Below are 57,671 nucleotides of genomic sequence, written 5' to 3'. Positions count from 1 at the left end.
TCGCCGAGGAACACGTCACCGGCGTCGGCGCGGTCGGCGCCGAAAATCAGGCGCAGCAATTCCGTGCGGCCCGAGCCGATCAAGCCGGCGATGCCGAGGATTTCGCCGGCGCGCAAGTCGAACGAGGTGGGGTTGACCACCTTGCCGCGCGCCAGGCCCCGCACGCGCAGCAGCGGTGCGCCGATGGTTCGCCCGCTCAGGTCGACGGCGTCGTCGGCCGAGCGGCCCACCATCAGGCTGACCAGGTCGGCTGCGGAGTGGCCCGCGATATCGTCGTCGCACACGAGCTGGCCGTCGCGCAGCACAGCGATGCGGTCCGCCACGCGCTTGAGTTCTTCCAGGCGGTGCGAAATATAGATGATGCACACGCCTTCGGCCTTCAGGCGTTCGATTTGCAGGAACAGCAATTCCACTTCGCGGTGCGTCAGCATGGCCGTCGGTTCATCGAGCACCAGCAGGCGGCAGGCGCCAATTAAATTGCGCGCGATCTCGATCATTTGCTGGTGGCCGATGCCCAGCTCGCCGACCAAGGTCCACGGGTCGAGGCCGCCCAATCCCACTTTTTCCATCTGTTCGCGCGCGTCGCGCTCAAGGCGCGTACGGTCGATGAAGCCGAAACGCTGCGGCAAATTCTTCAGGTACAGGTTTTCCGCGATCGACAGGGTGGGAATCAGGTTGAGTTCCTGCATCACCATGCGGATGCCCAGCGCCTCGGCGGCGCCGCGCGAGGCGGGCTGGTAAGGCTTGCCGTCGAGCAGCATCGTGCCCGTGGTGGCTTGCTCCAGGCCGCAGATGATCTTCGACAAGGTGCTCTTGCCTGCGCCGTTCTCGCCCGTCAGCGCCAGCACCTGGCCAGGGGCGAAGCGCAGGCCCACGCCACCGAGGACGGGGCCGACATAGGACTTGCCGATGTTATCGAGCGTTAACAAGGGGATGGCGGCTGGCGCCGGTGGAATGTCGGTGGGCATGATAAAACTCCGCGGTAGTGGCGGCGGGGCCGGCGCCGCCTGCTCGGTGAGCAAGCGGGCGCCGGCCCCGGCGGGATCAAACGATCAGGACTTGGCGCCCTTGGCGACCAGTTCGACCTTGGTTTCGATGACGCCACCAAGCTCGGCCTGTTTCTTCTTCTGCGCCAGGGCTTTCAGCACGGTCTCGATGCCGAACACGGCTTGTTGCGAACCGAACTGGTCGGCGGTAGCCAGCACGCGGCCATCGGCCAGCATCGGCTTGATGGCGTTGATGTTGTCGTAGCCGACGACGAGCACTTTGCCCGTCTTGCCGGCCGCCTTGATGGCGGAAATGGCGCCGATGGCCATGTTGTCGTTACCGCACAGCAAAGCCTTGATATTCGGATTGGCGTTCAGCATGGCGGCCGCCACCGTGTTGGCGGGGGCGATTTCCCACTGGCCCGACTGCACGCTGACGACTTTCGCACCGGCTGCCGTCATGGCGTCCTGGAAACCCAGGGTGCGCTGCTGCGCGTTGTAGGTGGTGGACACGCCTTCGATGATGCCGACGGGGTCGCCCTTCTTGATTTGCTGCGCCAGGTAGTCGCCGACGACCTTGGCGCCCTTGCGGTTGTCCGGGCCGACGAACGGCACGGTGATGCCCTTCTCTTTCAGGGCGCCCGCGTCGAGCTTGTTGTCGATATTGACGACGATGATGCCCGCGTCGATGGCTTTCTTCAGCACTGGCACCAGCGCTTTCGAGTCGGCCGGCGCGATCACCAGCGCGTTGACGCGCGAGACGATCATTTGCTCGACCAGCTTGATCTGACTCGACGTATCCGTTTCATCCTTGATGCCGTTCGACAGCAGGTCGTACTTGGCAGCATTCGCCTTCTGATGCGCCTTGGCGCCATTTTCCATGGTCAGGAAAAATTCATTGGCGAGCGACTTCATCACCAGCGCCACCTTTGGTTTGGCAGGTGTCTGCGCCATCGCCGGCACGGCGGGCAAGGCACACACCAGGACAGCGGCGGCAATCATTTTCAGGCGAATACGGGATGTCATGAGCGTCTCCAGAGTTGTTGGTCAAGCACGTGTACTGCATGCTTTTTAGGAAATTCGTTGCGCGCAAACGTTTGCGCGAAGCGAATAGTGCCTCAATGCCCCATATCAGTGCAAGCAAAACTGTATGTGCGGTGCAGCAAAAAGGGAGCGTTCAGAGGGAAACAGGCAGGCTGATGCCATCAGCCTGCCAGAGGGAAATACGCGGAAGTCAGGACTTTGTTGCGGGACGGGCGCTGGCCCACTGCACGGCCAGCACGCTGGCCAGCACCAGCAGCAAGCCCAGCATCGACCAGCCCGTCATGGCCTGGCCCAGCAAGGCCCAGCCCAGCACGACGGCCATCAGGGGGCTGAGCAAGCCCAGCGAGGACACGGCCACGGGGGACAGGCGGGCGATGCCGCGGAACCACAAGGCATACGCCAGCAGGGCGCCGGCCAGGCACAGGTAGGCGTAGGCCAGCACTTGCTGCCAGGACAGTGCCGGCAAGGGCGCGTCGGCCAGCCAGGCAACGGGCGCCAGCATCAGGCCGCCGAGCAGCAATTGCCAGCCCGTCAGCGCCAGCACGGGCAAGTCCGGCTTCCAGCGCCGCGTCAGGTAAGTGCCGGCCGCCATGCAGGCCGTGCCGCCCAGCGCGGCGGCGATGCCGATGGGCTCCCACACCGTGCGTGGCGACAACAGCAAGACGCCCATGCCGGCCACGCCCAGCACGCTGGCGCCCAGGGCCAGGCGGGCGGGGCGGCGTCCTTCCACGCCCCAGGCGAGACCCATCACCAGCAGCGGCTGGATGGCCCCCACCACGGCCGCCAGGCCGCCCGGCAAGCGGTAGGCGGCCACGAACAGCAGCGCCTGGAACACGCCGATATTCAGCGCGGACAGGATCAGCACGCGGCCCCAGTCGCGCCGTGCGGGCAGGCGCCGCATCAGCAGCAGCAACAGCAGACCGGCCGGCAGCACGCGGATCAGGGCCGCCGTGAAGGGACGGTGCGGCGGCAGCAGTTCGGACGTGACGATATACGTGGAACCCCAGATCAGGGGCGCCAGCGCCGTGAGCAGAATATCGCCCCAGGCGGGACGGGCAAAGGAAGAGGTCATGAAACTATCTCGACATTAAGATAAAAGACCAGTGTGGGCGCGAACTATCTTGATGTCAAGATAAATACCTGCCTCCCCTGCCTGGCCGGCGGCGTAAAAAAACCCGGCATGGCCGGGCTTCTGGAATGCTGCAAGGCGGCAAGCTACGCCGCCGGCTTAGCCTCTTAATCGCGCATGCGGCGCAGCGTCGTCACCCGCATGCCGCCCATGCTGATCTGCGCCGTGCTGCCATCGTCGCTGACGATAATGTCCATGGCCGTTTCGCCCGCGCCTTCCGGTGCGATCGTCACGGTATTGCCGTTGGTGGTGAAGGTGGCCCTGGTCGAGGTCCCGTTATTGATCACGCTGTCGCGTGTAAATTCCAGGACATTGCCCATCGCTGCCTGCCATTTCCCCACGGCCGGGTGGCCGCCAAAGCTGAACACGCCTTTCAGCTTGTCCAGCATGCCCGCGCCCTGCGCCGCCCGCGCTTTGCCCATCACACCGGTCATGGCCGCCTGGCTCATCTGCGCTTGGTCGATGACTTGCCACTGCTTGTCGACCAGCGCCAGCGGCAGCCGCACTTCCAGGTCGCCGTCCGGCAAGCGCTGCAGGATCAATGCGCGGTCCGGCGACTTGGCGAACCACGCCGCCTCATCGGTCAACGCCAGGGTGGCCTTGGCCATCGCCACTTGCTGTTCGCCCAGGTCGCGCACCTGATCGTAGCCGCTGACCTTGGCCACTTTCACGCCCTTGGCCACGCACAGCTTGTCGCCGCGCAAGGCCGCCTTGCCCGGCGCGGCCAGCGCATAGACAAATTGCGATTGCGCAACCCAGCCGCCGCTGCTTTGCTCGACGGGTGCGCTGTACAGCCCGCTACGCACGAGGATATCCAGCCATTGCCGAGTAGAACTGTCGTACGACGCCACGCGGATCTCTTCCTTCTGATACGGCAAGTTGGCAAGGCACAGCAACTTGTCGCGCGCCGCCTCGTCGGCCGCCAGGTGGGCATCGATGGCGCGGCTGAAACTGCTGGACGAGGCTGCCTCTGGCGCCAGCAACCACGCCAGTGCGCCACCGGCCACGACGACCACCGCCAGCACGCCGCCGGCAAGGAGGAGGTGGCGCCGCTGCACACCGGTCGGCTTGACGGGCGCGACGGGCGACGGCGACGGCGCAGGTGCGGGCGACGGCGCGGCGTTCACGGCCTTGCCGCATTCATCGCAAAAACGCGCGCCGGGAACATGGGCGGTGCCGCATTGGGTGCAGAAGTGAGCCATGGCGTGCCTTTACTTGAGTTTATGCGCGCATTCGCCGCAAAACACATCATCGGATGCGACCGGTGCCTTGCAGCTTGGGCACTGCAGGCTGTCAACCGGCGCGGCGGCCGGTGCAGCGGCAGCGGCTGGCGCGGCGGGGGCGCTCGCCTGCTCGGCCAGGGCACGCGCGCGCTCGCGCGCTTCCTCGGCTTTTTTCTTGACCGTGGCCAGGCCGTCGTTCAGGCTCGCTTCCGAGGCGCTGAAGTCGACATTGCGCGTGGCGTCCAGGTAAATGATGCACACGCCCTTGGTAAAGATCAGGCCAGGCACTACGGCCGCGGCCGCCATCAGCAAGCCGCCGCCCAGGCCGGCTGCGACGATGTAGCCGGAACCGGAGCCGCCACGACCCAGGCCCGCAGCCAGCGCATACATATTCATCTCGCCCAGGCTGAGGATGCCAGCCGACATGCCCGTGGTGAGCGACACGCCGGTACCGAGCACGCCAAAGATCAGCAGGGCCACAAACGCGGTGATCAGGAACAGCAGCACTTCCAGCAAGATCACGGACACCAGCTTGGTGCGCACGATCTGGTTCAGGCGGGCAATGATCTGGAACACGCTGGCGCCCGACCAGGCGGCAGGGCCGGCCAGCGGCAGCATCACGTAGAACAGCGCAAACACCAGCACGCCCAGCACGATGGCCGACAGCGGGAAAACGACCGCGTACAGCACGGGGCCGAGCACGGGGATCTTGCAGACGAACAAGATGATGGCGATGGCGATCATGGCCGCCAGCACGATCAGAAATTCAAGGAAGACGACCGCGATCAGGCGGTGGCTCGTGTACAGCGAAACGAGCACGGCATCCACCAGGCTCATGCCCGGCTGGCCTTGCGCATCGCGCATCAGCAGGATGCCCACGGCATTGGAACCGTAGAACATCACGAGGAAGGCCATCAAGGCGCCCAGGAAGGCCAGCAACGCACTGCTCATGCCGCCGGCAAGCATCGTCAGCACGCCACCGACGAGCACGGCACCGATGAAGGTCAGGGCCAGCAAGGCAATCGCGCGGAAGTTCCTGATGGCGTCGGTCGCTTCGATCAGCGAGCCCACGGCGGAAGAAAAGGGAAGAGGTTTAGCTGCTTCTGTGGAAATGGTCATGTCTAGCCTGAAAGGGGGAAATCGGAAGGGGACGGCCTGCCTGGCCGCCCCGTGGTAGCACGGTGTTAGTAGGCCAGCGCCAGTTGCAGCTCGGATGCCGGCGCCTGGCGCTGGACGATCTGCAGCTTGACGTCCTGGCCACCGACGCGCTTGCTATTCAGATACAGGGCCGTGCGCACCGGGTAAATGCCCTGCGGCACGCCTTCCGGCATGGGAATCGAGAAGCCGCCCTTGTAGGCGCCGCTGCCGTTATTGCTGCTGACCACCTTGCGCACGGTTTTGATCAAGTCGCCATTTGGCTTGTACAGGCTCAATTCCTCTTCCACCAGCGGGTTCGGATCGCGCGTGCCGGCCGCCACTTCGATATACGAATTGGTCTGCGCCTTCTGGCCCGGACGCACGGAGGACGGCGTAAAGCCCGTCTCGTATTTCACCAGGGTCGACTGCTCGGGCAGCTTGCCCTTGTTGGCCACCTTGTAGTCGGTCTGCACCTGCTGCGCCGTCTTGACTTGCTGGCTTTGATAATTCAAGGCCACGCAGGCGAGCGCGCCCAGGCTGGCGCCCAGGGCCGCGCCGCGCACGGTGTTGTTGCCGCCGCCCAGCAAGCCGCCCACGACGGCGCCGATGCCGGCCAGCATGGCCGTATTGCATTCGCCGCTGGCCGCGTCCGTGCCGGCGGTAGTGGTATTGCCGGTGGCGCCAGGGCCGCCCGGCGCGGCGCAACCGGCCAGCATCGAGGACACGACCAGCATCGCCACCAGGGGCTTGGCCATTTGTTTCAGGTTTTTCACGTTATTCTCCGGAAAGATCAAAATAGGGGGAAGGCAAGCAGCGCGGCTTACTCGATCTGGATTTGCGACAGCGCCTTGTCCTGCGCTTCTTTCGCCTTGCGCTTGATGTCGAGCGCGTAGCGGTTGCCCGTGTCCATGCGCAACACGGCATTCGCGTTGGCAATGGCACAGTCGTATTTGCGCTGGCTCATGCAGTGGCTCGCTTCCGACAGGCTGTCCGTGATCACGCTTTCGAGACCGGAAGGCTTGCTGACAGGCGCGGCCGGCGGCGTCACCTTGACGGGCTTGGCGGGCTTTTCCGCGACAGGTGCCGGCGCTGGCGCTGGCGCTGGCGCTGGCGCTGGCGCTGGCGCTGGCGCTGGCGCTGGCGCTGGCGCCGGAGCAGGAACTGGAGCGGGGGCTGCCGCTGGCTCAGGCTCAGGCTCGGCTGCAGGTGTCGCGGCATGGTCTGCCGTTGCGGCGCCATCGAACGCTGGGTCGCTGATGGCCAGCGGCTGCTCGGCGGCAGCCGTCGTTTCTTCGGCGGGAAGCGTCGGCGTGGGGATTGGCGCGGGTTCGGCAGGCTTGGCTGACAGGTAATAGTATCCGCCTGCCGCACCCACTACCACCACCGCCGCGACGGCTGCGACGATCAGCTTGATGCGGCTGCCACCGGCCGGGCTGCTGTCGGATGCCGCTGCGGGCACGCTGGCGGGTGCGGGAGCAGGTTCCGCTGCGGGGCCAGGATCGGCACGGCGCTTTTCCAGCACTGGCGCTGGCGGCGCGACAGGCTCTGGCACGGGTGCCGGGGAAGGCTCAGGTTCTGGCACGGGTATGGATGCAATGACGGGCTCAGTGACGGGCTCGACAAGCGGCTCGATCACGGGGGCGATCGCAGCCTCGATGACTGGCTCGATGACCTCTTCTGGCAGCGGCGGCGGCTCCGCTGCGGCAACGGGCGCCACGGCAAAGCTGAATGCGCACTTGGGGCAGAACTTGGCATCCGGCTTGCAATCATGGCCGCACTGGCCGCAGGATTTGCCCGGCGCGGGGGCGGCAGGAGCAACGGCAAACGTCGTGCCGCAGGAAGAGCAGAATTTTGCGCCTGGCTTATTCTCGGCCTGGCAGGAAAGGCATTTCAATTGGCATCTCTTTTCATCTAAACGCTGGAAGGCGCGTACGCTGGCGCTTGCCAGAATGGCAGCATTGTTGCCGTACGGCTAAATATTCAACGAGTATATTTTCAAACACCAAGTTGCCACAAGGGAAAATTGCCTTTTGCTCTATTCATTTTTTAAATATTGGTAAAAATTCTGCTGCCCCCACATTTTTGCGCCCCATCCTGGTGCGCAGATAACAAAAAACCCGGCAACGCTGTCTGCGTTGCCGGGTTTTCAGGCGATGCCCGGGGTGCCGAGGACGGCTTACTTGCGTCCGCCCCGTGCCGGCGCGGCATGGCCGCCCTTGGCTGGCGGCTTGCTGCCACGGCCCATCGGCACGGCGGCCGGCTTGGCCTTCGTCTTGATGGTCGACAAGATCGATGGACGCACCTTCGACTCGACGGCGGTCGCCTTCGGCGCCGCGGCCGTACCGCCCAGGGCGATACGGTTCTTGCCCGGCGTGACCTTGAACTTGTCCGGCGTGCCGGCGCCATGCGTCTGGCGGCTGCGTTCGCCGGCGGCCAGGCCGCCCGACTCGGACGAGGTCCAGGCAGGAATCAAATGCTTGTCGCCATTGCCGATCAAGTCGCCACGGCCCATGTTGACCAGCGCTTCGCGCAGGATCGGCCAGTTGGCCGGGTCCTGGTAACGCAGGAACGCTTTATGGGTGCGGCGGATCTTGCCGCTGCGCGCCGTTTCCACCACTTCCGAGTCTGCCGTCACCTTGCGCAAAGGATTCTTGCGCGTGTGATACATGGTCGTCGCCATGGCCATCGGCGTGGGCATGAAGGTTTGCACCTGGTCCAGCTTGAAATTGTTTTTCTTCAGCCACAGGGCCAGGTTCAGCATGTCCACGTCCGTCGTGCCCGGATGGGCGGCGATGAAGTAGGGAATCAAATACTGCTTCTTGCCTGCTTCCAAAGAGAAACGGTCGAACATTTCCTTGAACTCGTCATACGCGCCGATGCCGGGCTTCATCATCTTCGACAAGGTGCCCTCTTCCGTATGCTCGGGCGCGATTTTCAACAGGCCACCCACGTGGTGCGTGACCAGTTCCTTCACGTACTCGGGCGAACGCACGGCCAGGTCGTAGCGCAGGCCCGAGCTGATCAAGACTTTCTTGATGCCGGGAATGGCGCGCGCCTTGCGGTACAGAGAAATGAGCTTGCTGTGGTCCGTGCCCAGGTTCACGCAGATGGACGGGTACACGCAGGACAGGCGGCGGCACGAGACTTCGATCTCTTTCTCTTTGCACGCCAGGCGGTACATATTCGCCGTCGGACCACCCATATCGGAAATGGTGCCCGTAAAGCCTTTGGTTTTATCGCGGATATGCTCGATTTCGCGCAGGATCGACGGTTCCGAACGGCTCTGGATGATGCGGCCTTCATGTTCCGTGATCGAGCAGAAAGTACAGCCGCCGAAGCAGCCGCGCATGATGTTGACGGAAAAGCGGATCATTTCCCAAGCCGGGATATGCGCCTTGCCATAGCTCGGATGCGGGGCGCGCGCATAATTCATGTCGTACACGCCATCCATCTCGTCCATGGCCAGCGGCAGCGGCGGCGGGTTGAGCCACACGTCGCGTTCGCCGTGCGCCTGCACCATGGCGCGCGCATTGCCGGGATTCGATTCCAGATGGAACACGCGCGAAGCGTGCGCATACATGACGGGGTCATCCTTGACGACGTCGTAGGCGGGCAGGCGCACCACCGTCTTGTCGTGCTTTTCCTTGGCCATGGCCAGGCGCTCTTCGCGGCTCATGATGCGGATCGGCTTGATGACTTCGGCCGATTTCGACGCATTCTCGGTCGCGCAGGCGGTCTTGTCTTCCTGCACCATCTCGTATGGGCTGTAGTGCGGGTCGATCTTGCCCGGCACGTCGACGCGGGTGGAATTGTGCACGCCCCAGTCGTCGCCAGGCAGCCAGCCGGACGGCACCATGAAGGCCGTGCCGCGCAAGTCGCGGATATCCTTGATCGATTCACCGGCAGCCAGGCGGTGGGTCAGGTCGACCAGCGCCCGCTCGGCATTGCCGAAGATCAACAAATCAGCCTTGGAATCGGGCAAGACGGAACGGCGGACCTTGTCCGACCAGTAATCGTAATGGGCGATGCGGCGCAGCGACGCTTCGATGCTGCCGATGACGATGGGCACGTCGGGATACGCTTCGCGCGCGCGCTGGGCGTACACCGTGACGGCGCGGTCCGGACGCTTGTTCGGTTCCGCGTTCGCCGTGTAGGCGTCGTCGGAGCGGATCTTGCGGTCGGCCGTGTACTGGTTGACCATGGAATCCATGTTGCCGGCGGTAATGCCGTAGTACAGGCGCGGCTTGCCGAGGATGCGGAACGCGTCGGCCGACAGCCAGTCCGGCTGGCTGATGATGCCGACGCGGTAACCCTGCGCTTCGAGCAGGCGGCCGACCAGGGCCATGCCGAAACTCGGATGGTCGATGTAGGCGTCGCCCGTGACGAGGATGACGTCGCACTGGTCCCAGCCCAGCGCGTCCATCTCGGCACGCGACATCGGCAGGAAAGGCGCCACGGCAGCGCGGGCAGACCGCTTGGGAACGGTCGCAAATAAATTGGTAGGGGAGCTCATAGGGTACGGATTGTACCGGAATTGGCCATTTCCAACCTGACGGCCTGCTTTTTACTGTTGGATTTCAGTACAAAAAACGTTTAATTTTCAATTACTTGGGAGAAAGAGGCCCTTGGGGTCAGACCCGGCGGGTCTGACCCCAGATGTTGCTTTAGGGTTAAATTAAATACCCATATTGGCTAGAATCTCACCAAGTTCTCGCAGCGCCGGCTCCAGTTTCGGATGCTTGACGGCAAACTTGGCCGACAATTCCTGGCTGCGCTCGGCCAGTCCATAGGTGGTCGACTCTTCTTCCTGTTCCTGCGCGGCGCGCTTTTCCATCAGCAACTTGATGTCGACATCGAGTTTTTGCAGCAAACCATGCAGTTCTTCATCGACGGGGCCGCTGGTTTCCAGCGTCGAATGCAGTTGTTGCAGCGATTCCTTGAGTTTGCTATCCATGTTTTTTCCTGTCAGTCAGTAAATTGCGTGTCCAGGAACAACTGTTCCACCTTGCTCCTGGCCCACGGGGTCTTGCGCAAAAACTTCAGGCTCGACTTGATGCTGGGATCGCTGATGAAGCAATTGATATCGATGTGCTTGGCCAGGCCGTCCCAACCGTAGTGGGCGTGCAGGCGCGTCACGATACCTTCCAGGGTAATGCCATTCAAATCTTGCTGACTCATATACTCTTTCGACTGCCTTCTTGTTTACATCTTACTCAATTCTACGCCGCCGGCACGGAAAGCTTGCGTGCGCCAGGTCAACGCAACGCAAGCTTCTGATGGGGACGTCTTACTTGGCGTTCAAGCCACGGCGTTCCAGCAATGGTTCCACGGTGGCATCGCGGCCGCGGAAGTCGCGGAACAGCTGCAGCGCATCGACGCTGCCGCCGCGCGACAGCAATTTGCTGCGGAACCAGTCGCCATTCTTGCGCGTCAGACCGCCGTTTTCCTTGAACCAGTTGACCGATTCCGCGTCCAGCTTTTCCGACCACAGGTAGGCGTAATACGCCGCCGAGTAGCCGCCGGAGAAGCTGTGCGAGAAGTAGCTGGTGCGGTAGCGCGGCGGCACAGGCGCGTAATCGACGCCCGCATCCTTCAGCGAGGCCGCTTCAAAGGCCAGCACGTCGGTCGGGACCTGGCTAGGCGCCAGCTGGTGCCAGCGCTGGTCCAGCAGGGCCGCCGACAGGTATTCCGTCGTCATGAAACCCTGGTTGAATTTCTTCGCCGCCGTCACCTTGTCGAGCAATTCCTGCGGCATGGCCGCGCCGCTCTGGTAGTGCTTGGCATAGTTTTGCAGCACTTCCGGCCAGACGGCCCACATTTCATTGACTTGCGATGGATACTCGACGAAGTCGCTCGGCACGCTGGTGCCGGCAAAGCGCGGGTATTTCACGTTCGAAAACATGCCGTGCAGCGCATGGCCGAATTCGTGGAACATGGTCGTCACTTCATCGAACGTCAACAAGGTCGGCTGGCCGGCGGGCGGCTTTGGAATGTTCAGCTGGTTGGCCACGACGGGATGCGTGCCCATCAGCATCGACTGCGACACGTATTCATTCATCCACGCGCCGCCATGCTTGTTGCCGCGCGCATAGAAGTCGGCGATGAACAGGGCCAGCGGCTTGCCGTTGGCGTCGAGCACGTCGTAGACGCGCACGTCCGGGTTGTACACCGGCAAGTCCTTGCGTTCTTTGAAGCTGATGCCATACAACTTGTTCGCGGCAAAGAAGACGCCGTTGTTCAGCACGCTGTTCAATTCCAGGTACGGTTTCAACTCGTTTTCATCGAAATTGAAACGCTGCTTGCGCAGCTTGTCCGTGTAGATGGCCCAGTCGGCTGCTGCCACCTGGAAACCGCCCTTCTCGGCATCGACGATTTGCTGCAGGTCGGCCGCTTCGCGGCGCGCATTGGCAACGGCCGGTTTCGCCAGTTCCGACAGCAGGGTGTTGACGGCCGTGGTCGTCTTGGCCGTCTGGTCTTCCAGCGAGTACGCGGCGTAATTGGCGTAGCCGAGCAAGGTGGCCCGTTCGGCACGCAGCTTGGCCAGCTTCAGCACGATGGCGCGATTGTCGAACTCGCCACCCTGGCTGCCGCGGTTCAGCGACGCATCCATCAGGCGCTGGCGCGTCTTGCGATCCGTCAATACCGCCAGCGGCGGCTGGCCGCTGGTGTTCACGAGGGCGATGACGAACTTGCCCGTCAAGCCGCGCTCCTTGGCTGCCGTGGCGGCCGTATCGATATCGCTGTCCGTCATGCCAGCCAGCTCAAGACGCGTGTCGACGACGATGCTCTTGGCATTCGTTTCCTTCAGCACGTTTTGCGCGAAAGCCGTTTCCAGGCCCGCCTGTTCGGCGTTATAGGCTTTCAGTTTTTCCTTGTCCGCATCGGACAGCTTGGCGCCGGCACGCACGAAATCCGTGTGATAGCGTTCCAAGAGGCGCAGGGATTCGGCATCCAGGCCCAGCTTGTCGCGCTTGGCGTACAGGGTGTCGATGCGGTTAAACAGTTTCGGATTCAGGGTGATGGCGTCGCCATGCGCGGCCAGCTTCGGCGACACATCCACTTCCACCGCTTCGAGCACGCTGTTCGTGTTGGTCGAGGTCATGTTGCTGAAGATGCTTTGCACGCGGTGCAGCAACTGCCCCGTGCGCTCCAGGGCCACGATGGTGTTCTCGAACGTGGGCGCCTGGCGGTTGCTGGCGATCGCGTTGACTTCGGCCAGCTGGCGTTTCATGCCTTCGGCAAACGCCGGCGCGTAGTGTTCATCCTTGATCAGGCCGAACTGCGGCATCTGGAATGGCAGCGGGCTCGCTTTGAGCAGAGGGTTCTGGGCGCTGACGGCGGCGGCAGGCGCGGTTTTTGCAGTGGCGGCAGCCATGGCGGATGGGGCGGCGTGGGCCAGCATGACGCTGGCGGCGATGACGAGCAGTTGTGGACGGATCATGACATCTTTCAGGAAGCGCGGGAAGAACCGCGATCGCGTCGCGGGCCAGTGGCAGATCATAGCAGTCTGTCACACAGGCGTCATCCAACATGGGCGATCCTGTGGTGCATCACGCCAACTGCGCGGTTTACCACGGTTTACGAGTAGAATCGCCAAATAAAAATGGCCGCCCGTTGCAGGGCGGCCATCGATATTCAGCACCGGCCAGGCCGGTGACGGGGGATTACTTGGCGTTCAAGCCACGGCGTTCCAGCAGCGGCTCGATCTTCGCATCGCGGCCGCGGAAGTTGCGGTAGATGTCGAGCGCATCGGCGCTGCCGCCGCGCGACAGCAGTTTATTGCGGAACCAGTCGCCGTTCTTGCGCGTCAAGCCGCCGTTTTCCTTGAACCACTCGACCGTGTCGGCGTCCAGCTTTTCCGACCACAGGTAGGCGTAGTAGCCGGCCGAATAACCGCCCGCAAATGCGTGCGAGAAGTAGGTGGTGCGATAGCGCGGCGGCGCCGGGGCGAAATCGACGCCCGCGTCGCTCAAGGCGGTTTTTTCAAACGCCAGCACGTCGGTAGGGATCTGTGCCGGGGTCAGCTGGTGCCAGCGCTGGTCCAGCAGGGCCGACGCCAGGTATTCCGTGGTTTTATAGCCCTGGTTGAAATTGTCGGCCGCCGTCACCTTCGCCAGCAGCTCGGCCGGGATGGCCGCGCCCGTCTGATAGTGCTTGGCGTAGTTTTGCAGCACTTCCGGCCACAGCGCCCACATTTCATTGACTTGCGACGGGTATTCGACGAAGTCGCGCGGCACGCTGGTGCCGGCAAAGCGCGGGTATTTCACGTTCGAGAACATGCCGTGCAGCGCATGGCCGAATTCGTGGAACATGGTGTTGACTTCGTCAAACGTCATCAGGGTCGGCTGGCCCGCTTCCGGCTTCGGAATGTTGAGGTTATTCGCAATCACCGGCTTGCGGTTCAGCAAGGTCGACTGGCCCACGTAGGCATTCGCCCAGGCGCCGCCGCGTTTGTTGCTGCGCGCGTAAGGGTCCAAGGTAAAGATGGCCAGCTGCGTGCCGTCTTCATTGAAGACGTCGTACACCAGCATGTCGGTGTTGTAGACGGGCAAGTCGGTGCGCTGCTTGAAGGTCAAGCCGTACAATTTACCTGCGGCAAAGAACACGCCCTTGGTCAGCACGCTGTGCATTTCAAAGTACGGTTTGAGTTGATTTTCATCAAAGTTGTAGCGTTCGGCGCGCACTTTGTCGCTATAGAAGGCCCAGTCGGCGGCGCCTACCTTGAAGCCGCCTTTGCCCGCATCGATGACCTTCTGGATATCGTCCGCTTCACGGCGCGCATTGACGACGGCCGGCTTCGCCAACTCGCCCAGCAGGGCGTTCACGGCGGTCGTGTCGTGCGCCGTCTGGTCTTCCAGCGAGTAGGCCGCGTAGTTCGGGTAGCCCATCAGCGCGGCACGTTCGGCGCGCAGTTTCGCCAGTTCCAGCACTTCCTGGGTGTTGTCGAACTCGCCGCCACGGCTGCCGCGCGCTTGCGAAGCGGCCATGATGCGTTCGCGCACGGCGCGATTGGTCAGCAGCGACAGCGGCGCCTGGCCCGTCGTGTTGACGAGGGCGATCACGTATTTACCGTCCAGGCCGCGCTTCTTGGCCAGGCCGGCGGCCACTTCGATGGCGGCCGGCGACAGGCCGTCCAGCTCTTCGCGCGTATCGACGACGACGGCCGACGCGTTCAATTCCTTCAGCACGTTCTGTGCGAACTTGGTCGACAGGGCAGCCAGCTGGCCGTTGTAGGCGCGCAGCTTTTCCTTGTCCGCCGCCGACAGCTTGGCGCCCGCGCGCACGAAGTCCGTGTGATAGCGTTCCAGCAAGCGTTTCGATTCCGCATCCAGGCCCAGCTTGCCGCGCTTGGCGTACAGGGTGTCGATGCGCTTGAACAATTTGTCGTTGAGCATGATCGCGTCGCTGTGGGCCGCCATTTTCGGCGCCAGTTCGCGTTCCAGGCCCTGGATCGTGTCATTCGTGTTCGAACCGGACATCACGGAAAACACGGTGCGCACGCGGCTCAGCAACTGGCCCGAGCGTTCCATGGCCACGATGGTGTTGTCGAAGGTGGCTGCTTTCGGGTTATTTGCGATGGCATTGATTTCCGCCAGGTTAGCGGCCATGCCTGCCGTAAAGGCGGGCGCGTAGTCAGCGTCCTGCACCTTGTCGAACGGCGGATAGTTGAAAGGCAGGCTGCTGGCCTGCGCAAACGGGTTCGAAACGGGCAGCGCCGCGGCCGCGGTAGCGGCGGTGCTTGGCGCGGTGGTGGCGGTAGCGGCAAAAGCGGCTGGCGCCAGCATCAGGCTGGCGGCGATGACGAGCATTGTTGGACGGGTCATGTCTACTTTCAAGGAACGCAAGAGAGCCGCGATTGTGTCGCGGGCCAGCCTGAAATAATAACAGCCTGAAACACTTGCGTCACCAGCAACTACCGATGGTAACGCGCCCGCCAGTAATGAACGGTTTTCATGTGCCCCGCATCACGATGCCGATTTAGTAATGCGGCGGACGTTCGTTGACCAGCCCGCCATTTGCCTGCTGCGCCCCGTCGCGCACGTGCTCGCCCAGCTTGTGCAGCATGGCTTCCAGCTGGTCGATGCGTTTGCCCTGCTGGTACACCATCTGGTTCAGCGACTCGACCAAGTCTTCCTGCTGCGCCAGCTTGATTTCGATATCGACGAAACGTACTTCCATCTGTTCTGCATTGTCCATGGTGCTTCTGCTCATTTCTGACTGAAAGCGGCATTCTACCGCCGCAGCGGCGTGCGCCAGAACAAACAAACGGCATTCTTCCCGGTGCGGCGCCGATTCTTGCCTATTCTCTCCTTATAGCTTGATCAAGCCGCTTGACGAATGAGAATAAACGATTACAATGGTTGAACCAACACCAACACCAACCGAGCCACTGCTGATCGACACGCGCAAGACGGCAGAATATCGGCGCTGGGAAGATTCCCTGCACGATGTGGCGGCCGCCGCCATCGATGCGCGCATCAAGCATTTGCAGCACGGTAAAAAGGGCGACTGGCGGCCAGTGGGTGAAGGCGTGTGCGAACTGCGTTTTTTACAGACGGGACCGGGCTGGCGCGTGTATTTTCATGAAACGAACCGGGGCACCCTGATCTTGCTGCTGTTGGGCGGCAATAAATCCAGCCAGCAGCGCGACATCAGGCAGGCGCAAGCCATCCTGCGGGAGCTGAAAGCCCGGCAGGCAGCCCTCAAGAAAGCAGCGGCAAGCCCCTCGACAGGAGTACGAAAGAAATGAACCACGACATCGACCACGACACCTTCGACCTCGACGACCTGGAAGCATTGGGACTGAGCAAATTCGACCCGACGCAACACCTGACCAGCAAGGCCGCCGTGGCCGCCTACATGAGCGAAATCGTCGCCACCGGCAATGCCGAACTGTTCCAGTCGGCCATGAACGACGTGGTGCGCGCCTACGGCATGGGCAAGGTGGCGGCCCGTGCCGACATCACGCGTGAAGGCGCGTATAAAGCCTTGCGCGAAGGCAGCAAGCCGCGCTTCGAAACCATCTTGAAAATGCTCGATGCGCTGGGCATGCAGCTGGCCATCGTGCCGAAAACCACGCCGGACGGCACCGTGGAAGCCTGAGCGCCACTCAAGCCTTGGGCGCGGCAAGCAAGGCCTTCATGCGCGCCAGCCGTTCTTTCGGCGAAATCACTTCCGCTTCCGTGGGCACGGCGTCGCCCACGTCGAGTTGCATTTCCTTGATGAAACGCGACGGGTCGCAATGGACTTGCTCGCCGGCCCGCTTGCGCTTCTTGCACCAGGTGACGTGCAAGGTGCGCTGGGCGCGCGTGATGCCCACGTACATCAGCCTCCGCTCTTCCTGGATGCGCGCGGCGATGGTTTCGGCCGGCGCATCCGCGTCGCCCTTGTGCGGCAAGATCCCCTCTTCCACGCCGACCAGGAATACGTGCGGAAACTCAAGACCTTTCGACGCGTGCAGGGTGGACATGCGCACGGCGTCCTGCTCCTCGTCCTTGCCTTCCAGCATGGTCATCAGGGCCACCATCTGCGTCAATTCCAGCACGTTCTTTTCTTCGCCGTCGCGGTCCTTGCCGCCCCGGCCCCGTTCCTTGAGCCAATTGACGAATTCCAGCACGTTCTGCCACTTGCTTTGCGCTTGGCGTTCCTCGAAGGCATCGTACAGATACGATTCGTAGTGGATTTCCTTCATCATGTCGTCCAGCACTTCGGCCGCGTTGTCGCCGCTGCCGGCCGCGCCGGGACGGCTGGCGCGCGATTCCAGGTCGTTGATGAAGTTGCAGAAGTCGCGCAGCGGCCCCAGCTGGCGGTCCGTCAGCTTGGCTTCGATGCCGCCTTTAAAGACGGCCTGGAACAGCGAGCACTGCCACTGGCCCGAAAACGCCCCCAGCACCTCCAGCGTCGACTGGCCCACGCCCCGGCGCGGCGTCGTCACGGCGCGAATAAACGCCGGATCGTCGTCTTCGTTCGCCAGCAGGCGCAGGTAGCTGATGATGTCCTTGATCTCCGCCTTGTCGAAGAAACTCTGGCCGCCCGAGATCGTGTACGGAATGCGTTCCTTGCGCAGGCACTGCTCGATGATGCGCGCCTGGTGGTTGCCGCGGTACAAAATGGCGTAATCCGAAAATTTGTTCTTGCGCTCGAAATGGTCGGCCGAGATCATGATGGCGACCTGCTCCGCTTCCTGCTCGTCCGTCTGCATGCCCAGCACCTTGATCGGCTCGCCCAGGCCGTGTTCCGACCACAGCGACTTTTCAAACAGTTTGGGATTGTTGCCGATGACGGCATTGGCCGCATTGAGCACGCGCATGGTGGAGCGGTAATTTTGCTCCAGCTTGATCACGCGCAAATCGGGGAAATCCGTCTCCAAGGTCTTCAGGTTTTCCACGGTGGCGCCGCGCCACGCATAGATCGCCTGGTCGTCGTCGCCCACGGCCGTAAACATCGGCTTCTTGCCGATGCCCGTCACCATCAGTTTCACCAGTTCGTACTGGCAAGTGTTCGTATCCTGGTACTCGTCGACCAGCAGATAGCGCAAACGGCGCTGCCACTTGTCGCGCACGGGGCCGTTGTTGCGGAACAGTTCCACCGGCAGGCGGATCAGATCGTCGAAATCGACGGCCTGGTAGGCGGAGAGCGTTGCCACGTAGCTGCGGTAGATGCGCGCCGCGTTCGCCTCGTCCTCATCCTTGGCTTGCGCCAGGGCCATATCCGGATCGATCAGGCCATTTTTCCACAAGGACATGGCGTTCTGGATGCCACGGATCACCTGTTTATCGGTGGTAATGGCGAGGTCTTGCACGAGGGAAAAACAGTCGTCGCTGTCCATGATGGAAAAGCGGTCCTTCAGCCCCACGCCATTGGCTTCCTGGCGCAGGATTTTCACGCCCAGCGAGTGGAAAGTCGACACCGTCAACTGCTTGGCCTGGCGCGGCTGTTTCAACAGCTTGGCGATGCGTTCCTGCATTTCCAACGCCGCCTTGTTGGTGAAGGTCAAGGCGGCGATGGTGCGCGGGTCATAGCCCCGGTCTTCGATCAGATGGGCGATCTTTTGCGTGATCACGCGCGTCTTGCCCGAGCCGGCGCCCGCCAGCACCAGGCAGGGGCCGTCGAGGTAGGTTACCGCTTCGCTTTGGGGCGCATTCAGACCGAACTGTGGTGCTTTGGACATCAGGGTATTTCCGCAGGGAACAGCAGCCCATTGTAACAGCGTCGCGCCCGCCTTTTGCACGCTGGCGCATGCCCGAAAAACAGGCAACGGCATTGATATATCGCCATATGCCGCCATCTGAGCCGCTGCAATGCGTGCGGCGATGCCACGCCTGGAGTACCATTCCGCCTATATCGCCCCTGCGCGCCCACTTACCGAATGGCAGTCCCATGAAATTTGAACACCTGATTGAAATCAACGATCCCTTGAACCCGCTGATCGACACCTTGACCCTGGAACAGGTCTGGCGCGGCCTCGTCTTGCGCGCCGAATCGCCGAAGCTGTTCGTGCCCCACCTGGACGAATGCCAGATCAGCGAGCGCAGCGACGCCGGTTTCGCGCGCAGCCTGCGCTATGGCGAACTGGTCATCAACGACAAGGTGGTGCTGGTGCCGCAACTGCAGGTGCGCTACGAAGTGCCGGCGCAACAGGATATCAGTGCCTCCTCGCTGGTGATGACCATCGAGATGCCCGACGAAGCGAGCCTGTGGGTGCGCTTCCAGTACGACGACGGCCACGACGCGGCCACCGATGCGGCCAACGCCCTGTACGACGACTTCCGCCGCTCCGCCTACAAGGAGTCCGACATCGACACCGTGCGCATCATGCGCGAACTGGCGCTCGAAGGGCGGCTCGATGCGGGTTTGCTGAATTAAGCTATTCATGTAGAGAGTGTCTGGAAAACGCTCAGGGCTAGGCGCATTGCCGAAGGCAGTACGAAAGTACGACTAGGCAATGCAACAACGCCATGGGCGTCTTTCCAGGCGCTCTACGTTCTGGCGCTGCGGCCCCATAGCTGGTCGGGCCGGAACTGCAAGCCCGCCTGCTCCGCGCTGAGCACTTCGCGGATGGCGTGCAAATCCACGCGCGTATCGCGCCGCAGCGGCACGTCCAGGCGTGCGCCGCGGGGGCCGATCAGCGATTGCACGTGGGGCGTGGTGGCATTCAAGCCCTTGCGCGTGACGACGCCGATTTCTCCATTCAACAGTTTCACGAAGGTGCCGACGGGATAGATGCCCAGCTCGCGCACCAGCAGCGAGGCCAGCGGCGCATCCAGGGTGGCCTTGTCGGCCATCAACATTTCGCGCAGGGCCACGTTCGGCAGCAAGGGCTGGCGGTAGCTGCGCTTCGAGACGCGCGCGCAATAGCGGTCGGCCAGCATGATCAGGCGGGCGCCGATGCCGATCGCCTCGCCTTGCGTGCCCAGCGGATAGCCGCTGCCATCGATATTTTCATGGTGCTGCAACACGGCTTGCAGCCAGACGGCGTCCGTCACGCCCGTCGCGCGCAGCAAGTCGACACCGGCTTGCGGATGGGCGCGCAAATAGGCGCGTTCCTGCGCATCCAGCGGCCCCGCCTTGTGCTGAAAATCCGCATGGCGTTCCAGCATGCCCACATTCATGCTCAGCGCGGCCAGCACCACGCTGCGGATCACGCCCTCATCGAGTTTCAGGGCGCGCGCCAGCAAGGCCGTGATGACGGCCGTGTCGACGCTGTGGCGCACGGCAAAGTCCCCCGCGCCCTGGTTGTGCAAGATGCAGGCCAGCGCCACGTCGGCGTCCAGCACGACAGCCTCTTCCACCAGCTGCGCCAGCGCGGCCAGCGGCAGGTGGCTGCCCGCTTGCCCAGTGGCAATGGCCGGCAAGACGAGGGCCAGGCCCGCCGTGACGAGGTTCAGCATGCGCAAGGCCGACGGCGCTTCCGTGGCCGTGCGCGGCACGTCGGCACTGGCATCGGCGATGACGCCGCGCGCCAGCAGCAATGCGATCTGGTTTTCGCTGCTGATGACATGGCCCAGCCTGGCCAGCAAGCCGCCCGTTTCGCCGTGCACGTCCCAGGGCAGGGCCACGCCCAGTGCGAGTTCTCCTGCGTAAATGCGCCGAATTTTCACATCGTCTCCATCATCGCCTGCACCCGCCTGTTTTTACCATCCTGGCATCAGCGGTATGTACCGATTGAAATGTTTTTTGCTTTTAATCAATATTTCAATGTGGCAGCGATGATCGCGCAATCATGTGAGCTTGTCTACAAAATTATGTAAATCACAAAGTTGCATTCAAGGGCCGGGGGTGCAGTCGGCGCAGCCGGGCGCGTGTTCCAGGTCTTTTTCCAGGTGCTGCGCCAGTTCGCGCAAGGCCGTGCGCACGCCTTCCTCGATGACGGGGTGGTAAAACGGCATGTCGAGCATGGCCGGCACGGTCAGCTGCGCCTGGCACGCCCAGGCCAGCAAATGGCCCAGGTGTTCCGCCCGTGGGCCGATCAGCTCGGCGCCGAGAAAGCGCTTGCTGCCGAATTCCGCATACACGCGCAGCAAGCCCTGGTTTTGCAGCATCACGCGGCTGCGGCCTTGGTTGCCGAACGACACGGCGCCGACGGCGAAACGGCCCGCGTGGCTCACGCACAATTGCTGGTATGTCGCGCCCAGGGTGGCGATCTGCGGTTCCGTGAAGGCGATCGTCAACGGCGTGCGGCGCAAGCCCGGTTTGACGTCCGGAAAGCGCGCCGCGTTGTCGCCCGCGATGCGGCCCTCGTCGGCCGCCTCGGGCAGCAGCGGCAGTGCATTGTCGGCATCGCCGGCGATGAAGATGGCGCTCTTGCCGCACTGCATGGTGTGCGCATCATGCAGGGGGACACCATGACGGTCGAGCTCGATCTGCGCCGTTTCCAGGCCGATCTTGTCCACGTTCGGGCGGCGGCCGACGGCGGCCAGCAGATACTCGAACTGCTCGGTTTTTTCCACGCCCGCGGCATCACGGCTGGTGAGCAGGATGCCCTTGCCATCGGGCGTTTTTGCCACGTGCGCGACGCCGGTCATGAAGCGGATATCGAGTTCGCGCGCCAGCACGGCGTCCGCCTCGCGCAGCACCAGCGGGTCCGTCAGCTGCGCGACTTTATTGCCGCGCGCAAACAGGGTCACGCGCACGCCGAGACGCGCCAGCGCCTGGCCCAGTTCCAGGCCGATCACGCCGCTGCCGACCACGGCCACGGAAGCGGGCAAGTCCGTCCACTCGAACACGGCGTCGCTGGTGATGACTCTGTCTCCCGCCGCCTGCCACTCGGGCGGCACGATGGCCGTGGAACCGGTGGCGATCACCACGCTGGCCGCTTCCACCAAGGTGTGTTCATCCACCTGCAATGTGCCGGGGGAAATAAAACGCGCATGGCCGCGCAGTTTTTCTTCGTCGGCAATGGCGTTGACGCCGTCGAGCACGAAGCCGACAAAACGGTCGCGCTCGCTGCGCACCCTGGCCATCACTTGCCGGCCATCGATGCGCGCGGGGCCTGCATGCACGCCGAAAGCCGGCGCGGCAGCCACCGCATGGGCCGCCTCGGCCGCCGCGATCAAGAGTTTGCTGGGCATGCAGCCCACCCTGGCGCACGTCGTGCCGTACGGCCCGCTTTCGATCATCAGCACGCGCTTGCCCTGCATGCGCGCCGCCCTGTGCGCCGTCATGCCGGCCGTGCCGCTGCCGATCACGGCCACATCCACTCGTATCGTCTTCATGCCGCTGTCCATCCGTTTGAGGTTGCTCACAGCGTTCGATACTACCCGTTTGCTGAAAATAAGGTTTTACTTTGCAGCAATATATGCATTAGTATAACTAATCATTTTCAAAATTTATAAGCTGAGCTAATGGGATCACTCGATTATCGCGCGCTCGCCGTGCTGGACGCCGTCGCCAGCCATGGCAGTTTCGACAAGGCCGCCCTGGCGCTGGGCATCACCCAGTCGGCCGTCTCGCAGCGCATCAAGGCGCTGGAAGACGCCAGCGGGCGCCTCTTGATCATCCGTGGCCAGCCAGCCGTGCCGACAGGCCTGGGCCAGCGCCTGATCGTGCATCACCGCAACGTCAAGCTGATGGAAGCCTCGCTCGACATCGACCTGGGCAACAGCGTCAGCATGCCGGAAATCGCCATCGCCATCGATGCCGACAGCCTGGCCACGTGGTTCCCCGACACCTTGTCCGCCCTGCTGGCGCCGCCGCGCTGCCAGCTCGACGTGCGCCTGGCCGACAGCGACAGCGCCTTGCAGATGGTGCGCGACGGCTCCGTGTTCGGCTGCGTGGCGGCCGAGTCGGGCACAGCGATCGATGCGGCGGCCGCCACCAGCGTCACGCCGCTGGGCACCTTGCGCTATGTCTGCGTGGCCACGCCCGTGTTTGCGGGCCACTGGTTCGGCGACGGTTTTATTGCCGAAGCGGTGCAACTGGCGCCGGCCGTCGTGGGCCAGCACGGCTTGCTGGCGCGTTTCCTCGCGGAACAATTGAACATGCGTGAACCGTTTCCGCACCACACCTTGCCGGTGGAAACGGCGCGCCGCGGCTGCGTCCAGGATGGCCTGGCCTATGGCTTGATGCCGCAGCGCCTGGCCGCGCAAGCGCTGGCGACGGACCGTCTCGTCGATCTGATGCCGGGCCGTACCCTCGACGTACCGCTGAGCTGGCACGCCTGGACCCTGGACACGCCGTTTACCAAGCTGCTGTCCGAGCAGATCGTCAAGTCCGCGCGCGACTATCTGAACTAATTCAGTGAATTAATTTAAATATCCAGCGGGTCCACTTCCAGCGACCATTTCACGCGCGTCTTCATGGCGCGCAACTCCATCAGCCATTCCTTTAAAAACGCCTGCAGGGCGGGACGCGAGGGCGATTCCAGCAGCAGCTGCGCGCGGTCCACGTTGTAGACGCGCGTCATGCTCATGGGAATCGGGTCGTTGATGGTCACCTGCGGGTGCCCCATGCATTCCTTGGCCGCCTGCAGGAACTCGATGGCCGTGGCCAGCTCGGGTGCTTCCGCGCGCAGCAGGGCCTGGAACAGGTACGGCGGCAGCGCCGCCTGCGCCCGCTCTTCCAGCAAGGTGGTGGCGAAGTGATCGTAATCGTGGTTGACGACGGCGTCGTACAGCGGATGGCGCGCATAGCGCGTCTGGATCAGCACTTCGGACACGCTGCCCCCTTCCGTCTGCGCAGCGCGCCCTGCCCGGCCCGCCACCTGCATCAACTGGGCGAACAGCCGTTCGCTGGCCCGGTAATCCTGGGAAAACAGGGCCGTGTCCGGATTCAGAATGCCGACCAGGGTCAGCTTTTTGAAATCGTGGCCCTTGGCCACCATCTGCGTACCGATCAGGATATCCACTTCGCCCCGGTGCACGGTGTCGAACGCTTCCTGGGCACTGCCTTTCTTGCGCGTGGAATCGGCATCGATGCGCAAGATCCGCGCCTCTGGAAACAATTGCTGCAAGCCCTCTTCCACGCGCTGCGTGCCGCGTCCCAGCGGCTGCAGGTCGACGTTGCCGCACGTGGGGCAATGGCGGGGAATGCGCAGTTCCAGACTGCAATGGTGGCAGCGCAGCCGGTGCTCGGGCTTGTGCAGCACCATGAACGAGGTGCAGCGCGTGCAATTGCTGATCCAGCCGCACGATTCGCAGCAGATCACGGGCGAATAGCCGCGCCGGTTCAAGAACAGCAGCGACTGTTCTCCGCGCTCCATGCGCAGTTTCAAGGCGGCTACCAAATGCGAAGTCAGGCCATCTTTCGGCCGGTCGCGTTCCATGTCGAGAATCTTGACGCGCGGCAACACCGCATTCTTGACGGCCCGTTCGCGCAACTCCAGCTTGCGGTAGCGCCCCGTCTGTGCATGGTGCCAGCTTTCCAGCGACGGCGTCGCCGAACCGAGCACGATGGGAATCTGCAATTGCCAGGCGCGCCACACGGCCAGGTCGCGCGCGGAATAGCGCAAGCCTTCCTGTTGCTTGTAGGAAGGATCGTGCTCTTCATCGATGACGATCAGTTTGAGTTTCGGCAACGACGCCAGGATGGCCAATCGCGTGCCGAGCACGATGCGCGCCTGCCCCTGATGGGCGGCAAGCCAGTGCAGCATGCGCTCGCCTTCGGACAGGCTGCTGTGCAGGGTCGCCAGCATGACGCCGGGAAAGCGCGCGCGGATGTTGCCTTCCAGCTGGGGCGTCAGGTTGATTTCCGGCACCAGGATCAGGATTTGCGCATCGTTCTCGCGCGCCAGCACCTGGGCGCAGGCCTGCAGATACACTTCCGTCTTGCCGCTGCCCGTCACGCCGTACAGCAGGGTCGGCTTGAAACCCCGGGCGCCGCCGATGGCGTCGGCCGCTTCTTGCTGGGCAGGATTCAGGGCCGGCATGTTCAGCGGCGTGCCGTCGTGCGCGTCGGCCAGCTTGCCCAGCTTCTTGATGGCGCGGTCGAGCGCCACGGTGGTGAGCACACGCAAATTCTTCGGTAAACCCGGCAGCGCCACTTCACCGAGCGGACGCTGGTAGTAATCGGCCGCAAAGGCGGCCAGCGCCAGCCATTGTTCCGACAGGGGCGCCAGCTGGCTGCGCACGGCCAGCACGTCCTTCAGTTTCGCGGCGGGCACGTCGGTGCTGTCGGACACGCCGACGATCAGCCCCATCACTTCGCGCCGGCCGAACGGCACCAGCGCCAGTTGCCCCACTTGCGGCAGAGGCACGGCTGCGTCCGCATCCGCCGCCGCGTTCCAGCGGTAGTCGAACAGGGCGTTCAAGGGCGTGTCGAGCGCGATGTTCAGGATGCACGACGTCAAAATGCACTGCGACATGGGGGTAGGGCCTATCTCAATAAAAAAGCGCGCCGCAGAATCGATGGCGCGCGGGATGTCCGGCATCAAGCCAGCGGGCCATGATACTTGTTTCGCCCCTCAAACGCCTAACGGCAGGCAGGATGGCGTGGCATCGTGCCTGAAGAAAATTCTGTGGATAACTTTGTGGACAAAGCAAAATTAACTTTCAGAAAAATGTGGACAGAAAATTTCGATCGCCGTCAAGAGCGGCACGCAAGAAAAATTAAGTATTTAAAATCAATGACTTAAAAATTGACGCCCGGGAGGCTGGAAAACCGCAGGGCATTTCCGCCGCTGTGCATAACTGAACCATTTGTAATTTATTTATACAGAAATCAGCCTGCTTTTGTGGCGGCCGATCCGGAAAATCGGCGGCGGCATGCTGCAAAGTTGACAATTGCCGGGCAAGCGTTCGTTTTTCCCTGGCGGGCGACGAAACATTGTTCAATTATTATGCAGTGCAACATGCACTTCAGGTGAAACCTGAACATCGGCGCTAAGTATCGGATAACAAAATACTTTTCAATTTTATCCACAGAATCTGTTGATAACTTTGTGGACAATGAAGGAATAAGGCAGGCGAACGAAAGAATAACCTTATCAATAGCAACAAAGTCCGCCGAACAAGGCTTTTTTTATATCTTAATAATCAAGCACTTGCAGAGCATCCCCGGGCATGGCTTTTCGACTGCCTCTTATTTCCGCAGCAAAAAAAAATGTGCATAAGTCGGTATTTCTTGCGAAGGCGCAGCAAAGAAAAAGGCAGGCTTCCGCTGGAAAGCCTGCCTTTCTGCCCCTGTGCCAGGGGAAAACGGCTACTTACTGGCCGCTGCGCATGGCGCGGCTCATGCTGTGCACGGCTTCCACCATGGCTGCCACCGATTCCGGCGGCGTGAACTGGGAAATGCCGTGGCCCAGGTTGAACACGTGGCCCGTGCCTTCCGACGGCGCGCCGAAGGCGTTGAGCACTTTCGCCACTTCGGCGCGGATCTGCTCGGGGCTGGCGAACAGGATGGCCGGGTCCAGATTGCCTTGCAAGCCCACTTTATGGCCCACCAGCTGGCGCGCGCGCGTCAGGTTGACGGTCCAGTCCAGGCCCACGGCGTCGGCGCCGATGTCGGCGATCTGCTCGATCCACTGGCCGCCGCCCTTGGTAAACACGATGGCAGGGATTTTCACGCCATCCTTGTCGCGTTTCAATTGCGCCACCACTTGCTGCATGTAGGCCAGCGAGAATTCCTGGTAGGCGCCATCGGCCAGCGCACCGCCCCAGGAATCGAAAATCATCACGGCTTGCGCGCCGGCATCAATTTGCGCATTCAGGTACTGCGCCACGGAAGTGGCGTTGATGGCCAGGATGTGGTGCATCAGGTCCGGGCGGTTGTACAGCATCTTCTTGATGGTGTGGAACTCTTTCGAGCCGCCGCCTTCCACCATGTAGCACGCCAGGGTCCACGGGCTGCCGGAAAAACCGATCAGCGGCACGCGGCCGTTGAGTTCCGTGCGGATCTGCGTGACGGCCTTGAAGACGTAGTCGAGCGATTCCAGGTCCGGCACTTGCAATGCCTTCACATCCTGTTCCGTGCGCAGCGGGCGCTCGAACTTCGGGCCTTCGCCATCGGCGAAATACAGGCCCAGGCCCATGGCGTCAGGCACCGTCAGGATGTCGGAAAACAGGATAGCCGCGTCGAGCGGGAAACGCTCCAGGGGCTGCAGGGTCACTTCCGTGGCGTAATCGGGATTCTTTGCCAGGCCCAGGAAGGAACCGGCCCGCTCGCGCGTGGCGCGGTATTCGGGCAAATAGCGGCCCGCCTGGCGCATCAGCCAGACTGGGGTGTGCTCGGTCGGCTGGCGCAGCAGGGCGCGCAGGAAAGTATCGTTCTGGAGCGGAGCAAATTGTGGCATGGAAGGCAATCAATAGCTTGGAGAAGCGGTATTATCGCATCCAATCGCCGCCATTTCATTGATTCCGGTGCCGCTTTGCAGCATTTGCCACGCACAGCGATGACTTTCGTTGTGCCAGCCCTTCCATTATGATGATGCACGCCGCCGCGCGACTTGACCCTGCCTGGCGGCCCTTGATCCCCTCACTATACGGAGCCCGCATGACCTCGACCGCATCCAGCACCCCTTATGGCATCTGGCCATCGCCGATCAGCGCGGCCATCGTCGCCGCCGGCGCCTCGCCGCTGACGCAGCTGGCCCTGGGCGGTGCGGATGGCGGCGACGTGTTCTGGCTGGCCGGGCGCGCCAGCGAGGCGGGCCGCAACACCCTGCTGCGCCAGCGCGGCGCGCGCGTCGATGAATTGACGCCGGCGCCCTTCAATGTGCGCACCCGCGTGCATGAATATGGCGGCGGCGCGTATGCCGTGGCGGGCGATACCGTCTACTTTTCGCATTTCGCCGACAATTGCCTGTACCGCGTGAGCGGCGACGCCGCGCCCGCAGCGTTCACCACGGGCGGCAACACGCGCCATGCGGATTTCGTCGTCGATGCGGCCCGTTCCCGCCTGATCGCCGTGCGCGAGCAGCATCCGCAGGAAGGTCATGCCCTGCCGGAAAACTGCCTGGCCGCCGTCGGCTTCGACGGGCGCGAAACGGTACTGGCGCGCGGCCACGATTTCTATGCGGCGCCGCGTTTGTCGCCGGACGGCAGCCAGCTGGCCTGGATCAGCTGGGACCACCCGCGCCTGCCGTGGCAAGGCACGGAACTGTGGCTGGCCGACGTGCACCCGGACGGCAGCCTGGGCTCGCCGCGCCTGATCGCCGGCGGCGCGCGCGAGTCGATTTGCCAACCGGAATGGTCGCCGAACGGCTTGCTGCACTTCGTGTCCGACAGCAGCGGCTGGTGGAATCTGTACCGCCTGCACGGCGCCGACATCGAGGCGCTGTGTCCGATGGAAGCGGAATTTGCCACGCCGCACTGGACCTTCGGCGGCAGCATGTATGGTTTCCTGTCCGACGACGAGATCATCTGCACGTATATCCAGGCTGGCATCAGCTACCTGGCGCAATTGAACGTGGCGGCGGCCAAGCTGGAGCCGATACCGCACCCGTACCAGGAAATCCGCGAGCTGCGCGTGGGCCCCGGCTTCGTCGCGCTGCTGGGCGGCAGCCCCACCATCGCGCTGGAACTGGCGCGCATCGATTTGGCCAACCATGAACTGGAAGTGCTGGCGCAGTCGATCGCTGCCCTGCCTGCGCTCGGCTACCTGTCCGTGCCGCGCAGCTTGAGCTATCCGAGCAACAATGGCCGCACGGCGCACGCCTTCTTTTATGCGCCCACGAATGGCGACGTGCAGGCGCCGGCAGGAACGTTGCCACCCGTCATCGTCATCAGCCACGGCGGCCCCACCAGCATGGCCAGCAATACCTTGAAACTGGCGACGCAGTACTGGACCAGCCGCGGCATCGGCGTGCTCGACGTCAACTATGGCGGCAGCAGCGGCTTCGGCCGCGAATACCGCGACGCGCTGCGCGGGCAGTGGGGCATCGTCGACGTGGAAGACTGCATCGCCGGCGCGCGCTACCTGGCCGCCAACGGCCTGGCCGACCCGGAACGCCTGATCATCCGCGGCGGCAGCGCCGGCGGCCTGACGACCCTGTGCGCCCTGACCTTCCACGACGTCTTCAAGGCAGGCGCCAGTTACTACGGCGTATCCGACCTGAAGGGCCTGGACAACGATTCGCACAAGTTCGAATCGCGCTACACCGACTACCTGATCGCTTCGCAACCGCAAGCCGAGGCGCTGTACCGCGAGCGCTCGCCCATCCACCACACGGATAAACTGTCGCGCCCGATGATCTTCTTCCAGGGCCTCGACGACAAGGTGGTGCCGCCGCAGCAGTCGCAGCTGATGGTCGACGCCCTGCAGGCGCGCGGCGTGCCCGTCGCGTATGTCCCGCTCGAAGGCGAGGGCCACGGCTTCCGCAAGGCGGAAAACATCGTGCGCACCCTGGACGCGGAACTGTATTTCTACCAGCGCGTGTTCGGCCTGCCCGTGGCGGCTGGCGAGCCTCCCGTGCATATCGCCAATTTGCCCGCATGACCGAGCAAAATGTCGACCAGCATCTGCTGGACGAGTTCGCCGCACTGGAGCAGCATGAGCAGATGATCCTGGCCCTGCTGGCGATCACGGGCGAACCGGTGGGCAAGCATGCCGTGTACGAACACTTGCAGCGCGCCAATGTCGTCGAGCCGGACGGCACGCCGTTTTCCCTGCTGGTGGTGACGAACATGCTGCTGCGGCTGACGCGTCTGGCGCTGGCGTCGGAAATCGTGGGACGGGGCTTTGCCTGCGAAGCGAGGCTGCGCTGGCCCGCCATGCGCGCCGCCATCGAACACCTGGTGTTTCGCGACCTGTGCCAGGCCATCGAGCTGATCAATCCCGTGCGCCGCAACTGGGATGGCTATGTGGAGCTGCGCAGCTACCGCCAAGGCGTGGCGCGCCTGCGCATCGCCCTGCTGCGCAATGACGAGGTACGCCACGTGGCCGCCATCCTGGCCGCCTGCATGGCGTGCTATGAAGCGCAGCAGCTGCATCCGCTGATCGAAATCTTCGGCCGGCCGTTCGAGCCGGAAATGTTGTCTTTCGTCATGCCGCAACTGCAGGATGACATCCTCGCCGTGCTGCTGGGCAATGCGCCGCGCGAGCCGGGCACGGCGCACGCCATCCGCGCGTACGCGCGCGCCCACCACGCGCGCCAGACGGCGGCCGGCGACCATATCGGCGCCGCCCTGCCGCTGGCCTTGGCCGAAGACGCCCTGCTGTGCGGCGAACTCGACGCGGCTGCGCGCTACCTGGCAGGCCAGCAGGGCCCGCAGGTGCTGTTTCTCGACAGCAGCATCGCCCTGTTGCGCGGCGAACATGCGCACGCCGTGGCGGGCTTCGAGACGGCCTTGAAGGGCTTGCGCAAGGAAACAGGCAAGCGCAAGCTGTGCTTCACGGGCATCGGCGGCCACTTGTACGTGCTGGCCTTGCTGCGCAGCAACGACGCCAAGCAGCTGAAAAGCGCGGAAACTTACCTCGATATCGCCCTGCATGCGCAACCGAACCACGACAGCATCGTCTACCAGCAACTCCATACCCTGCGCCTGGTGCGCGCCGGCGTGCAGCTGGCGGAAAGCATCCCCACGCGCAACTGGGAAACGGCACTGCAGGCGCAACTGTTCCAAGCCTTGTTGTACTACTGGCTGGCGCTGCCGCAGTTGAGCGAACGCAAGGATCAGCTGCGCCTGTTGGTGCAGCAAGCGGACGCGGCCGGCTACGATTTGATCGCGGCGCAGGCGGCCGGCTTGCTGGGCTTGATGGGCGAGCCGCAGCAGGAGCGCTATGCGACGGCCAAGCGGGCGCAACATGGCTTGACGGACATGGCGCCGTGGTTCGAGCGCCAGGAAGCGTGGCAGCGCCAGCTGAGCGCGCTGATCAACCTGCAGCAGAACGCGCCCGCCGAAGCGCTGGGCGGCGTCTCGCGCCTCGTGTGGCTGGTGGCGTTCGACCCGCGCTTCGGCCTGACGGCCGTGGAAGTGCGCGAGCAGAAGCGCGACGCGCGGGGCGGCTGGAGCAAGGGTCGCGCCATGGGCTTGAAACGCCTGGCCGAAGAAGCGGGCGACATCGATTTCCTCACGCCGCAAGACGCGCGCGCGGCGGGCAGCATCGCGCCTTTTAAACAATATTATTCATCGGCACCCCGCTATGAAGTCGAGCTGGACAAGGCCGCCGTCTTGCTGGTGGGCCACCCGCTCGTGTTCTGGCTCGACCACCCCGACACGCGCGTGGAGCTGATCGCTGGCGCGCCCGAGCTCCTGATCAAGTCACACGAGGGGCAACTGTGGCTGGGCATGCAGCCGCCATTGCCCGACAACGGCAGCAATGTCGTGGTACAGCGCGAGACGCCGACGCGTTTGCGCGTGGTGCACATCCTCGACGAGCACCGGCGCATCGGCGCCATCGTGGGCCTGGGCCTGTCCGTGCCCCTGCATGCGGAAAAACAGGTGATGCAGGCCATCGGCGCCATCTCGTCCATGGTTACCGTGCAATCGGACATCGGCGGCGGCGCGGGCGATGCGGAAGCTATCACGGCCGACCACCGCCTGCACGTGCATTTGCTGCCCTACCAGCAGGGCCTCAAGATGCAGATCCTCGTGCGGCCACTGCTCGACAACGGCGCCTATTACGCACCCGGCAGCGGCGCCGAAAGCGTGTTTGCCGATGTGGCGGGCCGGGCCGTGCAGGCGCGGCGCGACTTGAACGCGGAACGCGAAGCGCAGCGCCAGCTCATCGGTCGCTGCCTGGTGCTGGAAGAGGCGGAAGAAGAGCATGGCGAGTGGCTGCTGGGCCAGCCTGCCCTGGGCTTGCAACTGCTGGTGGAATTGCAGGCGCTGGACTCGGACGGCATGGTGCTGGCCTGGCCCGAAGGCGAAACCATGCGCGTGTCGAAACGCATCGACAGCGGCCAGATGCGCCTGAACATCAAGAGCGAAAAAGACTGGTTTGCCGCCAGCGGCGAAGTGCAGATCGATGAAGACAAGGTGATGGATTTGCGCGCCCTGCTCGATTTGATGCAGAACAATAAAAGCCGCTTCGTGGCCCTGGGCGACAACCAGTTCCTGGCTCTGAGCGACGAATTGCACCGCCGCCTGTCCGAGCTGGCCGCGTATGGCGAAGCGCATGCCGACGGCGTGCACATCCACCCGCTGGCCGCGTTTGCGCTGGAAGAGCTGGCCAACGATGCGGGCGGCGTGAAGGCCGACAAACTGTGGCGCGAACACTTGCTGCGCCTGCGCGCCCTCGACGACTATCAGCCGCAGCTGCCCAGCACCTTGCAGGCGGACTTGCGCGACTACCAGCTGGCCGGTTTTAACTGGCTGGCGCGCTTGGCGCACTGGGGCGTGGGCGCCTGCCTGGCCGACGACATGGGACTCGGCAAGACCTTGCAGGCGCTGGCCCTGATCCTGGCGCGCGCGCCGCACGGCCCCACTCTCGTCGTCGCCCCCACATCCGTGTGCATGAACTGGATCAGCGAGGCGCAACGCTTCGCCCCCACCTTGAACATCAAACTGTTCGGCAGCGGCGACCGCGCCGGCATGCTGGAAACACTGCAGCCGTTCGACGTGGTGGTGGCCAGCTATGGCTTGCTGCAGCAGGAAGCCACTATGTTTGCCGGCGTGCGCTGGCATACGATCGTGCTCGACGAAGCGCAAGCCATCAAGAATGGCGCCACCAAGCGCTCGCAAGCCGTGATGGCCTTGCAAGGCGATTTCCGCATGGTGGCCAGCGGCACGCCGCTGGAAAACCACCTGGGTGAATTGTGGAACCTGTTCCGCTTCATCAACCCCGGTTTGCTGGGCACCCTCGACCAGTTTAATTTGCGCTTCGCCGGTCCCATTGAGAAAGATCAAGACAAGCGCGCGGCGGCCGGCGCGCGCCTGCGGCTGCGCCGCCTGATCGCGCCATTCATCCTGCGCCGCACGAAGACGCAAGTGCTGTCGGAATTGCCGTCGCGCACGGAAATCGTGCTGGAAGTGGAATTGTCGCCGCAGGAAACGGCGCTGTACGAATCCTTGCGCCGCGAAGCGCTGGAAAAGCTGGCCATGGTGGAAGGGCCGGCGTCGAAAAAAGCCATCCAGATCCTGGCCGAGATCATGAAGCTGCGCCGCGCCTGCTGCAACCCGCAACTGGTGGCGCCCGAGCTGGGCCTGGCCAGCAGCAAGCTGGCGGCGTTCGCCCAGTTGTTGTCGGGCTTGCTGGAAAACCGCCACAAGGTGCTCGTCTTCAGCCAGTTCGTCGACCATTTGACCCTGATCCGCCAGCACCTGGAGCAGCATGGCGTCAGTTACCAGTATCTCGATGGCAGCACGCCCATGCAGGAGCGCAAGCGCCGCGTCGACGCCTTCCAGGCGGGCGAGGGCGACGTTTTCCTCATCAGCCTGAAGGCGGGCGGCATGGGCATCAATCTGACGGCGGCCGACTACGTGATCCACATGGACCCGTGGTGGAACCCGGCCGTGGAAGACCAGGCTTCCGACCGGGCCCACCGCATGGGGCAATTGCGCCCCGTCACCATTTACCGGCTGGTGGCGAAGCACACGATCGAGGAAGGCATCGTCGAATTGCATCAGCACAAGCGCGACCTGGCCGACAGCCTGCTGGAAGGCAGCGACGCGGCCGCGCGCATGTCGGCCAATGACATGCTGGGCATGCTGCAGGAAGGGTTGAAGCAATGAGATTGAAAAAATGAGCGGCGCCACCGCGTTCCATGCGATGATCGTTTTTCCCTGTTTTGATGCCACGCCATGACCGACTATATCGCCACCAGCGCCGGCCAGCGCGCCACCTTTTTGTGCGGCAAATCCTGGACCGCCTACGTCAGCACCTTCCTCATCGCCGTGCTGCTGTTTTTTGCCGCCCTGCCGCTGGCCTTCAAGTACAACGCGCGCGCCGCCTTCGTCGTGCTGATCGGCTCGGCCATGATCGTCGGCTACCGCCTGCTGACCATCCGCAGCTATCAGCTGTACATTGATGAGGCGGGCGTGTGGCTGGCGTCCGGCATCTTGCCGTGGAAAAAGAAACTGACGGGCGTCAAATGGCGCGACATGGATGAAGCCGTCTATGAAACGAACTTCTGGAGCTGGCTGTTCCAGTCCTATACGGTACGAGTCAGCCAGCGCTACACGCAGGAAACGGAAATCCACGCCACCGGCATGGCGCGCGGCAAGGATGCCGTGGCGGCCATCAATGCGCGCCACCAGGAATTGCTGCACGGCAGCGCCATCGTGGTCTAGCGCCGCGCGCTCCCGGCGCAAAAAACTGCGCAGCGGCGGCAATTAATGCTAATCTTTGGGCCGCCCAGGCAAGCAAGGCCAACCTTTCAATAGTTGTTTGTTACTTATATTATCAGTTTATTATTTTCTGATCAGGACAAACAGCAAAATATTCAAGAGATAAACTATGCTGATAAAAAATAAAGTTGCGCTCGCCGCATTGATGATGGCCTTTACCCTGACACCGGCCAGCGCCGCCAAGAAGCCGCAGAAGCAAGGCAAGGCCAGCACCAGCAGCAGCAAGAAAAAAACCGTCGGCAAGAAAGCAGCCGTCGTCAGCGCCGCCACGGCAGCCACGGTAGCGGCCGTCGCCAGCGAGAACAGCAGCGACCGTTCCATGAATAACCTCAGCGGCCAGTTCCTTACGGCCCTGTGGCGCCTGGATCCGGAAAGCGCGATTTCGGTTGGCAAATATGACGGCGCCGCCAACTTGAGCATCCCCGACGCGGCCAGCCGCCAGAAGCAGCTGGCCTTCATCGACGAATGGCTGGGCAAGTTCGGCAAGCTGAATGCGAGCAAGATGTCCGACAAGCAACGCACCGACCTGGCCTTGCTGACGAATAAACTGCAATCGGACCGCTGGTATCTGACCACCTTCCGCGAATTCGAATGGAATCCCGCCCAGTACAACGTGGCCGGCTCCATCGACTTCATCCTGAACACGGAATACGCGGCGCAGCCGCAGCGTCTGCGTACCTTGCTCAAGCGCATCGCCACCGTGCCGCAATACTACGCGGCCGCGCGCGCCAGTATCAATCAACCCACGCGCGAACACACGCAGCTGGCCATCGCCCAGAGCGCCGGCGTGCTCAGCGTGCTTGACGACCTGAACAAGACGGCACAGGCGTCCATCCTGACGCCGGTGGAAAAACAGCTGTACACGGCCCGCATCGCCGCGGCCCGCACGGCCGTGCAAGGCTACGCCGCGTGGCTGACGGAACAGGATGCCGCGCTGGCGCAGAACGGCAACGCGCGCTCCTTCCGCATCGGCAAGGAGTTGTATGAGCAGAAATTCGCCTACGATATCCAGGCCAGCGTGAGCGCCGAACAGATGTACCAGAAAGCCCTGGCCGCGCGCGAAAAGCTGCTCGAGCACATGGATAGCCTGTCCGACGAGCTGTGGGTGAAAACCATGGGCGCCACGGCCAAGCCGGCGGACCGCACGGCAAAGATCGGCATGGTGATCGACAAGCTGTCCAGCAACCACGTGGCGCCTGCCGATTTCGTGCCGGAAATCCGCCGCCAGATCCCGGAATTGCAGGAATGGGTGACCAGCCACAACCTGCTGACGATGGACCCGAAAAAGCCCCTGGTCGTGCGCGAAACGCCCGCCTACCAGCGCGGCGTGGCCGGCGCCAGCATCGAAGCGCCCGGCCCGTATCGCCCGCAAGACCGCACCTATTACAACGTGACGCCGCTCGACGGCGAAACGCCGGAACAGGCGGAAAGCAGCTTGCGCGAATACAACCACTGGATCTTGCAGATCCTGAATATCCACGAAGCCATCCCCGGCCACTACACGCAGCTCGTGTACGCCAACAAGTCGCCGTCGCTGGTCAAGTCCATCTTTGGCAATGGCGCCATGATCGAAGGCTGGGCCGTGTATGGCGAACGCATGATGCTCGAGTCCGGCTATGGCAATAACGCGCCGGAAATGTGGTTGATGTATTCGAAGTGGAACTTGCGCAGCGTCACCAATACCATTCTCGACTACAGCGTGCACGTGCAGGGCATGACGGAAGCGCAGGCGCTCGACCTGCTGACGCGCCAAGCCTTCCAGACCCAGCGTGAAGCCAAGGAAAAATGGCGCCGCGTGCAGCTGAGCTCGGTGCAACTGACCAGCTATTTCAGCGGCTACAGCGAAATCATGGACTTGCGCGAACAGCGCAAGCAAGCGCTGGGCAGCAAATTCGTGCTGAAGGATTTCCATGAGCAATTCCTCAGCTACGGCAGCGCGCCCGTGAAAGTCATCAAGGAATTGATGAATTAACTGGCGCTCGCCGTCAGCTTGCAAAGGGCGCCGCGGCGCCCTTTTTGCATGCGTTTGCGCCGCCGCAAACCACTGGCGCGCCGGTCCATTAAGCTCATGGGAAGGCAGGCGCCACCGCACTCCTCACTGGCAATTGCCGATTTTCCTGCTAGGCTGGATACAGGAGCGTCCATGCATATGCCCATCCAGTTCGACACCCTCGATTACGCCAAACGCCTCGCCTCGGCCGGCGTGCCCACCCAGCAGGCGGAAGCGCATGCGACGGCACTGGGTGAAGTACTGGGCTCGGCCGTGGTCGTGCATGGCGAACTGGCGGCGCTGGAGCGCAATCTGCTGGGGGAAATCAAGCTGGTGGCGCAAAAGGTCGATACCAGAGTGGATGCGCTGGAACTGAAATTCGATACCAGAATAGATGCACTGGAGCAAAAATTCGACGCCCGCCTGGAACGCATGGACTTGCGCCATGGCGCCGACATGAAACACGTATACTGGATGATGAGCACCCTGATCCTGCTCAACCTGGGCATCCTCAGCAAACTGATGCTGCAGTAAGCACCCACTAACTTTCTTGGCGATAAAAAAGCCGCGGCTCCCGAAGAAGGCCAGCGGCTCGTATCGGCACGCGTTGCGGGCCGTCTAGGACGCCTCTTCCGGCGCCTGGGTGGCCCTGACGAAGATGGGCGCCACCAGCAGGCCCAGCTCGAACAGCAGGCACATCGGGATGGCCAGCGAGAACTGGCTGACCACGTCCGGCGGCGTGACGATGGCGGCAATCACGAAGGCGCCGACGATGATGTAGGGACGCACTTCCTTGAGTTTCGCGATAGTAACCAAGCCCATGCGCACGAGGATCACCACCACCACGGGCACTTCGAAGGTGGCGCCAAAGGCCAGGCACATCGACATGACGAAATCGAGGTAGTTTTCGATATCGGGCGTGACGGCGATCGACGAGGGCGAAAAATCGCTGATGAAGTGGAAGACGCGGCCAAACACAAAGAAATAGCAGAAGGCCACGCCGGCCATGAACAGCAGGGACGATGAGATGACCAGCGGCGCGATCAGGCGCTTTTCATGCGTGTACAGGCCGGGGGCGATGAAAGCCCACATCTGATACAGCACCCAGGGCAAGGCGACGATGAAGGCGATCACCAGGGTCACTTTCATCGGCACCAGGAACGGCGAAATAACGCCGGTGGCGATCATTTTCGAGCCGGCCGGCAGCGAGGCGATCATCGGCGCCGCAATAAAATCGTAGATATGCGAAGGCCCGGGCCAGTAAAACAGCACGGCGCAGACGACGGCGATACCGATCGAGGCCTTGACCAGGCGGTTGCGCAGCTCGACCAGATGCGAGATAAAGGTTTCTTCCACCGGAGATTTGCTACTCATGAGTAAAAGGAGGAGGAACTGGCGCGCGGACGAAAGCGCGCCACGCGGGCAGCTGCCGACTGCACGTGCAGCTTGCCGCCATGGCGCTGCTTGTACCAGCCAGGAATGGCGGAATTGCGCACCAGCTTCTTGCGGCGGAATTCGCGCGCCTTGCGGGCCAGGTCATCGTTGGTGGCGCGCAGCATGGCTTCATGGGCATCGTGCTGCCCCTCATACGCACTGGCATCGCCGCGCCAGGCGTTTTCCACCTCGGCCAGGTTGCCGGAGATCGAGTTTTCCACGCCATGCATGGATTTCTCCACGCTTTGCTTGACGGAATGGGCCGCATCCTGCACTTCCTTCTGCAGGTTTTTCAGCTCTTCCATTTCAATTTCGCGCGAGACTTCGGATTTCACCTGGTTCAGATAGCGTTGCGCGCGGCCATACAGGGTACCGGCCATGCGTGCCACTCTCGGCAACTTTTCAGGGCCGATGACTATCAACGCAACCACGCCGATGATGGCGATTTTAGAGAGACCGAGATCGATCATAAGCGGACAAGTGCTGTTACCGGACGAGGCAAGCGCCCCGCCACGCTATCAGAACTTGCTTTTCTCTTTCGTTTCGACGTCGATGGTGCTTTTGTCGGCCACTTGCGATGGCGCAGCAGGAGGGGTATTGGCTGCCGGGGCGTCATCTTCGCCCTTGACGCCATCCTTGAAGCCTTTGACGGCCTTGCCGATATCACCGCCGATATTGCCCAGTTTCTTGGTGCCGAAGACCAGCATCACAATGACCAGAACGATCACCCAGTGCCAAATACTCAATGAACCCATCACATTCTCCTTGCGGGACGGTGCCCGAATAGCGTCGACCAATGCCGGTAGTATACACGCGAACCCGGCGCGCAGCGAAATCAGTGTTGACCGCGCCAGGGGCGGGGACCGCCGTACACATGCATGTGCAGGTGATACACCTCTTGCCCGCCGTTCGGACCGCTGTTGATCATGGTCTTGAAGCCCCCGGCAGGCGTGCCATCGGCGTCATACGTGACGGCGCAGCCGAACTCGGCAGCAAGCTTCGGCGCCAGACGCAGCAGCTTGCCCAGCATCTCCGTATGGCTATCGTCACAATCGGACAGGCTGGCCACGTGGCGCTTCGGGATCAACAGCAGATGCACGGGGGCGGCCGGGTTGATGTCCTTGAAGGCCAGCAAGTCCTCGTCTTCATACACGATGGTCGAAGGAATTTTCTTTGCAGCAATCTTGCAAAAAATACAGTTATCCACGCACGCTCCAGTAGGTCAGTGTTTGTCTGTTTCGCCGGCGTCGCGCAGCTCATCCTTGCGTGCCGCCTTTTCTTCCAGGCCGGACAACCCTTCGCGGCGCGCCAGCTCGTCGAGCACCTGCTGCGGCGTCAGATCGAACTGCGCCAGCATCACCAGACTGTGAAACCACAGGTCGGCGCATTCGTACAAGACCTTCGACGGGTCGTTGTCGCGGCGCGCATCCTTGGCGGCCATCACCGTTTCCGTCGCTTCTTCGCCGATTTTTTTCAGGATGGCGTCATCGCCCTTGGCAAACAGGCGCGCGACATAGGAGGTGGCGGGGTCGCCGCCGTTGGCCAGCTTGCGCGATTCGATCACGGCGGCCAGGCGTTTTAACGTTTCACTCATTTGCTCTTGCTTTCCGCGTAAATCGTCTCAGGGTCTTTCAGGACGGGGTCGGTGACTTGCCATTCGCCCGTTTTTTCGTCGCCTTCGAATTTCTGGAAGAAGCACGAATGGCGGCCCGTATGGCAAGCGATGCCGCCGGCTTGCTCGATTTTCAGCAAGACCACGTCTTCATCGCAATCGAGGCGGATTTCCAGCACCTTTTGCGTGTGGCCGGACTCTTCGCCCTTGTGCCACAGTTTCTTGCGCGAACGGCTCCAGTACACGGCTTCGCCCAGCTCCACCGTGCGCGCCAGCGCGTCGCGGTTCATCCAGGCGAACATCAGCACGTCATTGCTGCCCGCTTCCTGCGCGATCACGGGCACCAGGCCGTGCTCGTCCCATTTGACCTTTTTCAGCCACTTGGCATTGCTTGCTACGATGGTTCCGTTTTGCATGTTCTGTATCCTGGGTACTATTTTATTTACGCCAGGCGCATGGGAATGCCCTGCTGCGCCATGAACTGCTTGGCTTCCTGCACCGTGTGCTGGCCATAGTGGAAGATGCTGGCGGCCAACACGGCGTCCGCGCGGCCCACCTTGATGCCATCGACCAGGTCTTGCAAGCCGCCCACGCCGCCCGAAGCGATGACGGGGATGCTGACGGCGTCGGACACGCCGCGCGTCAGGCCCAGATCGAAGCCCACCTTGGTGCCGTCGCGGTCCATGCTGGTGAGCAAGATTTCGCCGGCGCCCAGGCTTTCCATTTTACGCGCCCAGTCAAAGGCGTCCAGGCCCGTGGCGGTGCGTCCGCCATGGGTAAACACTTCCCACTTGCCGGGCGACACCTGCTTGGCGTCGATGGCGACGACGATGCATTGCGAGCCGTGCTTTTGCGACGCCTCGTACACGAGCTGGGGATTCGTCACGGCCGAGGTGTTGATGCTGACCTTGTCGGCGCCCGCGTTGAGCAGCCGGCGCACGTCTTCCACCACGCGCACGCCGCCGCCCACGGTCAGCGGAATGAACACTTGCGACGCCACGGCTTCGATGATGTCGAAGATCAGGCCGCGGTTATCGCTCGAGGCGGTAATGTCGAGGAAAGTGATTTCATCGGCGCCCTGCTCGTCATAGCGGCGGGCAATTTCCACCGGGTCGCCGGCGTCGCGCAATTCCGTGAAATTGACGCCTTTGACAACGCGGCCATTGGTCACGTCCAGGCAGGGGATGATACGTTTTGCAAGCATGATGGTATCCAGATTGTCGCCAGGCCAGGGCGTGCACGCGCACACCCCGGCCGGGCTGGCTTAAACGGCGGCGTCGGTCAGTTCGTCGGCGCGTTCCTGCGCCTGCGCCAGGTCGATCGTGCCTTCATAGATGGAACGGCCGCAGATCACGCCTTCGATGCCTTCGGCCTGGACCGCGCACAGCGCTTCCACGTCGCCGATATTGTGCAGGCCGCCTGAAGCGATGACGGGGATCTTGACGGCTTGCGCCAGCTTGACGGTGGCCTCGATATTGATGCCGCCCATCATGCCGTCGCGGCCGATGTCCGTGTAGATGATCGATTCGACGCCGTAGGCTTCGAATTTTTTCGCCAGGTCGATCACTTCGTGGCCCGACATCTTGCTCCAGCCATCCGTTGCCACTTTGCCATCTTTGGCATCGAGGCCGACGATGATGTGGCCCGGGAAGGCGCCGCAGGCGTCGTGCAGGAAGCCGGGGCTTTTCACGGCCGCCGTGCCGATGATGATGTAGGTGATGCCGGCGTCGAGGTAGCGCTCGATGGTGTCGAGGTCGCGGATGCCGCCGCCCAGCTGCACGGGGATTTCCTCGATGTCATTTTCCACGGCGAAATCTTGCACGGCCTTCAGGATGGCTTTCACGGCGCCTTCGTTCTTCGGCTTGCCGGCAAAGGCGCCGTTCAGGTCGACCAGGTGCAGCCGGCGCGCGCCTTGCATCAGCCAATGGCGGGCCATCTCGGCCGGGTCTTCGGAAAATACGGTGGCAAGTTCCATATCGCCTTGTTTCAGGCGTACGCAGTGACCGTCTTTCAGGTCGATGGCGGGAATGAGCAGCATGGTCAGTGTGATTTAGAGTGAGTGAGAGGCGGAAAAAAAGCCGGATAGCTAACGTTAAGGTTGCCAGTGAACGAAGTTCTTGTACAGCTGCAAGCCAGCGGCAGCGCTTTTTTCAGGGTGAAACTGTGTCGCGAAAATATTATCACGGGCGACGGCACAAGCAAACGGCGCGCCATAGACAGTCTCGCCCACCGTGTGCGCCGCTTCTTGAGGTTGAGCAAAATAGCTGTGCACAAAGTAAAAATAGGCGTTGTCGGCGATACCATCCCACATGACATGGGACGCCGTTTGCCGCACTTGGTTCCAGCCCATTTGCGGCACCTTGAAGCGCGAGCCGTCTTCCTGCACCTGGCCGTCGAGCTGGAAGCGCACGACTTTGCCTGGCAGCAAGCCCAAACCGGCCGCATCGCCCTCTTCGCTGCCGTCGAACAACATTTGCTCGCCGATGCACACGCCCAGCACGGGCTTGCTGTCGGCGGCGCGCAGCAGCGCTTCGAGCACGCCCGATTCGCGCAGGCTGCGCATGCAGTCGGGCATGGCGCCCTGGCCCGGCAAGACGATGCGGTCGGCGCTGTCGATGTCTTGCGCCAATCCGGAAATGCGCACGTCGGCTTCCGGCGCCACGGCGCGCAGGGCCTGCGCTACCGAGCGCAGGTTGCCCATGCCGTAATCCACCACCACAATTTTATTCATGTTTGATCCCGGAATCTACAATATAGCGAGAGCGGCGTTTACAGGCTGCCCTTGGTCGATGGAATGATGCCGGCCGCGCGCTCGTCGAGCTCGGCAGCCATGCGCAGCGCGCGGCCAAAGGCCTTGAACACGGTTTCGCATTGATGGTGGGCATTCGTACCGCGCAAGTTGTCGATATGCAATGTCACGCCCGCATGGTTGACGAAGCCGCGGAAAAATTCCAGGGTCAGGTCGACATCGAAGCCGGCGATCATGGCGCGCGTAAACGGGATGTGGTATTCGATGCCCGGGCGGCCCGAAAAATCGAGCACCACGCGCGACAGCGCCTCGTCCAGCGGCACATACGCATGGCCGTAGCGGCGGATGCCCTTCTTGTCGCCGATGGCCTTGGCCACGGCCATGCCCAGGGTGATGCCCACGTCTTCCACCGTATGGTGGTTATCGATATGCACGTCGCCCGTCGCTTCGATATCCAGGTCGATCAAGCCGTGACGGGCGATCTGGTCCAGCATATGGTCGAGGAAGGGCACGCCGGTATTGAGCTTTTGCTGGCCCGTGCCATCGAGGTTGAGGGCGACGCGAACTTGCGTCTCATTGGTGTTGCGCGTGATTTCTGCGGTGCGGTTCATGGGAGGCTCTGGCGATAGGCTAAACGAGGGATGCCTTGAAGGCATCGTAAAAAAGGGAATTCTCTTCCGGGGTGCTGACGCTGATGCGCAGGCAATTGGCCAGCGCAGCATGCATTTTACTCATATTTTTAATTAAAACCCTGCGGGCAAGCAGTTTTGCGCAAACATCGTCGGAATCAGCCACACGAATCAGAAGAAAATTTGCCTTCGAGGGAAACACGGTCACGCCCGGCAGCTCCGCCAGGCGCAGCGCCAGCGTATCGCGCGCGCTGTTGAGCAGATCCGCCTGGGCATTCAACACGTCGAGGTGTTCGAGCGCGAATTCGGCCGCCGCCTGCGTCAGCACATTCACGTTATACGGCGGGCGCACTTTTTCAAATTGCGCCAGCAGGGCCGGCGCGGCCGACATGTAGCCGAGGCGGATGCCGGCCAGGCCCAGTTTCGACACGGTGCGCATCACCACCAGATTCTCGAACTCGGGCAGGCGGCCCATGAAGCTGTGCTGCGCGAACGGTTCATAGGCTTCGTCGACGACGGCGATGCCCGTGTCGCCCAGGGCGGCCAGGATGCGTTCGATGTCGGCGCTGGCAAACAGGTTGCCCGTCGGGTTGTTCGGATAGGCGAGGAATACCAGCGCCGGGCGGTGCTGTTCGATGGCCGCCAGCATGGCCGGCATATCCAGGCTGAAGTCGGCCTGCAGGGGCACGCCGACGAAATCCATACCGGCGAACTGCGCCGAGCGCGCATACATGACGAAGGCCGGCACGGGCGCCAGCAGCACGGCGCGCTTGCCCGGCTCCTGATGCGCGCACGCCATGGCCAGGATGGAAATGAGCTCATCGGAGCCATTGCCCAGCATGACGTCGAAGCCGGCGGGCACGCCCAGCTTGGCGCAGATGGCCGCCTGCAGGCTGGCGTACGACGGCGGATAGCGGTTCAGCGCCACGCCGGCCAGGCGCGCGCCCAGCTCTTCGCGCAGCTGCGGCGGCAGCGGATACGGGTTTTCCATCGCATCGAGTTTGATGTAACCGCTGGCATCGGCTACCTGATAGCTTTTGACGGCCCGCACATCGGACCGCACGGTGTTGCTGATTAACTGATCGAGGAAAGACATGCTGCAAACACTCCTGATGGAATTAAATGGAGACTAAATGACGACGTCTTCCGGCACGGCGGCGCTGCGCGCCTTGCGGGCCGGCGCTTTTTTCGCGGCGGGCGGTTTTTTCACGGCAGCCGGTTTTTTACTGGCCGCCTTGGCGGCCTTGGGTACGGCGGCGGCGCGGCGCTTGGCCGGCGCCTTCTTCTTTTCCGCCTGCGGCGCGGCCGGTTCGGCCAGCTCCTGCGCCAGCGCCGCCAATCGCTGTTCGATGATGGCGCAGTAATCGGGATTCAGCTCAAAGCCGACGAAATCGCGCCCGCAGCGCTTCGCCGCCAGGGCCGTGGTGCCGCTGCCCATGAACAGGTCGAGCACCACGCCGCCGGGCGGGCACGAAGCCTTGAGCATGCGCTCGATGATTTCGAGCGGCTTTTGCGTCGGGTGGTCGGCCCGTTCCGGGTGTTCCTTGTGCAGGCGCGACACGCTCCACAAGTCTTTCGGGTTGTAGCCCACTTCCAGCCATTTGGCGCCGATGAAGATCGAGCGCGAACGGGCTTTCTTGGTGGCCGCGTCGTAGGCGATGCGCACCGCGTCAAGGTCGAAGTAGTAATCCTTGCGCTTGACGAAGAAGCCGATGGTGTCGTGCACCGATGAAAAGCTGCGCACGCTGCCGCCCATGGACGGCACGCGGCGGTCCCAGATGATTTCATTCATCATCGCCATGCGCTGTTTCAGCATGACGAAGATCTCCGGCGAATAGCGCCAGGTGAGGAAGATATACAGGCTGCCGTTGGCTTTCAGCTTGGGCAGCGCCGCGTCGATCCACTGTTCCGTCCAGCGCAGGTAGTCGGCCACCGACTGCTGGTCCGACGCATTGCCGTAATCCTTGCCCAGGTTGTACGGCGGATCCGTCAGGATCAGGTCCACCGAGCCATCGGGAATGCGCGCCAGCCCCGCCAGCGCATCTTCGCAATAGACCCGGTTGACCCAGTCCGGCTGCTCCGCCATATTCGTCATGGCTGCGGCTTCAGACGCAATTCGGCGCTGCGCGCGTGCGCCTGCAAGCCTTCGCCATACGCCAGGGTGGCGGCGACGCGGCCCAGGGTTTGCGCGCCCGCTTCACTGACGTGGATGATGGACGAGCGCTTCTGGAAGTCGTACACGCCCAGCGGCGACGAAAAGCGCGCCGTGCGCGAGGTCGGCAGCACGTGATTGGGGCCGCAGCAATAGTCGCCCAGCGATTCGGACGAAAAGCGGCCCAGGAACATGGCGCCCGCGTGGCGGATCTGCTCGGCCCACTGCTGCGGGTTTTCCGCCGAGATTTCCAGGTGTTCCGCGGCGATGGCATTGGCGATCTCGCACGCTTCTGCCATGCTGCGCACCTTGATCAGCGCGCCGCGGTCGGCCAGCGACGTGCTGATGGTGGCCTGGCGCGGCATCGTCGGCAGCAGCTTGGCGATGCTCTCCTCGACTTGCGCGATGTAGTCCGCGTCGGGGCACAGCAGGATCGCTTGCGCCAGCTCGTCGTGCTCGGCCTGCGAAAACAGGTCCATCGCGACCCAGTCGGGGTCCGTCGTGCCGTCGCACAGCACGAGGATTTCCGACGGTCCGGCGATCATGTCGATGCCGACGATGCCGAACACGCGGCGCTTGGCGGCAGCCACGTAGGCGTTGCCGGGACCGACGATCTTGTCCACGGCGGCAATCGTCTGCGTGCCGTAGGCCAGCGCGCCGACGGCTTGTGCGCCGCCGATGGTGATCACGCGCGTCACGCCGGCAATCGCGGCGGCGGCCAGCACCATCTGGTTTTTCACGCCATCGGGCGTCGGCACGACCATGATGATTTCGCCCACGCCCGCCACGTGCGCGGGAATGGCGTTCATCAGCACGGACGACGGGTAGGCGGCCTTGCCGCCCGGGACGTAGATGCCGACCCGGTCCAGCGGCGTGATCTTCTGGCCCAGCACCGTGCCATCGGGCTCGGTGTAGGTAAAGCCACGCAATTCCTCGCGCTGGCGTTCGTGGAAGGCGCGGATGCGCTGCGCGGCGATCTGCAGCGCCTCGCGCTGGGCCGACGGCAAGCCGTTCAAGGCTGCCTGCAATTCGGCTTGCGAAATATCAAACGCCGCCATTTCCGCCGCGCCGCCATGCGGGATGCGGTCGAAACGGTTGGTGTATTCCAGTACGGCGGCATCGCCGCGCGTTTTCACATCGGCCAGGATTTTTGCGACCGACGTTTCAATCGCTGCATCGGTGCCCGCCTCGAACGCCAGCAGCGTATCGAGCGATTGTTGGAAACCATCCTGGCTTGAATCGAGCTTGCGTATCTGTATCGGCATAATCGGCTTTCTGCTACTGAAGGTATCTAGGCTTGCGAAGCGCGTTCAAACGCCTCGATGATCGGCTGCAAGCGCTCGCGCTTGAGCTTGAGCGCAGCCTGGTTGACCACCAGGCGCGACGAAATTTCCATGATGTGCTCGACCTCGACGAGGTTGTTCGCGCGCAAAGTACTGCCCGTGCTGACCAGGTCGACGATGGCGTCCGACAGGCCCACCAAGGGCGCCAGCTCCATCGAGCCATACAGCTTGATCAGGTCGACGTGCACGCCCTTGGCGGCGAAATGCTCGCGCGCCGTGTGCACGAACTTGGTGGCCACGCGCAATCGCGCGCCCTGGTGCACGGCCTTTTCGTAGTCGAAGCCGGCCTGCACCGCCACCGACATGCGGCAAGAGGCGATATTCAGGTCGATCGGCTGGTACAGGCCTTCGCCGCCGTGTTCCAGCAAGACGTCTTTGCCCGCCACGCCGAAATCGGCCGCGCCGTACTGCACGTAGGTCGGCACGTCGCTGGCGCGCACGATGATGACGCGCACGTTCGGATCGTTGGTGGCCAAAATCAGCTTGCGCGAGGTCTCCGGGTTTTCCAGCACCTTGATGCCGGCCGCTTCCAGCAGCGGCATGGTGTCCTCAAAAATGCGGCCTTTCGAGAGCGCCAGTATCAGCTGCGAATTGTCGCCCGTGTTCGATCCGTTCATGCTCGTTCCTTGTTATTTAATGCGTACGATGTTCGCGCCGACGGCCGACAATTTCACTTCCATGCGGTCGTAGCCGCGGTCGAGGTGATAGATGCGATCGATCAGGGTTTCGCCATCGGCGGCCAGGGCCGCGATCACCAGCGACGCCGAGGCGCGCAGGTCGGTCGCCATCACGGGCGCGCCGCGCAGCTGCTTGACGCCGGCGATGATGGCCGTGTTGCCCTCGATGGTGATGTCGGCGCCCAGGCGGTTCATTTCCTGCACGTGCATGAAGCGGTTCTCGAAGATCGTCTCGGTGACGCGGCTGGCGCCATTCGCGATGGTGTTGACGGCCATGAACTGCGCCTGCATGTCGGTCGGGAAGCCCGGGTATTCCGTGGTGCGGAAGCTGACGGGGTTCGGACGGGCCGACATCTCGGCGCGGATCCAGTCGGTGCCGAAGGTCATCGTCAGGCCCATGGCGCGCAGCTTGTCGAGCGCCGCGTCGAGGATATCGGTGCGCACGTTGCGCAGGGTGATATCGCCGCCGGTGGCCGCCACGGCGCACAGGAAGGTACCCGTTTCGATACGGTCGGCGATCACCGCGTGCGAAGCGCCGTGCAGGGCATCGACGCCCTGGATCACCAGGCGGCTGGTGCCGATGCCGTCGATCTTCGCGCCCATGGCCACCAGCAGGTGGGCCAGGTCGGTCACTTCCGGTTCGCAGGCGGCGTTTTCCAGGATGGTCTCGCCTTCGGCCAGGGTCGCTGCCATCAGCAGGTTCTCGGTGCCGGTGACGGTGATCATGTCGGTGACGATGCGCGCGCCTTTCAGCTTGGCGCACTTGGCGTAGATGTAGCCCGCTTCGATGCGGATCTCGGCGCCCAGCGCTTCGAGGCCCTTGATGTGCTGGTCGACGGGGCGCGAACCGATGGCGCAGCCGCCCGGCAGCGAGACCTTGGCTTCGCCGAAGCGCGCCAGCAGGGGGCCCAGCACGAGGATCGAGGCGCGCATGGTTTTCACCAGTTCATACGGCGCTTCCAGCGTGTCGATGGCGCTGCCGTTGAGAACGACGCGGTCGCCGTCCTGCTGCACTTTCAGGCCCGTCTGGCCCAGCAGCTTCAACATGGTGGCCACGTCGTGCAGGTGCGGCACGTTCGTCAGGTCCAGGTCGCCCGCGGTCAGCAGGCCGGCGCACAGGATGGGCAGGGCGGCGTTTTTCGCGCCGGAGATGGCGATGTCGCCGTTCAGGCGGTTGCCGCCGTTGATGAGGAGCTTGTCCATGTGCTTATCCTTGGAATTCTTCAGGTGTCAGGGTTTTCATCGACAGCGCGTGGATTTCTTCGCGCATGCGGTCGCCCAGCGCCGCGTAGACGATCTGGTGGCGGGCGATCAGGCGCTTGCCGGCAAACGCGGGCGAAACGATCACGGCCTGGAAGTGCTGGCCATCGCCCTCCACTTCGAGGTGCGTGCATTCGAGGCCGGCCGACAGATAGCCGTGGATCAGTTCTGGAGTGGTGGTCACGATAAGTCCTTGATATTGAATAATGTAGTGATGTGATGTGCCGCAATCAACGGCGCAATGAGTGTCGTAATCAATGTCGCAAACGATAGCCGCTCTTCAGCAGGCGGATCGACGCCAGCGCCAGGATCACGAGGAAGCCGGCGACGATGGACACGCTGAGCCACGGGCTGACGTCGGACACGCCGAAGAAGCCGTAGCGGAAACCGTCGATCATGTAAAAGAAGGGGTTCAGATGCGATACCGTCTGCCAGAACGGCGGTAGCGAGTGGATCGAATAGAACACGCCCGACAAGAAGGTGGCCGGCATGATCAGGAAGTTCTGGAAGGCGGCCAGCTGGTCGAATTTCTCGGCCCAGATGCCGGCGATCAAGCCCATGGTGCCCAGCATGGCGGCGCCCAAAAAGGCGAAGACGACGATCCACAGCGGCGCGACGAACGACAGGTCGGCGAACCAGCAAGTGATGGCAAACACGCCAAAGCCCACGGCCAGGCCGCGCGCGACGGAAGCGAGTACATACGCCGAGAAGATTTCCCAGTGCGACAAAGGCGTGAGCAGCACGAACACGAGGTTGCCCGTGATCTTGGATTGGATCAGCGAGGACGAGGAATTGGCGAACGCGTTTTGCAGCACGCTCATCATCACCAGGCCGGGAATCAGGAAGGCCGTGTAGCTGACGCCGGGGCTCGGCTCCACGCGGCCGTCGAGCACATGGCCGAACACCAGCAGGTACAGCATCGACGTGAGCACGGGCGCGGCCACGGTTTGCGTCGCCACTTTCCAGAAGCGCAGCGTCTCTTTGTAGACGAGGGTGCGAAATCCTGTCGAAATCATACGGTACCTTTATCCATGATCTGCAAGAAGATATCTTCCAGGTCGGCTTGTTGCAATTGCATTTCATCGATCTCGGCGCCCGCTTCGCGCAGGCGGGCGAGGATTTTTTCGACTTCGCTGTATTCGTTGACGCGCAGGCTGAACTTGTTCGGCGCCTGTTGTTCTTCCGGGTGCAGCACCAGGTGCTGCAAGTCGGCCGGCAGGCTGCCATTCTTGAGGTGCAGCTGCAGCTGCGAGCCGGCGATGCGGCGGATCAGGGCCGACATGGTGTCGAGCGCCACCACCTTGCCGGTTTTCAGCATGGCCACGCGCTGGCACATGGCTTGCGCCTCTTCCAGGTAGTGCGTGGTCAGCACGACCGTGTGGCCGCCTTCGCGGTTCAGGCGCGAGATGAACTTCCACAGCGTCTGGCGCAATTCCACGTCGACGCCGGCCGTCGGCTCATCGAGCACGATGACGGGCGGCTTGTGCACCAGCGCCTGGGCCACGAGCACGCGGCGCTTCATGCCGCCGGACAGGGCGCGCATATTCGTGTCGGCCTTGCCGGTCAGGTCGAGGTTTTCCATGACCTCGTCGATCCACTTGTCGTTGTTCGGCAAGCCGAAATAGCCGGACTGCAGGCGCAGGGTTTCGCGCACCGTGAAAAACGGGTCGAATACCAGCTCCTGCGGCACCACACCCAGGTTGCGGCGCGCATTGCGGAAGTCCGTGACGACATCGTGGCCATGGATCTTGACGGTGCCCGCGTCGGGGCGTATCAGGCCGGCGATGATGGAAATGAGGGTGGTCTTGCCGGCGCCGTTCGGGCCGAGCAGGCCGAAAAACTCGCCTTCTTCGATGGCCAGCGACACGCCGCCCAGCGCCTTGAGCGATTTATAGCTCTTTTCTACATTCGTTATTTGAATTGCGGTCATGTGCTTGTTTCAAGTGTAATGCGTCTGGTGTGATGCGCCAGTTGCCGGTGCAATGCAGGCCGGCTGGCCGGTGCAGGGCGCCCCTTCCGCAGAGGGTGGCGCAACAGTCAATTATAGTTGGAAACTTCGTGGAACACTTGGAGATCAATCCGACGGCGCTGCTGGCCTGCCGGCTTGAAAGCTACTGCTGATGCGGGGAGTGGGACAGGATCAATGATGATGCAGGTCGGACGGGCTGCGTTCGGCGTGGCCGCCGGCGCTGGCGCAGTCGTCGGTCGTCAACGTGCTCGAAACGAGCGAGCAGACGCCATACAGCTTGGTGAGGTTTTTCAGGTTGTCCGGCAGGTTTTTCAGCTCCAGCACGCCGCCGGCATCCTGCGCGGCGCGCTGCCACGTCAGCATGACGGAGACGGCTGCCGAATCGACGGCCTTGACGTTGCGCAAGTCAAACTTCGTCTGACCCGAGCGGATGGCGTCCAGACCCTGCTCCAATGCCGAAGTGGCATTGTGCACGGTCAGGGAAGTCAGGGACTGCAAGGTGTCGAGAGAGTCGGGCATGGCGTCGGGCTGCGCTGGTCTGGAGCTGGGTCAGGAGCTATATGATAGCCGATTATTTGGCTTTGGCAGCGGGACGGCTGGCCAGGGCCTTGTTTTTTGCCTGCAAGGTCTTGATCAGGCCATCGATGCCGCCCTTGCTGATCTCGCTGGCGAAGCTGCTTTTGTACGTTTCCACCAGCCACGCGCCCAGCACGTTGATGTCATAGATCTTCCAGCCGGTAGCGGTTTTCGCCACGCGGTAGTTCAGGGGCACGGGTTCGCCGCGCGCCACGTTCACCTGCGAACGCACTTCCACTTCCGTGTCGGCCGGGTCGGCGCGCAGCGGCTTGAATTCCACGGTTTCGTTCTTGATCTGCGACAAGGCGCCCGAATACGTGTAGATCAGCAGGGTACGGAATTCGCTGGACAGCTGTTTTTGCTGGTCCGGCGTGGCGTCGCGCCAGAAGCGGCCGGCGGCCAGGGCCGTCATGCGCTGGAAATCCACGTACGGCAGGATCTTGCTTTCCACCAATTCGGTGACGCGCTTGATATCGCCAGCCTGGATGGCCTTGTCGTTCTTGGCCGTCTCGATCACGTCCTGGCTGATGCGTTTGACCAAGACGTCCGGCGCTTCCACGGCGGGAGCGGCCTGGGCGGCGGTGGCAAAGGCGATGGTGGCCATCGCCAGCAGTTGTTTCATCAATTTCATGGTTCTACCTTTCATGGTGTTGCTATGCACCGGCTGGCGTCGATCGCAGCCGTGGTGTTTCTTTACCGCAGTTTACTCCTGAGGCCTAGCCTGGGAAGCCACGGTATTGCTACCAGATGTTACGAGGTCCGCCGGCGCCACATCGGCCGCGGCCGTCGCAGGCGGCGTTTCCGCTGGGACAGGCTGCGGTTGCGCCTCATAGGCCGGCTCGTAATCGCTGGTGTCGTTTTTTGGCACTTTGCGGTCGCGGCGGTCCGTATCGCCATCGAAAACCTTGCTTTCGCGCGCCTGCAGGAAGCCATCGCGGATGAATTCATAACGGTCCAGCGCGGCCGCTTCCATCAGGTTGGTCGCGTCGAGCAGCGCGGCGCGCTTGTCGACCACGCGCGTCACCGTGCCGATATTGCGCACCGAGACAGGATCCTTGTAGCGCCATGGGTCGCCCGTGATATCGAGCGGCAGGGCCACCGTGTCGCGCACGGTCGATGGGCCCAGCAGCGGCAGCATCACGTATGGACCAGGCTGAACGCCATACCAGCCCAGGGTCTGGCCAAAGTCTTCGTTATGCTTCGGAATGCCCGCCTGCGACGCGATGTCGATCAGGCCGAAGATGCCGAAGGTCGAGTTCATGCTGACGCGCACGACGTCTTGCAAGCCCGCCTCACCCTTGCCTTGCAGCAAGTTGTTCACGGCGCTCCACACATCGGACAAGTTGCCGAAGAAATTGCCCACGCCCGTTTGCACGAACGATGGCGTGACGGTCTTGTAAGCCGTGGCGACCGGTTTCAGGGCCACCTGGTCGACGGTATCGTTGAACTTGAACATGGCGCGGTTGTAACCCTCGAGCGGGTCGCGCGGATTGGTGCCGGTGGCGCAAGCGCTCACGCTGGCGGCGATGGCCAGGGCCAGGCCGATACGCGCCAGGCTGCCTTGGGATTGTTTGGTCGACTCGCTCATTTGCTGTCCTTTCCTTCCGCTGCCTTGCTGTAGATGAACTGATTGATCAGGTCTTCCAGCACTGTGGCCGATTGAGTACGGGCGATCTTGTCGCCCTCCGCCAGGTTCGCCAGATCGCCGCCTGCTTCCAGGCCGATATATTGCTCACCCAGCAAACCGGCCGTCAAAATCTTGGCCGAGCTGTCTTTCGGAAATTTGTAGCCATCTTCGATGTCGAGTTTCACCAGCGCCTGATACGTCTTGTCGTCAAAGCGGATTTCCGCCACGCGCCCCACCACCACGCCAGCGCCCTTGACGGGCGCCTGCGGCTTGAGGCCGCCAATATTGTCGAACTTGGCACTAATGGTATATGTCTTGCTGAAAGACAGCGAGCTCATATTGCCGGCCTTGAGCGCCAGAAACATCAATGCCGCCACACCCAGCAAGACGAACAAGCCGACCCAGACATCCAAAGATTTACGTTGCATAAACAATCCTAAATAATTTTTACTTGCTGCCGCCTGCGCAACATCTTGCCCAGGCCCGCTGTTTTGTCGCTGATTGGCAATTACTTGCTAAACATCAACGCCGTCATCATGAAATCGAGCCACCACACCATCAACGATGAAATGACCACCGTGCGCGTGGTGGCGCCGGACACGTCTTCCGGCGTCGGCTGTGCCTGGTACCCCTGGAACAGCGCGATGAAGGTCACCGCAATACCGAACACCAGGCTCTTGATGGTGCCATTGCCCACTTCTTTCCATACATCCACGCCGCCCTGCATCTGCGACCAGAACGAGCCTTCATCGACGCCGATCAGCACCACGCCGACCAGGTAGCTGCCGATGATGCCGACGGCCGTGAAGATGGCGCCCAGGATAGGCATGGCGATCACGCCGGCCCAGAAACGGGGCGCCAGCACGCGCTGGATCGGGTTCACGGCCATCATTTCCATGGCCGACAATTGCTCGCCCGCCTTCATCAGGCCGATTTCCGCCGTCAGCGAGGTGCCGGCGCGGCCGGCAAACAGCAGCGCCGTGACGACCGGGCCCAGTTCGCGCGTCAGCGACAGCGCCACCAGCAAGCCCAGCGACTGCTCGGCGCCATACGTGGTCAGGGTGTAATAGCCTTGCAAACCCAGCACCATGCCGACAAACAGGCCGGAGACGGCGGTAATCACCAGCGAGCGGTTACCGATAAAAAATAGTTGCTCGATCACCAAGCGCGGACGGCGCCACAGGCCGCCCGACGAGGCGATGATGATGAAAAACGAACGCACGGCAAAGCCGAGGTCTTGTACCGAATTGCGCAACCATGCTCCGATCGCCGCCAGGAAACGCGCGATCATCGGCCGCCCCCCGCCTGCAAGCCCAGGTCGTCGGCCAGCGACTTGCCCGGGTAATGGAACGGTACGGGGCCATCGGCCTCGGCATTGACGAACTGCTTGACGTACGGATGCGTCGACACTGCCATCTCGGCCGGCGTGCCGTGCGCCACAATCTTGCCCGATGACAGAAAATAAACATAATCAGCGATGGCGAAACACTCCTTCACATCGTGCGATACCAGGATAGACGTGGAACCCAGCGCATCGTTCAGATTGCGGATCAAATTCGCCGTCACGCCCATGGAAATCGGGTCCAGGCCGGCGAACGGCTCGTCATACATGATCAGTTCGGGGTCGAGCGCGATGGCGCGCGCCAGCGCGACGCGGCGGCCCATGCCGCCCGAGATCTCGGCCGGCTTCAATTGCGCCGCATTGCGCAAGCCGACGGCGTGCAGCTTCATCAGCACCAGGGTGCGGATCAGCTCTTCATTCAAATCCGTGTGTTCGCGCAGGGGGAACGCCACGTTCTCGAACGCCGTCAAGTCTGTAAACAGGGCGCCGTGCTGGAACAGCATGCCCATCTTGCGGCGCAGCTGATACAGCTCGTCGGTTCCCAGCGTATGCACGATCTGGCCGTCGACATTCACGGAGCCGGAACTGGGGCGCAGCTGCCCGCCGATCAGGCGCAATACGGTCGTCTTGCCACTGCCGGAGCCACCCATGACGGCCACAACTTTTCCACGTGGGAAATCCATTTGAAGGCCCGATAAAATCGAACGTTCTCCATAGGCAAAGTGTAAATCACGGATCTCAACAAGATTTGGCACGACGAAGCTCACTATTTTAATGGCGTATTGTAGTGCAGAAACGCCAACCTCTGCTGAGACACCCCTCGGGACAGCCCCGTAAAGGGGAAGAATACAACACTAATGAATCGAAAGTCAGATATTGTAGTGGAAATTTGGCCCGCACATCGCGTCCCTGTCCGGCGATGTTCACAGCTGTTGACTTGACAAGTAAAAATAACAAGGGCCACGCCGCATTCCGCGCCGTGGCCCTGGCAAAAAACGAACAATTGCTCGTTAATTAGCGCGGCAGCAGGGAAGCCCCCATCAGGAACTCATCGACGGCGCGCGCGCACTGGCGCCCTTCGCGGATGGCCCACACCACCAGCGACTGGCCACGGCGCATGTCGCCGGCGGCAAACACCTTGGCCACCGAGGTCTGGTAGCAGCCGGCGCCGTCTGTTGTCGCCTTGACATTGCCGCGCGCATCCGTGTCGACGCCGAACGCTTCCAGCACCTGTTGTACTGGGGAAACAAAACCCATGGCCAGGAAGACCAGGTCCGCCTTCATCTCGAATTCCGAGTTCGGCACTTCGCTCATCTTGCCGTCTTTCCATTCGACACGGCAGGCGATCAGCTTTTCCACCTTGCCGCCCTTGCCTTCGAAACGCTTGGTGGCCACGGCCCAGTCGCGCTCGCAGCCTTCCTCGTGCGAGGACGAGGTGCGCAGCTTGGTCGGCCAGTACGGCCAGACCAGCGGCTTGTTTTCCTGTTCCGGCGGCTGCGGCATCAGTTCGAACTGGGCCACCGAGGCGGCACCATGGCGGTTCGACGTGCCGACGCAGTCGGAACCCGTGTCGCCACCGCCGATCACCACCACGTGCTTGCCCGTCGCCTTGATCTGGTCCTTGAGCTTGTCGCCCGCGTTGACCTTGTTTTGCAGCGGCAGGAAATCCATGGCGAAATGCACGCCTTTCAGTTCGCGGCCCGGCACGGGCAAGTCGCGCGGCTGCTCGGCGCCGCCGGCCATGATGACGGCGTCGAATTCTTTTTCCAGGTCTTCCGGGAAAATGGTTTCCTTGGCCCAGTTATTCACGTGGGCCGGGAAATCCTTGCCCACCAGTACGCTGGTGCGGAAGACCACGCCTTCGGCTTCCATCTGTTTCACGCGCAAGTCGATGTGCGACTTTTCCATCTTGAAGTCGGGGATGCCATAACGCAACAAACCACCGACCCGGTCGCTCTTCTCGAACACGGTGACGGCGTGGCCGGCGCGCGCCAGCTGCTGCGCCGCCGCCAGGCCCGCAGGGCCGGAACCGACGATGGCCACTTTCTTGCCGGTACTAAAACCGGCAGGCTGCGGCGTGACCCAGCCGTGCTCCCAGCCCATGTCAATGATCTTGTGCTCGATGGACTTGATGCCGACCGGATCTTCGTGGATGCCCAGGGTACAGGCCGATTCGCACGGCGCCGGGCAGATGCGGCCAGTAAATTCCGGGAAGTTGTTGGTCGAATGCAAGATATCGAGCGCTTCGCGATAGGCGCCGCGGTACACCAGGTCATTCCAGTCGGGAATGATGTTGTTCACGGGACAACCCGTGGTGCAGAAGGGAATGCCGCAATCCATGCAGCGCGCGCCTTGCACGGTCGCTTGCGCGTCGGACAGGTGCAGCACGAATTCCTTGTAGTTCTTCAGACGCGCGGCAGGCTCCAGATAGTGTTCGTCCTGGCGCTTGAATTCCATGAAGCCGGTAATTTTACCCACGATGTTTCCTTTGTATTTGCTGGCTGGGAGCGGCCGGGCCGCTCCCTGTCATTGCTCTATGCGATTGATCTTGGCTGGCTCAGGCGGCGACGGCTTGTACTTCCATGGCGGCATCGGCAGCCATTTCAATCAACGCACGCTTGTATTCGTTCGGGAAGACTTTCACGAACTTGCCGCGCGCCGCGGCCCAGTCGTCCAGCAAGACGCGGGCGCGGGTGCTGCCCGTGTGCTTGAAGTGACGCTCGATCAGGCGCTTGAGGATGACTTCATCCGCTTCCGGCACGCCATCGCGGTGCTGCGTATGCCAGGCGTCGCGGTCCAGATGCTGTTCCGCCGCGGACACGACCTTGTCCAGGCTGACCATGGCCGTGTTGCACTTGCTGGCAAAGTCGCCCGCCGGGTCATACACGTAGGCAATTCCGCCCGACATGCCGGCCGCGAAGTTGCGTCCCGTGTTGCCCAGGACCACCACCGTGCCGCCCGTCATGTATTCGCAGCCATGGTCGCCCAGGCCCTCGACCACCGTGGTGGCGCCCGAGTTGCGCACGGCAAAGCGTTCGCCCGCCACGCCATTGAAGAAGGCTTCGCCGGCAATGGCGCCGTACAGCACCGTGTTGCCGATGATGATGTTGTCCACCGCCCAGCCGCGGAATTCCGTATTCGGCCGCACGATGATGCGCCCGCCAGATAAACCTTTACCCACGTAATCGTTGCCCTCGCCCACCAGGTCGATGGTGATGCCGTGCGCCAGGAAGGCGCAGGCCGACTGGCCCGCCGTGCCTTGCAGCTGGATGTGGATGGTGTCGTCCGGCAAGCCGGCATGGCCGTATTTCTTCGCCACTTCGCCGGACAGCATGGTGCCCACCGTGCGGTTCAGGTTGCGCACGGGCGAGATGAAGGAGACGCGCTCGCCCTTTTCCAGCGCCGCGCGCGCTTGCGCGATCAGCTTGTGGTCCAGCGCTTTTTCCAGCGCATGGTCCTGGAATTCCACGTGGCGACAGGCCTGGCCATCCGGGGTTTCCGGCTTGTAGAAGATGGCCGAGAAGTCCAGCCCCTGCGCCTTCCAGTGCGAAATCGCCTTCGATTTATCCAGCAGATCGACGCGGCCGATCAGCTCGTCATACGTGCGGATGCCCAGCTGCGCCATCAATTGACGGGCTTCCTCGGCAACGAAGAAGAAGTAATTGACGACGTACTCGGGCTTGCCCGAGAACTTGGCGCGCAGCACCGGATCTTGCGTGGCCACGCCCACCGGGCACGTATTCAAGTGGCATTTGCGCATCATGATGCAGCCTTCGACCACCAGCGGCGCCGTGGCGAAACCGATCTCGTCGGCCCCCAGCAGGGCGGCGATGACCACGTCGCGGCCCGTCTTCATCTGGCCGTCGGCTTGCACGCGGATGCGGCTGCGCAAGCCGTTCAAGACCAGCGTTTGTTGCGTTTCAGCCAGACCCAGCTCCCACGGCGTGCCCGCATGCTTCACGGACGACAATGGGGAAGCGCCCGTGCCGCCGTCGTGGCCGGCGACGACCACGTGGTCGGCTTTCGCCTTGGTCACGCCGGCAGCCACCGTGCCGATGCCCACTTCCGACACCAGTTTCACGGAGATCGAGGCGCGCGGGTTGGCGTTCTTCAAGTCATGGATCAGCT

General features: G+C 62.6%; 53 protein-coding genes and 1 pseudogene (2 of these 54 cut by a window edge). 9 read left to right on the top strand and 45 right to left on the bottom strand.

Annotated features, from left to right (window positions below; genetic code table 11):
- The 14 genes and pseudogenes from O3298_RS28305 to O3298_RS28240 form a co-directional block, all read right to left on the bottom strand.
- Positions 1-968, bottom strand: partial view of a sugar ABC transporter ATP-binding protein gene (locus tag O3298_RS28305; RefSeq protein WP_305061111.1) — the 5' portion only. The gene continues 583 nt to the left of window position 1, outside the view; 968 of the gene's 1,551 nt are visible here — the first part of the coding sequence; it begins with the start codon at positions 966-968; its stop codon lies off the left edge, out of view.
- Positions 969-1,052: 84 nt separating this feature from the next.
- Positions 1,053-2,012, bottom strand: coding sequence for a sugar ABC transporter substrate-binding protein (locus O3298_RS28300; protein ID WP_369811642.1), 960 nt, complete (start codon positions 2,010-2,012; stop codon positions 1,053-1,055).
- A 208-nt stretch (positions 2,013-2,220) separates the two neighbouring features.
- A complete protein-coding gene (locus O3298_RS28295) occupies positions 2,221-3,102 on the bottom strand; it encodes an EamA family transporter (RefSeq protein ID WP_289900535.1) in 882 nt (293 codons plus the stop codon).
- Between the two features lie 164 nt (positions 3,103-3,266).
- Positions 3,267-4,361, bottom strand: coding sequence for a zinc ribbon domain-containing protein (locus O3298_RS28290; protein ID WP_305061110.1), 1,095 nt, complete (start codon positions 4,359-4,361; stop codon positions 3,267-3,269).
- A gap of 9 nt (positions 4,362-4,370) precedes the next feature.
- Positions 4,371-5,501 (bottom strand): zinc ribbon domain-containing protein, encoded by a 1,131-nt coding sequence (locus O3298_RS28285; protein WP_143451411.1) that lies wholly within the window; start codon positions 5,499-5,501, stop codon positions 4,371-4,373.
- Between the two features lie 65 nt (positions 5,502-5,566).
- On the bottom strand, positions 5,567-6,292 hold the full coding sequence (locus tag O3298_RS28280) for a hypothetical protein (protein ID WP_289914043.1): 726 nt from the start codon (positions 6,290-6,292) through the stop codon (positions 5,567-5,569).
- 47 nt (positions 6,293-6,339) lie between these two features.
- Positions 6,340-7,071: a hypothetical protein gene (locus tag O3298_RS28275; protein ID WP_305061109.1), complete on the bottom strand. Its 732-nt coding sequence runs from the start codon at positions 7,069-7,071 to the stop codon at positions 6,340-6,342.
- Between the two features lie 240 nt (positions 7,072-7,311).
- A pseudogene (locus O3298_RS29200) lies at positions 7,312-7,413 on the bottom strand (zinc-ribbon domain-containing protein); the annotation flags it as partial.
- A 282-nt stretch (positions 7,414-7,695) separates the two neighbouring features.
- Positions 7,696-9,957 carry a YgiQ family radical SAM protein gene (locus O3298_RS28265; RefSeq protein ID WP_305061165.1) on the bottom strand — a complete coding sequence of 754 codons (2,262 nt, stop codon included), beginning with the start codon at positions 9,955-9,957 and terminating at the stop codon, positions 7,696-7,698.
- A 237-nt stretch (positions 9,958-10,194) separates the two neighbouring features.
- The gene (locus O3298_RS28260; protein WP_034753883.1) at positions 10,195-10,473 is read right to left on the bottom strand and encodes a DUF4404 family protein; all 279 of its coding nucleotides are present in this window, start codon (positions 10,471-10,473) and stop codon (positions 10,195-10,197) included.
- 11 nt (positions 10,474-10,484) lie between these two features.
- Positions 10,485-10,697 carry a VF530 family DNA-binding protein gene (locus O3298_RS28255; RefSeq protein WP_070219603.1) on the bottom strand — a complete coding sequence of 71 codons (213 nt, stop codon included), beginning with the start codon at positions 10,695-10,697 and terminating at the stop codon, positions 10,485-10,487.
- A 109-nt stretch (positions 10,698-10,806) separates the two neighbouring features.
- Entirely contained in the window at positions 10,807-12,960 is a 2,154-nt protein-coding gene (locus O3298_RS28250; protein WP_289914046.1) for a M3 family metallopeptidase, read from the bottom strand.
- A 223-nt stretch (positions 12,961-13,183) separates the two neighbouring features.
- The gene (locus tag O3298_RS28245) at positions 13,184-15,328 is read right to left on the bottom strand and encodes a M3 family metallopeptidase (protein ID WP_369811646.1); all 2,145 of its coding nucleotides are present in this window, start codon (positions 15,326-15,328) and stop codon (positions 13,184-13,186) included.
- Positions 15,329-15,497: 169 nt separating this feature from the next.
- The gene (locus O3298_RS28240) at positions 15,498-15,716 is read right to left on the bottom strand and encodes a SlyX family protein (RefSeq protein WP_034753936.1); all 219 of its coding nucleotides are present in this window, start codon (positions 15,714-15,716) and stop codon (positions 15,498-15,500) included.
- Between the two features lie 160 nt (positions 15,717-15,876).
- Between O3298_RS28240 and O3298_RS28235 the strand changes: the two genes are divergently transcribed.
- Both O3298_RS28235 and O3298_RS28230 read left to right on the top strand, forming a co-directional pair.
- Positions 15,877-16,269: a type II toxin-antitoxin system RelE/ParE family toxin gene (locus O3298_RS28235; protein WP_251351553.1), complete on the top strand. Its 393-nt coding sequence runs from the start codon at positions 15,877-15,879 to the stop codon at positions 16,267-16,269.
- On the top strand, positions 16,266-16,622 hold the full coding sequence (locus O3298_RS28230; protein ID WP_305061106.1) for an addiction module antidote protein: 357 nt from the start codon (positions 16,266-16,268) through the stop codon (positions 16,620-16,622). Before O3298_RS28235 ends, O3298_RS28230 begins: the two co-directional genes overlap by 4 nt.
- Positions 16,623-16,629: 7 nt before the next feature.
- Here the strand turns inward: O3298_RS28230 and O3298_RS28225 are convergent, their stop codons facing one another.
- Positions 16,630-18,690, bottom strand: coding sequence for a UvrD-helicase domain-containing protein (locus O3298_RS28225; protein ID WP_086137636.1), 2,061 nt, complete (start codon positions 18,688-18,690; stop codon positions 16,630-16,632).
- Positions 18,691-18,899: 209 nt separating this feature from the next.
- On the opposite strand from O3298_RS28225, the gene O3298_RS28220 reads away from it, so the two are divergent.
- Positions 18,900-19,385: an SRPBCC family protein gene (locus tag O3298_RS28220; RefSeq protein WP_305061105.1), complete on the top strand. Its 486-nt coding sequence runs from the start codon at positions 18,900-18,902 to the stop codon at positions 19,383-19,385.
- A 113-nt stretch (positions 19,386-19,498) separates the two neighbouring features.
- Here O3298_RS28220 and O3298_RS28215 read toward each other — a convergent pair whose 3' ends face one another.
- Entirely contained in the window at positions 19,499-20,620 is a 1,122-nt protein-coding gene (locus tag O3298_RS28215) for an HD-GYP domain-containing protein (protein WP_305061104.1), read from the bottom strand.
- A gap of 165 nt (positions 20,621-20,785) precedes the next feature.
- Positions 20,786-22,234, bottom strand: coding sequence for a dihydrolipoyl dehydrogenase (locus O3298_RS28210; protein WP_305061103.1), 1,449 nt, complete (start codon positions 22,232-22,234; stop codon positions 20,786-20,788).
- Positions 22,235-22,363: 129 nt separating this feature from the next.
- Here O3298_RS28210 and O3298_RS28205 point away from each other — a divergent pair, with 129 nt between their 5' ends.
- A complete protein-coding gene (locus O3298_RS28205) occupies positions 22,364-23,254 on the top strand; it encodes an ArgP/LysG family DNA-binding transcriptional regulator (protein ID WP_289914050.1) in 891 nt (296 codons plus the stop codon).
- A gap of 14 nt (positions 23,255-23,268) precedes the next feature.
- On the opposite strand, the gene O3298_RS28200 is transcribed toward O3298_RS28205, so the two are convergent.
- Both O3298_RS28200 and hemE read right to left on the bottom strand, forming a co-directional pair.
- Positions 23,269-25,320, bottom strand: a complete 2,052-nt coding sequence (locus O3298_RS28200; RefSeq protein ID WP_305061102.1) for a primosomal protein N' — start codon at positions 25,318-25,320, stop codon at positions 23,269-23,271.
- An 840-nt stretch (positions 25,321-26,160) separates the two neighbouring features.
- Positions 26,161-27,246, bottom strand: coding sequence for a uroporphyrinogen decarboxylase (hemE, locus tag O3298_RS28195; RefSeq protein ID WP_099666089.1), 1,086 nt, complete (start codon positions 27,244-27,246; stop codon positions 26,161-26,163).
- A 200-nt stretch (positions 27,247-27,446) separates the two neighbouring features.
- Here hemE and O3298_RS28190 point away from each other — a divergent pair, with 200 nt between their 5' ends.
- The 5 genes from O3298_RS28190 to O3298_RS28170 all read left to right on the top strand — a co-directional run bounded on the left by O3298_RS28190 (position 27,447) and on the right by O3298_RS28170 (position 36,707).
- Positions 27,447-29,390, top strand: a complete 1,944-nt coding sequence (locus tag O3298_RS28190) for a S9 family peptidase (RefSeq protein ID WP_305061101.1) — start codon at positions 27,447-27,449, stop codon at positions 29,388-29,390.
- Positions 29,387-33,568 carry a DEAD/DEAH box helicase gene (locus O3298_RS28185; protein ID WP_305061100.1) on the top strand — a complete coding sequence of 1,394 codons (4,182 nt, stop codon included), beginning with the start codon at positions 29,387-29,389 and terminating at the stop codon, positions 33,566-33,568. The genes O3298_RS28190 and O3298_RS28185 overlap by 4 nt, the downstream gene beginning before the upstream one ends.
- A gap of 69 nt (positions 33,569-33,637) precedes the next feature.
- Positions 33,638-34,126, top strand: a complete 489-nt coding sequence (locus tag O3298_RS28180; RefSeq protein ID WP_305061099.1) for a hypothetical protein — start codon at positions 33,638-33,640, stop codon at positions 34,124-34,126.
- A gap of 169 nt (positions 34,127-34,295) precedes the next feature.
- Entirely contained in the window at positions 34,296-36,155 is a 1,860-nt protein-coding gene (locus O3298_RS28175) for a DUF885 domain-containing protein (protein WP_305061164.1), read from the top strand.
- A gap of 171 nt (positions 36,156-36,326) precedes the next feature.
- Positions 36,327-36,707, top strand: coding sequence for a hypothetical protein (locus O3298_RS28170; RefSeq protein WP_289919843.1), 381 nt, complete (start codon positions 36,327-36,329; stop codon positions 36,705-36,707).
- An 84-nt stretch (positions 36,708-36,791) separates the two neighbouring features.
- Here the strand turns inward: O3298_RS28170 and tatC are convergent, their stop codons facing one another.
- The 26 genes from tatC to O3298_RS28040 form a co-directional block, all read right to left on the bottom strand.
- Positions 36,792-37,547 (bottom strand): twin-arginine translocase subunit TatC, encoded by a 756-nt coding sequence (gene tatC / locus O3298_RS28165; protein ID WP_077398220.1) that lies wholly within the window; start codon positions 37,545-37,547, stop codon positions 36,792-36,794.
- Positions 37,544-38,077: a Sec-independent protein translocase protein TatB gene (gene tatB, locus O3298_RS28160; protein WP_305061098.1), complete on the bottom strand. Its 534-nt coding sequence runs from the start codon at positions 38,075-38,077 to the stop codon at positions 37,544-37,546. Before tatB ends, tatC begins: the two co-directional genes overlap by 4 nt.
- Before the next feature lie 48 nt (positions 38,078-38,125).
- The gene (gene tatA / locus O3298_RS28155) at positions 38,126-38,362 is read right to left on the bottom strand and encodes a Sec-independent protein translocase subunit TatA (RefSeq protein WP_034780931.1); all 237 of its coding nucleotides are present in this window, start codon (positions 38,360-38,362) and stop codon (positions 38,126-38,128) included.
- Between the two features lie 80 nt (positions 38,363-38,442).
- Positions 38,443-38,814: a histidine triad nucleotide-binding protein gene (locus tag O3298_RS28150; RefSeq protein WP_305061097.1), complete on the bottom strand. Its 372-nt coding sequence runs from the start codon at positions 38,812-38,814 to the stop codon at positions 38,443-38,445.
- A gap of 15 nt (positions 38,815-38,829) precedes the next feature.
- Positions 38,830-39,201, bottom strand: a complete 372-nt coding sequence (locus O3298_RS28145; RefSeq protein WP_034753849.1) for a phosphoribosyl-ATP diphosphatase — start codon at positions 39,199-39,201, stop codon at positions 38,830-38,832.
- Positions 39,198-39,635, bottom strand: coding sequence for a phosphoribosyl-AMP cyclohydrolase (gene hisI, locus O3298_RS28140; RefSeq protein ID WP_034753847.1), 438 nt, complete (start codon positions 39,633-39,635; stop codon positions 39,198-39,200). The genes O3298_RS28145 and hisI overlap by 4 nt, the downstream gene beginning before the upstream one ends.
- Before the next feature lie 26 nt (positions 39,636-39,661).
- Entirely contained in the window at positions 39,662-40,423 is a 762-nt protein-coding gene (gene hisF / locus O3298_RS28135) for an imidazole glycerol phosphate synthase subunit HisF (RefSeq protein ID WP_099666082.1), read from the bottom strand.
- 60 nt (positions 40,424-40,483) lie between these two features.
- Positions 40,484-41,257: a 1-(5-phosphoribosyl)-5-[(5-phosphoribosylamino)methylideneamino]imidazole-4-carboxamide isomerase gene (gene hisA / locus O3298_RS28130; RefSeq protein WP_070219639.1), complete on the bottom strand. Its 774-nt coding sequence runs from the start codon at positions 41,255-41,257 to the stop codon at positions 40,484-40,486.
- A 54-nt stretch (positions 41,258-41,311) separates the two neighbouring features.
- A complete protein-coding gene (hisH, locus tag O3298_RS28125; RefSeq protein WP_099666081.1) occupies positions 41,312-41,950 on the bottom strand; it encodes an imidazole glycerol phosphate synthase subunit HisH in 639 nt (212 codons plus the stop codon).
- A gap of 38 nt (positions 41,951-41,988) precedes the next feature.
- On the bottom strand, positions 41,989-42,579 hold the full coding sequence (gene hisB / locus O3298_RS28120; RefSeq protein WP_010402123.1) for an imidazoleglycerol-phosphate dehydratase HisB: 591 nt from the start codon (positions 42,577-42,579) through the stop codon (positions 41,989-41,991).
- 19 nt (positions 42,580-42,598) lie between these two features.
- The gene (gene hisC, locus O3298_RS28115; RefSeq protein WP_305061096.1) at positions 42,599-43,693 is read right to left on the bottom strand and encodes a histidinol-phosphate transaminase; all 1,095 of its coding nucleotides are present in this window, start codon (positions 43,691-43,693) and stop codon (positions 42,599-42,601) included.
- Between the two features lie 33 nt (positions 43,694-43,726).
- Positions 43,727-44,692, bottom strand: a complete 966-nt coding sequence (locus O3298_RS28110) for a site-specific DNA-methyltransferase (protein WP_369811641.1) — start codon at positions 44,690-44,692, stop codon at positions 43,727-43,729.
- Positions 44,689-46,014, bottom strand: coding sequence for a histidinol dehydrogenase (gene hisD / locus O3298_RS28105; protein ID WP_077398225.1), 1,326 nt, complete (start codon positions 46,012-46,014; stop codon positions 44,689-44,691). The genes O3298_RS28110 and hisD overlap by 4 nt, the downstream gene beginning before the upstream one ends.
- Before the next feature lie 26 nt (positions 46,015-46,040).
- A complete protein-coding gene (gene hisG / locus O3298_RS28100) occupies positions 46,041-46,709 on the bottom strand; it encodes an ATP phosphoribosyltransferase (protein WP_077398226.1) in 669 nt (222 codons plus the stop codon).
- Between the two features lie 12 nt (positions 46,710-46,721).
- Positions 46,722-47,972, bottom strand: a complete 1,251-nt coding sequence (gene murA, locus O3298_RS28095) for a UDP-N-acetylglucosamine 1-carboxyvinyltransferase (protein ID WP_305061095.1) — start codon at positions 47,970-47,972, stop codon at positions 46,722-46,724.
- A gap of 4 nt (positions 47,973-47,976) precedes the next feature.
- A complete protein-coding gene (locus O3298_RS28090; protein WP_010402134.1) occupies positions 47,977-48,213 on the bottom strand; it encodes a BolA family protein in 237 nt (78 codons plus the stop codon).
- A 70-nt stretch (positions 48,214-48,283) separates the two neighbouring features.
- A complete protein-coding gene (locus tag O3298_RS28085; RefSeq protein ID WP_251351539.1) occupies positions 48,284-49,045 on the bottom strand; it encodes an ABC transporter permease in 762 nt (253 codons plus the stop codon).
- Positions 49,042-49,959, bottom strand: a complete 918-nt coding sequence (locus O3298_RS28080) for an ABC transporter ATP-binding protein (RefSeq protein ID WP_077398228.1) — start codon at positions 49,957-49,959, stop codon at positions 49,042-49,044. Before O3298_RS28080 ends, O3298_RS28085 begins: the two co-directional genes overlap by 4 nt.
- 210 nt (positions 49,960-50,169) lie before the next feature.
- Positions 50,170-50,517 (bottom strand): lipid asymmetry maintenance protein MlaB, encoded by a 348-nt coding sequence (locus O3298_RS28075; protein WP_077398229.1) that lies wholly within the window; start codon positions 50,515-50,517, stop codon positions 50,170-50,172.
- Positions 50,518-50,569: 52 nt separating this feature from the next.
- The gene (locus O3298_RS28070; protein WP_305061094.1) at positions 50,570-51,205 is read right to left on the bottom strand and encodes a phospholipid-binding protein MlaC; all 636 of its coding nucleotides are present in this window, start codon (positions 51,203-51,205) and stop codon (positions 50,570-50,572) included.
- A 72-nt stretch (positions 51,206-51,277) separates the two neighbouring features.
- Positions 51,278-52,162 (bottom strand): VacJ family lipoprotein, encoded by an 885-nt coding sequence (locus O3298_RS28065; RefSeq protein ID WP_077398231.1) that lies wholly within the window; start codon positions 52,160-52,162, stop codon positions 51,278-51,280.
- Positions 52,159-52,629, bottom strand: coding sequence for an outer membrane lipid asymmetry maintenance protein MlaD (mlaD, locus tag O3298_RS28060; protein WP_070346035.1), 471 nt, complete (start codon positions 52,627-52,629; stop codon positions 52,159-52,161). Before mlaD ends, O3298_RS28065 begins: the two co-directional genes overlap by 4 nt.
- A gap of 80 nt (positions 52,630-52,709) precedes the next feature.
- Positions 52,710-53,492: a lipid asymmetry maintenance ABC transporter permease subunit MlaE gene (gene mlaE, locus O3298_RS28055; RefSeq protein ID WP_034780952.1), complete on the bottom strand. Its 783-nt coding sequence runs from the start codon at positions 53,490-53,492 to the stop codon at positions 52,710-52,712.
- A complete protein-coding gene (locus O3298_RS28050) occupies positions 53,489-54,298 on the bottom strand; it encodes an ABC transporter ATP-binding protein (RefSeq protein ID WP_034753922.1) in 810 nt (269 codons plus the stop codon). The genes mlaE and O3298_RS28050 overlap by 4 nt, the downstream gene beginning before the upstream one ends.
- A gap of 259 nt (positions 54,299-54,557) precedes the next feature.
- Positions 54,558-56,021 carry a glutamate synthase subunit beta gene (locus O3298_RS28045; protein WP_070257787.1) on the bottom strand — a complete coding sequence of 488 codons (1,464 nt, stop codon included), beginning with the start codon at positions 56,019-56,021 and terminating at the stop codon, positions 54,558-54,560.
- 79 nt (positions 56,022-56,100) lie between these two features.
- Positions 56,101-57,671, bottom strand: the end of a protein-coding gene (locus O3298_RS28040) for a glutamate synthase-related protein (protein ID WP_099666074.1). It continues 3,130 nt past the right edge of the window; 1,571 of the gene's 4,701 nt are visible here — the last part of the coding sequence; the start codon falls outside the window, past its right edge; the stop codon is at positions 56,101-56,103.

The organism is Janthinobacterium sp. SUN137 (assembly GCF_030587265.1).
Lineage (GTDB): Bacteria > Pseudomonadota > Gammaproteobacteria > Burkholderiales > Burkholderiaceae_D > Janthinobacterium > Janthinobacterium kumbetense.
Note: the sequence above shows the minus strand (reverse complement) of the source record. Positions and strands in the feature narration are given on the sequence as shown.

Coding starts and splice junctions, on each gene's coding strand:
- O3298_RS28300 (WP_369811642.1), bottom strand. CDS start 2,012: ATGACATCCCGTATTCGCCTGAAAATGATTGCCGCCGCTGTCCTGGTG.
- O3298_RS28295 (WP_289900535.1), bottom strand. CDS start 3,102: ATGACCTCTTCCTTTGCCCGTCCCGCCTGGGGCGATATTCTGCTCACG.
- O3298_RS28290 (WP_305061110.1), bottom strand. CDS start 4,361: ATGGCTCACTTCTGCACCCAATGCGGCACCGCCCATGTTCCCGGCGCG.
- O3298_RS28285 (WP_143451411.1), bottom strand. CDS start 5,501: ATGACCATTTCCACAGAAGCAGCTAAACCTCTTCCCTTTTCTTCCGCC.
- O3298_RS28265 (WP_305061165.1), bottom strand. CDS start 9,957: ATGTCGCGTGCCGAGATGGACGCGCTGGGCTGGGACCAGTGCGACGTC.
- O3298_RS28260 (WP_034753883.1), bottom strand. CDS start 10,473: ATGGATAGCAAACTCAAGGAATCGCTGCAACAACTGCATTCGACGCTG.
- O3298_RS28255 (WP_070219603.1), bottom strand. CDS start 10,697: ATGAGTCAGCAAGATTTGAATGGCATTACCCTGGAAGGTATCGTGACG.
- O3298_RS28250 (WP_289914046.1), bottom strand. CDS start 12,960: ATGATCCGTCCACAACTGCTCGTCATCGCCGCCAGCGTCATGCTGGCC.
- O3298_RS28245 (WP_369811646.1), bottom strand. CDS start 15,328: ATGCTCGTCATCGCCGCCAGCCTGATGCTGGCGCCAGCCGCTTTTGCC.
- O3298_RS28240 (WP_034753936.1), bottom strand. CDS start 15,716: ATGGACAATGCAGAACAGATGGAAGTACGTTTCGTCGATATCGAAATC.
- O3298_RS28235 (WP_251351553.1), top strand. CDS start 15,877: ATGGTTGAACCAACACCAACACCAACCGAGCCACTGCTGATCGACACG.
- O3298_RS28230 (WP_305061106.1), top strand. CDS start 16,266: ATGAACCACGACATCGACCACGACACCTTCGACCTCGACGACCTGGAA.
- O3298_RS28225 (WP_086137636.1), bottom strand. CDS start 18,690: ATGTCCAAAGCACCACAGTTCGGTCTGAATGCGCCCCAAAGCGAAGCG.
- O3298_RS28220 (WP_305061105.1), top strand. CDS start 18,900: ATGAAATTTGAACACCTGATTGAAATCAACGATCCCTTGAACCCGCTG.
- O3298_RS28210 (WP_305061103.1), bottom strand. CDS start 22,234: ATGAAGACGATACGAGTGGATGTGGCCGTGATCGGCAGCGGCACGGCC.
- O3298_RS28205 (WP_289914050.1), top strand. CDS start 22,364: ATGGGATCACTCGATTATCGCGCGCTCGCCGTGCTGGACGCCGTCGCC.
- O3298_RS28200 (WP_305061102.1), bottom strand. CDS start 25,320: ATGTCGCAGTGCATTTTGACGTCGTGCATCCTGAACATCGCGCTCGAC.
- hemE (WP_099666089.1), bottom strand. CDS start 27,246: ATGCCACAATTTGCTCCGCTCCAGAACGATACTTTCCTGCGCGCCCTG.
- O3298_RS28190 (WP_305061101.1), top strand. CDS start 27,447: ATGACCTCGACCGCATCCAGCACCCCTTATGGCATCTGGCCATCGCCG.
- O3298_RS28185 (WP_305061100.1), top strand. CDS start 29,387: ATGACCGAGCAAAATGTCGACCAGCATCTGCTGGACGAGTTCGCCGCA.
- O3298_RS28180 (WP_305061099.1), top strand. CDS start 33,638: ATGACCGACTATATCGCCACCAGCGCCGGCCAGCGCGCCACCTTTTTG.
- O3298_RS28170 (WP_289919843.1), top strand. CDS start 36,327: ATGCATATGCCCATCCAGTTCGACACCCTCGATTACGCCAAACGCCTC.
- tatC (WP_077398220.1), bottom strand. CDS start 37,547: ATGAGTAGCAAATCTCCGGTGGAAGAAACCTTTATCTCGCATCTGGTC.
- tatB (WP_305061098.1), bottom strand. CDS start 38,077: ATGATCGATCTCGGTCTCTCTAAAATCGCCATCATCGGCGTGGTTGCG.
- tatA (WP_034780931.1), bottom strand. CDS start 38,362: ATGGGTTCATTGAGTATTTGGCACTGGGTGATCGTTCTGGTCATTGTG.
- O3298_RS28145 (WP_034753849.1), bottom strand. CDS start 39,201: ATGAGTGAAACGTTAAAACGCCTGGCCGCCGTGATCGAATCGCGCAAG.
- hisI (WP_034753847.1), bottom strand. CDS start 39,635: ATGCAAAACGGAACCATCGTAGCAAGCAATGCCAAGTGGCTGAAAAAG.
- hisF (WP_099666082.1), bottom strand. CDS start 40,423: ATGCTTGCAAAACGTATCATCCCCTGCCTGGACGTGACCAATGGCCGC.
- hisA (WP_070219639.1), bottom strand. CDS start 41,257: ATGCTGCTCATTCCCGCCATCGACCTGAAAGACGGTCACTGCGTACGC.
- hisH (WP_099666081.1), bottom strand. CDS start 41,950: ATGAATAAAATTGTGGTGGTGGATTACGGCATGGGCAACCTGCGCTCG.
- hisB (WP_010402123.1), bottom strand. CDS start 42,579: ATGAACCGCACCGCAGAAATCACGCGCAACACCAATGAGACGCAAGTT.
- hisC (WP_305061096.1), bottom strand. CDS start 43,693: ATGTCTTTCCTCGATCAGTTAATCAGCAACACCGTGCGGTCCGATGTG.
- O3298_RS28110 (WP_369811641.1), bottom strand. CDS start 44,692: ATGACGAATATGGCGGAGCAGCCGGACTGGGTCAACCGGGTCTATTGC.
- hisD (WP_077398225.1), bottom strand. CDS start 46,014: ATGCCGATACAGATACGCAAGCTCGATTCAAGCCAGGATGGTTTCCAA.
- hisG (WP_077398226.1), bottom strand. CDS start 46,709: ATGAACGGATCGAACACGGGCGACAATTCGCAGCTGATACTGGCGCTC.
- murA (WP_305061095.1), bottom strand. CDS start 47,972: ATGGACAAGCTCCTCATCAACGGCGGCAACCGCCTGAACGGCGACATC.
- O3298_RS28085 (WP_251351539.1), bottom strand. CDS start 49,045: ATGATTTCGACAGGATTTCGCACCCTCGTCTACAAAGAGACGCTGCGC.
- O3298_RS28080 (WP_077398228.1), bottom strand. CDS start 49,959: ATGACCGCAATTCAAATAACGAATGTAGAAAAGAGCTATAAATCGCTC.
- O3298_RS28075 (WP_077398229.1), bottom strand. CDS start 50,517: ATGCCCGACTCTCTCGACACCTTGCAGTCCCTGACTTCCCTGACCGTG.
- O3298_RS28070 (WP_305061094.1), bottom strand. CDS start 51,205: ATGAAATTGATGAAACAACTGCTGGCGATGGCCACCATCGCCTTTGCC.
- O3298_RS28065 (WP_077398231.1), bottom strand. CDS start 52,162: ATGAGCGAGTCGACCAAACAATCCCAAGGCAGCCTGGCGCGTATCGGC.
- mlaD (WP_070346035.1), bottom strand. CDS start 52,629: ATGCAACGTAAATCTTTGGATGTCTGGGTCGGCTTGTTCGTCTTGCTG.
- mlaE (WP_034780952.1), bottom strand. CDS start 53,492: ATGATCGCGCGTTTCCTGGCGGCGATCGGAGCATGGTTGCGCAATTCG.